General features: G+C 28.4%; 44 protein-coding genes and 1 tRNA gene (1 of these 45 running past the window's edge). 15 read left to right on the top strand and 30 right to left on the bottom strand.

Features of this window, described 5'->3' with window-relative positions:
- The 3 genes in view from QIA27_RS03550 to QIA27_RS03540 are tightly spaced (at most 16 nt apart) and all read right to left on the bottom strand, a layout consistent with a single transcriptional unit that may run on beyond the window.
- Positions 1-1,966: the 5' portion of an ATP-dependent helicase gene (locus QIA27_RS03550; RefSeq protein ID WP_301403713.1), read on the bottom strand. Its footprint begins 14 nt before the window's first position; 1,966 of the gene's 1,980 nt are visible here — the first part of the coding sequence; the start codon lies at positions 1,964-1,966; its stop codon lies off the left edge, out of view.
- Positions 1,966-2,457 carry a chemoreceptor glutamine deamidase CheD gene (cheD, locus tag QIA27_RS03545; protein WP_301403614.1) on the bottom strand — a complete coding sequence of 164 codons (492 nt, stop codon included), beginning with the start codon at positions 2,455-2,457 and terminating at the stop codon, positions 1,966-1,968. The genes QIA27_RS03550 and cheD overlap by 1 nt, the downstream gene beginning before the upstream one ends.
- Positions 2,458-2,473: 16 nt before the next feature.
- A complete protein-coding gene (locus QIA27_RS03540) occupies positions 2,474-3,679 on the bottom strand; it encodes a D-alanyl-D-alanine carboxypeptidase family protein (protein WP_301403613.1) in 1,206 nt (401 codons plus the stop codon).
- 75 nt (positions 3,680-3,754) lie between these two features.
- Here QIA27_RS03540 and QIA27_RS03535 point away from each other — a divergent pair, with 75 nt between their 5' ends.
- Together QIA27_RS03535 and QIA27_RS03530 are read left to right on the top strand one after the other, a co-directional pair.
- The gene (locus QIA27_RS03535; protein ID WP_301386463.1) at positions 3,755-5,257 is read left to right on the top strand and encodes an L-lactate permease; all 1,503 of its coding nucleotides are present in this window, start codon (positions 3,755-3,757) and stop codon (positions 5,255-5,257) included.
- Between the two features lie 246 nt (positions 5,258-5,503).
- Positions 5,504-7,363 (top strand): integrin-binding adhesin P66 family protein, encoded by a 1,860-nt coding sequence (locus QIA27_RS03530; protein ID WP_301403612.1) that lies wholly within the window; start codon positions 5,504-5,506, stop codon positions 7,361-7,363.
- A 57-nt stretch (positions 7,364-7,420) separates the two neighbouring features.
- Here the strand turns inward: QIA27_RS03530 and QIA27_RS03525 are convergent, their stop codons facing one another.
- The 4 genes from QIA27_RS03525 to QIA27_RS03510 are packed head-to-tail and all read right to left on the bottom strand — an operon-like array spanning position 7,421 to position 12,455.
- Positions 7,421-8,173 (bottom strand): J domain-containing protein, encoded by a 753-nt coding sequence (locus tag QIA27_RS03525; RefSeq protein WP_301403611.1) that lies wholly within the window; start codon positions 8,171-8,173, stop codon positions 7,421-7,423.
- A gap of 26 nt (positions 8,174-8,199) precedes the next feature.
- Positions 8,200-9,453, bottom strand: coding sequence for a serine hydroxymethyltransferase (glyA, locus tag QIA27_RS03520; RefSeq protein ID WP_301353906.1), 1,254 nt, complete (start codon positions 9,451-9,453; stop codon positions 8,200-8,202).
- Positions 9,453-11,009 carry an IPT/TIG domain-containing protein gene (locus QIA27_RS03515; RefSeq protein WP_301403610.1) on the bottom strand — a complete coding sequence of 519 codons (1,557 nt, stop codon included), beginning with the start codon at positions 11,007-11,009 and terminating at the stop codon, positions 9,453-9,455. The genes glyA and QIA27_RS03515 overlap by 1 nt, the downstream gene beginning before the upstream one ends.
- Before the next feature lie 3 nt (positions 11,010-11,012).
- Complete coding sequence (locus tag QIA27_RS03510; protein WP_301403609.1) at positions 11,013-12,455, bottom strand: cysteine--tRNA ligase; 1,443 nt, start codon at positions 12,453-12,455, stop codon at positions 11,013-11,015.
- 51 nt (positions 12,456-12,506) lie between these two features.
- On the opposite strand from QIA27_RS03510, the gene murB reads away from it, so the two are divergent.
- Positions 12,507-13,427 carry a UDP-N-acetylmuramate dehydrogenase gene (murB, locus tag QIA27_RS03505; RefSeq protein WP_301403608.1) on the top strand — a complete coding sequence of 307 codons (921 nt, stop codon included), beginning with the start codon at positions 12,507-12,509 and terminating at the stop codon, positions 13,425-13,427.
- Here the strand turns inward: murB and QIA27_RS03500 are convergent.
- Positions 13,424-15,631, bottom strand: coding sequence for a methyl-accepting chemotaxis protein (locus QIA27_RS03500; protein WP_301403607.1), 2,208 nt, complete (start codon positions 15,629-15,631; stop codon positions 13,424-13,426). The genes murB and QIA27_RS03500 overlap by 4 nt on opposite strands.
- Positions 15,632-15,895: 264 nt before the next feature.
- On the opposite strand from QIA27_RS03500, the gene QIA27_RS03495 reads away from it, so the two are divergent.
- The 3 genes from QIA27_RS03495 to argS are packed head-to-tail and all read left to right on the top strand — an operon-like array spanning position 15,896 to position 20,414.
- Complete coding sequence (locus QIA27_RS03495; RefSeq protein WP_301353897.1) at positions 15,896-18,043, top strand: methyl-accepting chemotaxis protein; 2,148 nt, start codon at positions 15,896-15,898, stop codon at positions 18,041-18,043.
- Between the two features lie 21 nt (positions 18,044-18,064).
- Positions 18,065-18,664, top strand: a complete 600-nt coding sequence (locus QIA27_RS03490) for a hypothetical protein (RefSeq protein WP_301353895.1) — start codon at positions 18,065-18,067, stop codon at positions 18,662-18,664.
- Positions 18,657-20,414: an arginine--tRNA ligase gene (argS, locus tag QIA27_RS03485; protein WP_301403606.1), complete on the top strand. Its 1,758-nt coding sequence runs from the start codon at positions 18,657-18,659 to the stop codon at positions 20,412-20,414. Before QIA27_RS03490 ends, argS begins: the two co-directional genes overlap by 8 nt.
- Positions 20,415-20,442: 28 nt before the next feature.
- Here the strand turns inward: argS and QIA27_RS03480 are convergent, their stop codons facing one another.
- The gene (locus QIA27_RS03480; RefSeq protein ID WP_301353893.1) at positions 20,443-22,380 is read right to left on the bottom strand and encodes an AMP-binding protein; all 1,938 of its coding nucleotides are present in this window, start codon (positions 22,378-22,380) and stop codon (positions 20,443-20,445) included.
- Positions 22,381-22,405: 25 nt separating this feature from the next.
- Positions 22,406-23,119 carry a CPBP family intramembrane glutamic endopeptidase gene (locus QIA27_RS03475; protein WP_301353892.1) on the bottom strand — a complete coding sequence of 238 codons (714 nt, stop codon included), beginning with the start codon at positions 23,117-23,119 and terminating at the stop codon, positions 22,406-22,408.
- Positions 23,120-23,235: 116 nt separating this feature from the next.
- Between QIA27_RS03475 and QIA27_RS03470 the strand changes: the two genes are divergently transcribed.
- Positions 23,236-24,495, top strand: a complete 1,260-nt coding sequence (locus QIA27_RS03470; RefSeq protein ID WP_301403605.1) for a ComEC/Rec2 family competence protein — start codon at positions 23,236-23,238, stop codon at positions 24,493-24,495.
- Between the two features lie 24 nt (positions 24,496-24,519).
- Positions 24,520-25,365 carry a 16S rRNA (adenine(1518)-N(6)/adenine(1519)-N(6))-dimethyltransferase RsmA gene (rsmA, locus tag QIA27_RS03465; protein ID WP_301403604.1) on the top strand — a complete coding sequence of 282 codons (846 nt, stop codon included), beginning with the start codon at positions 24,520-24,522 and terminating at the stop codon, positions 25,363-25,365.
- Here the strand turns inward: rsmA and pta are convergent.
- Positions 25,348-26,391 carry a phosphate acetyltransferase gene (pta, locus tag QIA27_RS03460; RefSeq protein ID WP_301403603.1) on the bottom strand — a complete coding sequence of 348 codons (1,044 nt, stop codon included), beginning with the start codon at positions 26,389-26,391 and terminating at the stop codon, positions 25,348-25,350. The genes rsmA and pta overlap by 18 nt on opposite strands.
- 107 nt (positions 26,392-26,498) lie before the next feature.
- Entirely contained in the window at positions 26,499-27,293 is a 795-nt protein-coding gene (locus tag QIA27_RS03455) for a 5'-methylthioadenosine/adenosylhomocysteine nucleosidase (protein ID WP_301353885.1), read from the bottom strand.
- A 157-nt stretch (positions 27,294-27,450) separates the two neighbouring features.
- Here QIA27_RS03455 and metG point away from each other — a divergent pair, with 157 nt between their 5' ends.
- Together metG and QIA27_RS03445 are read left to right on the top strand one after the other, a co-directional pair.
- Positions 27,451-29,625 (top strand): methionine--tRNA ligase, encoded by a 2,175-nt coding sequence (metG, locus tag QIA27_RS03450; protein WP_301403602.1) that lies wholly within the window; start codon positions 27,451-27,453, stop codon positions 29,623-29,625.
- Between the two features lie 9 nt (positions 29,626-29,634).
- Positions 29,635-30,678 (top strand): lipid II:glycine glycyltransferase FemX, encoded by a 1,044-nt coding sequence (locus QIA27_RS03445; RefSeq protein WP_301403601.1) that lies wholly within the window; start codon positions 29,635-29,637, stop codon positions 30,676-30,678.
- Here QIA27_RS03445 and murD read toward each other — a convergent pair.
- The 3 genes from murD to QIA27_RS03430 form a co-directional block, all read right to left on the bottom strand.
- Positions 30,675-32,030: a UDP-N-acetylmuramoyl-L-alanine--D-glutamate ligase gene (gene murD / locus QIA27_RS03440; RefSeq protein WP_301353881.1), complete on the bottom strand. Its 1,356-nt coding sequence runs from the start codon at positions 32,028-32,030 to the stop codon at positions 30,675-30,677. The two genes, QIA27_RS03445 and murD, sit on opposite strands and share 4 nt — an antisense overlap.
- Positions 32,031-32,042: 12 nt before the next feature.
- On the bottom strand, positions 32,043-33,395 hold the full coding sequence (locus tag QIA27_RS03435; protein ID WP_301386450.1) for an MATE family efflux transporter: 1,353 nt from the start codon (positions 33,393-33,395) through the stop codon (positions 32,043-32,045).
- 166 nt (positions 33,396-33,561) lie between these two features.
- Positions 33,562-34,911: an MATE family efflux transporter gene (locus QIA27_RS03430; protein ID WP_301353875.1), complete on the bottom strand. Its 1,350-nt coding sequence runs from the start codon at positions 34,909-34,911 to the stop codon at positions 33,562-33,564.
- 118 nt (positions 34,912-35,029) lie between these two features.
- On the opposite strand from QIA27_RS03430, the gene QIA27_RS03425 reads away from it, so the two are divergent.
- The gene (locus tag QIA27_RS03425) at positions 35,030-35,818 is read left to right on the top strand and encodes a M15 family metallopeptidase (RefSeq protein WP_301353873.1); all 789 of its coding nucleotides are present in this window, start codon (positions 35,030-35,032) and stop codon (positions 35,816-35,818) included.
- On the opposite strand, the gene recG is transcribed toward QIA27_RS03425, so the two are convergent.
- From recG to QIA27_RS03400, 5 genes are all read right to left on the bottom strand, one after another.
- Positions 35,815-37,875, bottom strand: coding sequence for an ATP-dependent DNA helicase RecG (gene recG / locus QIA27_RS03420; RefSeq protein ID WP_301353872.1), 2,061 nt, complete (start codon positions 37,873-37,875; stop codon positions 35,815-35,817). The two genes, QIA27_RS03425 and recG, sit on opposite strands and share 4 nt — an antisense overlap.
- 9 nt (positions 37,876-37,884) lie before the next feature.
- Positions 37,885-38,439 (bottom strand): YggT family protein, encoded by a 555-nt coding sequence (locus tag QIA27_RS03415; protein WP_301386614.1) that lies wholly within the window; start codon positions 38,437-38,439, stop codon positions 37,885-37,887.
- Between the two features lie 36 nt (positions 38,440-38,475).
- A complete protein-coding gene (dnaE, locus tag QIA27_RS03410; RefSeq protein WP_301403600.1) occupies positions 38,476-41,919 on the bottom strand; it encodes a DNA polymerase III subunit alpha in 3,444 nt (1,147 codons plus the stop codon).
- Positions 41,920-42,048: 129 nt separating this feature from the next.
- Entirely contained in the window at positions 42,049-43,218 is a 1,170-nt protein-coding gene (locus tag QIA27_RS03405) for a methyl-accepting chemotaxis protein (RefSeq protein ID WP_301386447.1), read from the bottom strand.
- A gap of 229 nt (positions 43,219-43,447) precedes the next feature.
- On the bottom strand, positions 43,448-44,035 hold the full coding sequence (locus tag QIA27_RS03400) for a hypothetical protein (protein WP_301386446.1): 588 nt from the start codon (positions 44,033-44,035) through the stop codon (positions 43,448-43,450).
- Positions 44,036-44,171: 136 nt separating this feature from the next.
- Here QIA27_RS03400 and QIA27_RS03395 point away from each other — a divergent pair, with 136 nt between their 5' ends.
- Entirely contained in the window at positions 44,172-44,696 is a 525-nt protein-coding gene (locus QIA27_RS03395; RefSeq protein ID WP_301403599.1) for a DUF1761 domain-containing protein, read from the top strand.
- A 12-nt stretch (positions 44,697-44,708) separates the two neighbouring features.
- On the opposite strand, the gene pyrG is transcribed toward QIA27_RS03395, so the two are convergent.
- From pyrG to QIA27_RS03375, 4 genes are all read right to left on the bottom strand, one after another.
- Positions 44,709-46,310, bottom strand: a complete 1,602-nt coding sequence (gene pyrG, locus QIA27_RS03390; RefSeq protein ID WP_301353867.1) for a glutamine hydrolyzing CTP synthase — start codon at positions 46,308-46,310, stop codon at positions 44,709-44,711.
- 189 nt (positions 46,311-46,499) lie between these two features.
- Positions 46,500-47,354: a hypothetical protein gene (locus QIA27_RS03385; RefSeq protein ID WP_301403598.1), complete on the bottom strand. Its 855-nt coding sequence runs from the start codon at positions 47,352-47,354 to the stop codon at positions 46,500-46,502.
- Positions 47,355-47,360: 6 nt separating this feature from the next.
- Positions 47,361-48,167 (bottom strand): ATP-binding cassette domain-containing protein, encoded by an 807-nt coding sequence (locus QIA27_RS03380; RefSeq protein ID WP_301386443.1) that lies wholly within the window; start codon positions 48,165-48,167, stop codon positions 47,361-47,363.
- 59 nt (positions 48,168-48,226) lie between these two features.
- Positions 48,227-49,303 (bottom strand): glycosyltransferase family 2 protein, encoded by a 1,077-nt coding sequence (locus QIA27_RS03375; RefSeq protein WP_301354332.1) that lies wholly within the window; start codon positions 49,301-49,303, stop codon positions 48,227-48,229.
- Between the two features lie 188 nt (positions 49,304-49,491).
- Between QIA27_RS03375 and pyrH the strand changes: the two genes are divergently transcribed.
- Together pyrH and QIA27_RS03365 are read left to right on the top strand one after the other, a co-directional pair.
- Entirely contained in the window at positions 49,492-50,181 is a 690-nt protein-coding gene (gene pyrH, locus QIA27_RS03370) for a UMP kinase (protein WP_301353864.1), read from the top strand.
- A gap of 8 nt (positions 50,182-50,189) precedes the next feature.
- Positions 50,190-50,273: transfer RNA gene (locus QIA27_RS03365), tRNA-Leu, on the top strand.
- A 175-nt stretch (positions 50,274-50,448) separates the two neighbouring features.
- On the opposite strand, the gene QIA27_RS03360 is transcribed toward QIA27_RS03365, so the two are convergent.
- The 6 genes from QIA27_RS03360 to QIA27_RS03335 are packed head-to-tail and all read right to left on the bottom strand — an operon-like array spanning position 50,449 to position 56,877.
- A complete protein-coding gene (locus QIA27_RS03360) occupies positions 50,449-50,823 on the bottom strand; it encodes a response regulator (RefSeq protein WP_002557158.1) in 375 nt (124 codons plus the stop codon).
- Positions 50,824-50,864: 41 nt separating this feature from the next.
- Positions 50,865-52,640 (bottom strand): BB0569 family chemotaxis protein, encoded by a 1,776-nt coding sequence (locus QIA27_RS03355; RefSeq protein WP_301353863.1) that lies wholly within the window; start codon positions 52,638-52,640, stop codon positions 50,865-50,867.
- 2 nt (positions 52,641-52,642) lie between these two features.
- The gene (locus tag QIA27_RS03350; protein WP_301353862.1) at positions 52,643-53,800 is read right to left on the bottom strand and encodes a CheB methylesterase domain-containing protein; all 1,158 of its coding nucleotides are present in this window, start codon (positions 53,798-53,800) and stop codon (positions 52,643-52,645) included.
- A 56-nt stretch (positions 53,801-53,856) separates the two neighbouring features.
- A complete protein-coding gene (locus tag QIA27_RS03345) occupies positions 53,857-55,995 on the bottom strand; it encodes a chemotaxis protein CheA (RefSeq protein WP_301403597.1) in 2,139 nt (712 codons plus the stop codon).
- Positions 55,996-56,010: 15 nt separating this feature from the next.
- Positions 56,011-56,322, bottom strand: a complete 312-nt coding sequence (locus QIA27_RS03340; protein ID WP_002557154.1) for an STAS domain-containing protein — start codon at positions 56,320-56,322, stop codon at positions 56,011-56,013.
- Positions 56,323-56,334: 12 nt separating this feature from the next.
- Complete coding sequence (locus tag QIA27_RS03335; RefSeq protein ID WP_301353859.1) at positions 56,335-56,877, bottom strand: chemotaxis protein CheW; 543 nt, start codon at positions 56,875-56,877, stop codon at positions 56,335-56,337.
- A gap of 200 nt (positions 56,878-57,077) precedes the next feature.
- Between QIA27_RS03335 and QIA27_RS03330 the strand changes: the two genes are divergently transcribed.
- Positions 57,078-57,662 (top strand): BAPKO_0422 family outer member beta-barrel protein, encoded by a 585-nt coding sequence (locus QIA27_RS03330; protein ID WP_301353857.1) that lies wholly within the window; start codon positions 57,078-57,080, stop codon positions 57,660-57,662.
- Positions 57,663-57,671: the final 9 nt, after the last annotated feature.

The raw sequence follows: 57,671 nt of genomic DNA, 5'->3' as shown, positions 1-57,671 counted from the left end.
CAATAAAACTTGCATAATAATTAAAATTTAAAAATTCTTTGGGAATTTCTGAAATGAATCTCGAAGGCAACTGCTCAAAAATTTGCTTATCTTTTTTCCGCTTATTAGCCATAGTGATAATAAGAGAATCTTTTGCACGAGTTAATGCAACATAAAAAACTCGTCTTTCTTCTTCCAAACCAATTTCACTATCTTCAATGATTCTATGGTGCGGAATAATATTGTCTTCAACCGCAATAAAAAATACATAATCAAATTCTAAACCTTTAGCAGAATGCACTGTCATTAAATTAATATTAATATTTTCAGATTCTTCACTTACTTCATTAGATTGAAGAACTATATAATTTAAAAAACTGCTTAAATCTTTCAATTCGCCAAATTGTTTGGATTCCCAATTTTTAATTATGCTTAAAAACCCTTCTATATTTTGATATTTATATTCAGCTACTTTGATTGAATTGGGATTTTCACTAACTAAAAACCCCCAATATTCAACACTTTCTATCATTTCTTTGATTATATTAGAATACGTGTTTTTCGTTATACTAAATTTATATTGATACTCTTCAATAAAAGATACAAAATCTTCTATACTTTCAATGACCTGCTTATTTAAAGCCTTTTCGTAACTAGAAATGCCTGTAAAAGAAAAAGCAATATCACAAAGAGCATCATAAATACAACAACCTTTCTTATCTGCTATATCTCTAATTTTTTTCAAATATTCCTTGCCAATTCCCCTTCTTGGAACATTAATGATTCTAAGCAAATCATAATCACTTTTGGGATTTATTATTACATTTAAATAAGAAATAATATCTTTTATTTCTTTTCTCTGAAAAAAAGATGTTCCCCCCGAAACTTTGTATTTTATGCCCTGTCTTCTAAAAATCATCTCAACGTTTTTAAAAAGAGCATTAGTTCTCATAAGAACCCCTATCTTTTTAGATTGAAAACCTTCCAATCTTGAAAGCTCTATGATTTGACTTGCAACAAACTCAGATTCTTGAATTTCATCCTCAAATATAAAAACATCTATAACTTTGCTACACATCTTTGAAGACCACAAAGTCTTTTCTTTTCTATTTTTATTATTTAAAATCACAGAATTGGCAACATCTAAAATATTTTTTGCAGAACGATAATTTTGCTCAAGCTTTATTTCTTTAACGCTGTAATCTTTTTCAAATTGCAACATATTATTGTAACTGGCCCCACGCCAAGAATATATTGATTGATCATCATCCCCAACACAGCATAAATTACTGTGATTTATTAAAAGGCGAATAAAATTATATTGAATCAAAGAAGTATCTTGAAACTCGTCAATCAAAACATACTTATATCTTTTAGAATATTTATTTCTAATATCAGAATTATTACTTAACAATTCTTTTGGTTTTAAAATCAAATCGTCAAAATCAAAAGAATTATAAAGCCTTAATCGCTCTTCATAAAGTCTAAAAATATTTATATCTTCTTCCTTTAAATCATTAAGGGTGAGAATCCCATTTTTTAAAAGTGAAATAACATTACTAAGTGAATTTAAAGAAGCTTTTTTATTGAAAAGACCTTCATCAAGTAAAATCTCTTTAAGAAGAGAAATTTTATCATTATCATCATAAATGCTGAAATTTTTTCTATATCCTAATAATTTATAATTTTCTTTTAAAAAGAAAAGTCCAAAAGCATGAAAAGTTGAGACCATAAGATTGCTAAGAGGACTTTTTAAAATTTTTCTAATTCTATCTTTCATTTCATTAGCTGCCTTGTTGGTAAAAGTTAAGGCTAAAATTTCCTTCTGAGCAATGCCTTTTAGAAGTAAATGCGCTATTCTATGAGTAACAACCGTTGTTTTTCCACTACCAGCACCAGCAATAATTAAAAGAGCACCTTCAATAGTGGTAACCGCTTCATATTGGAATTGATTGAGAGAATTTTTAAAAAAATCATCAGGCAAGATTAAAAAACCTTTGTTCCATCTGGATATTCCACAATAACTTTAAAGTTTTCAGGAAAAGCAAAAATCTTTCGTGACTTAGACTGATCAAAATCTCTAGCTAAGATTGGAATACGATACTTATTCAACGCATTAACGGCAAATTCTGAATTTTCAAGTCCTACTTTAACAGATCCTTTTGCCATAAAATTAGTTCCTCCAAAAAGCTTGGCCTTAAGGTTACTTTTATTAGCCCCATTTTCTAACATTGCATTTATTAGCATGGGAATAGCATAAGCCCCATATCTTCCCCTTTGAGCAGGAGATATATCAAGATCTGACCTAACTAAAACATAATGATTCATTCCAATTAAATTACTTGATTCATCAAAAAGCACAACAGCAACACAAGAACCAAGGATTGTAGAAATAACTCTTTTATTTGAAACAAAAGCTTCACCCGGAACTATTATTGTAACATCTCGTTTTAATTTAAAATTAAAATGATTTAACATAAAATTTAATACTCTCTTAAAAAAAATTTCTAAAACTCTTATAAAGCCATTGCCAAAGCCCTAATTTATTTACTTTACTACTAAACAAAGCAACATCCCCTATTTTTTCCTCTTCTAAAAAAATCATGGCCCTCCCCACAGGCACATCCCCACTAAGGGGAGCAACCAACTTATCAACAGTATAACTTATATTAATTTTATCAAATTCATCTTTAGTTAAAACATAATAAAAAGGCTCTTTAGAAAAAAGAGCAACTGTATCTACTGTACCATTATAGACTTTTTCTTTTAATTTTACTATTAAAGGAAATTTAGAATATTCATTAAATCCATACTCAAATAAATTTCTTGCAATTAAAGCTCTCATTTTCTCTCCAGACCCATTAATTCCTTTTTTAACCCCCAATACAACTGCTATTAATCTTCTCACACCCTTTAAAGCAGTAGCAACAAGATTTAAGCCTGATTCCTTAATATATCCTGTTTTAAGACCATCTGAATAAGGATATTCATATATTAATAAATTAGCATTTTTTTGTTTTAAGTTTAAAAATTTTGATGATAAAGTAGTTCCTAAATTTTTACTCTTTGGATAAACAAAATACTTTAAAGAATGAATATTAAGCATAAATTTGTACTTTTCTATATAAGATTTTACAAAAAAAGCCATATCTAGTGCTGTAATTTTATTCTCTTTGCTATATCCAGAAGGTTCAACAAAATGCATATTAAAAAGTCCTAAATTCAAAGCATTAATATTCATCAAATTAACAAAGCTATTTACATCGCCTACTACAAATTCAGCAATCGCAATAGAAGCATCATTGCCCGACGAAACTGAAAGTCCCTTTAAAATCTCTTCAAAATTAACAATTTGACCTTTTTCTAAAAACATTAAAGAAGAATTCAAGGGCGCATTATAATATGAAGCAGAATCACTAATAGGAACTATGCTTTTTAATTTTATATTTCGCTTTTCAGCCTCAATTAACGCAGTATAAATTGTAACAATTTTTGTAAGAGATGCCGGGGGGAAAATCAAATTGGGATTTTTAGAATAAAGTATCCGCTTAGTACCAAAATCCATTAAAATTATTGATTTTGCATGCTTTGATAATTCATTAATCTCCGTCAAATTAACTGCAAAAAGATCTCCACAAAGCAGAAAAAAATTAAAAAATAAAGTTAATAACAATTTTTCAATAACACAGATACTATTCATGTTGTAATATTAAATTATATATTATTTATTGATTGTTGATTATAATACAATTAAAATAAAAAGGAGCCATTTTTTATGAATTCTTATGATTTTATGGCAGCTTTGGTACCAATAATCCTAATAATTATTGGCCTTGGCATAATAAAGAAGCCCGCTTACTATGTAATACCTATATCATTAATAACAACTGTTGCTATTGTTATATTTTATAAAAACTTGGGAATAGTAAACACAAGTCTTGCAATGCTTGAAGGCGCCTTAATGGGGATATGGCCAATAGCAACCGTAATTATTGCTGCTATATTTACATACAAAATGTCAGAAGATCAAAAAGACATAGAAACTATTAAAAACATTCTATCAAACGTATCTTCTGATAAAAGAATTATAGTCTTGCTGGTAGCATGGGGATTTGGAAATTTTTTAGAAGGAGTTGCTGGATATGGAACTGCTGTTGCAATCCCTGTGTCAATATTAATAGCAATGGGATTTGAACCATTTTTTGCTTGCTTAATCTGTTTAATAATGAACACCTCATCAACCGCTTATGGATCTGTGGGGATTCCTATAATATCTTTAGCTCAAGCAACTAATTTAGATGTTAACACTATTTCGTCTGAGGTTGCATTGCAACTAATACTTCCAACCTTAACAATACCTTTTGTATTAGTAATTCTTACAGGAGGAGGCATTAAAGGATTAAAAGGAGTATTCCTTCTTACCCTACTCTCAGGAATGTCAATGGCAATATCTCAAGTATTCATATCAAAAACTTTGGGCCCAGAACTTCCCGCAATCCTTGGAAGCATCCTTTCTATGACAATAACAATAGCTTATGCAAAGCTTTTTGAAAATAAAGACACACACAATCGACAAAACAAAAGTGTAATACCCTTATCAAAAGGAATTATTGCTTGCTCACCCTACATTTTAATAGTAGTATTTATAATACTCGCATCTCCTCTTTTTAACAAAATTCATGAATACCTAAAAACTTTTCAAAGCACTATTAGCATTTATCCAGAAGCAAATCCCCTACACTTTAAATGGATTGCCTCTCCGGGCTTCTTAATCATGCTTGCAACAATAATATCCTATTCAATGCGAGGAGTCCCAATATTAAAACAATTAAAAATATTTATACTAACATTGAAAAAAATGGCATTATCTTCATTTATAATCATATGCATTGTTGCAATATCAAGATTAATGACACACAGTGGAATGATAAGAGATCTTGCTAATGGAATCTCAATAATAACAGGTGCATTTTCCCCATTCTTTAGCCCACTAATTGGAGCTATTGGGACATTTTTAACAGGAAGTGACACAGTTTCAAATGTTCTTTTTGGACCTTTGCAAACACAAATGGCAGAAAATATTGGAACAAATCCTTATTGGCTTGCAGCAGCAAATACAACAGGAGCAACTGGAGGAAAAATGATTTCTCCTCAAAACATCACAATAGCAACAACAACTGCTGGATTAATTGGGCAAGAAGGTAAACTTTTATCAAAAACAATAAATTATGCTTTATGCTACATTTTAGTAACGGGATTATTAGTTTATTTAGTATAAATTAACCATTTAAAATAAATAAGATTAATTGATAATAAAATTAATCTTATTTATATATTTGAATAATATTAAAATCATAAAACAATAATGTGCTCTTGAATTTTTACTCAATATTTTAATATTATGTATATTATATACATGCTATTATGTACAATGTAATAACACGTATATAATATATTTATTAATACGTTTAATAAATAACTAGAACTAATAAAAAGTTTATAGTTACAACAGGAAGGTATAATTATGAAAAACCATATTTTATATAAATTAATTATATTTTTAACTACATCTGTAGCAATATTTGCAGCAGACGCACTAAAGGAAAAAGATATATTTAAAATAAACCCATGGATACCTACATTTGGATTTGAAAACACGAGTGAGTTCAGATTAGATATAGATGAGCTTGTTCCTGGGTTTGAAAACAAAAGCAAAATTACTATTAAACTTAAACCATTTGAAGTTAATCCCGAATTAGGCAAAGACGATCCTTTCTCAGCTTACATTAAAGTAGAAGATCTTGCATTAAAAGCAGAAGGCAAAAAAGGCGATCAATTCAAAATTGACGTAGGAGATATAACAGCCCAAATCAATATATACGATTTTTTTATTAAAATAAGCACTATGACAGATTTTGACTTTAATAAAGAATCTTTATTTAGTTTTGCACCTATGACTGGATTTAAAAGCACTTACTATGGATTTCCAAGCAATGATAGAGCAGTAAGAGGGACAATTCTTGCAAGAGGTACTTCTAAGCAAATAGGAACAATTCAGCTGGGATACAAATTCCCGCAAATCGATCTTACATTCGCAATAGGAGGAACTGGCACGGGCAATAGAAATCAAGAGAACGACAAAGACACTCCATACAATAAAACCTATCAAGGAATACTTTATGGAATTCAAGCAACATGGAAGCCAATAAAAAATCTACTTGATCAAAACGAAAATACTAAATCTGTAATTGCAGAAACACCTTTTGAATTAAATTTTGGCTTATCAGGAGCTTATGGAAATGAAACATTTAATAATTCATCAATAACATACTCTTTAAAAGATAAATCCGTAGTTGATAAAGATTTGCTTAGTCCAACTTTATCAAATTCTGCAATTTTAGCATCTTTTGGAGCTCAGTATAAGCTTGGATTAACAAAAATCAACGATAAAAATACCTATCTTATTTTACAAATGGGTACTGATTTTGGAATAGATCCTTTTGCAAGCGATTTTTCTGTATTTGGACACATCTCAAAAGCAGCAAATTTCAAAAAAGGAGTATCCTCAGATCCTAGCAAAAAAGCCGAGGATATATTTGATCCGAATGGTAATGCTCTTAATTTCAGTAAAAGTAAAGAACTTGGCATTGCATTTTCAACAGGAGCAAGCATAGGTCTTGCTTGGAATAAAGACGTTGGTGAAAAAGAATCTTGGAAGATTAAGGGGTCTGATTCCTACAGTACAAGACTGTTTGGAGAGCAAGACAAAAAATCTGGGGTTGCATTAGGAATAAGCTATGGACAAAATCTTTACAGATCCAAAGATACAGAAAAAAGATTAAAAACCATATCCGAAAATGCATTTCAAAGCTTAAATGTTGAAATCTCAAGCTATGAAGACAATAAAAAAGGACTTATGAATGGACTAGGATGGATAACATCTGTCGGTCTTTATGACATTTTAAGACAAAAATCTGTAGAAAACTATCCTACAGCAAGCCCAAGTGCTAATGCAAGCAATCAAGCTGGAACAGATTCAACAAGCACACAAGCTGTAACTCCTAATATAACATTTGAAGACGCAATAAAACTCGGTGTGGCTTTATATTTTGATTACGCAATTCCGATAACATCCATTTCAACAGAAGCACATGTAGTGCCATATATTGGAGCATACCTTTTAGGGCCTTTTAATAAACTCTCAAGCGATGCTACAAAAATTTATTTGAAAACAGGTCTTAGCCTTGAAAAATTAATAAGATTTACAACAATTTCTCTTGGATGGGATTCAAATAACATTATAGAACTTGCTAATAAAAACGCAAATAATGCCGCTATTGGTAGTGCTTTCTTGCAATTCAAAATAGCCTACAGCGGAAGCTAACAGTAAAAGAAGGGCTTTTGCCCTTCTTTTTATCCTTAAAAACAAATTAATAATTTATTACTTTATATTTCTTTCTTTGCAAATTTTTTCATAAGCATCTTGAATCTTAATAAATTTATCATTTGCATCTTTTTGTCTTACGGGATCATTCGCAAACTTATCAGGATGATACTTTATAACAAGACTTTTATAAGCCTTTTTAAGCTCATCATCACTAGCACTATAGGTTAATCCCAAAACACTGTAGGGATTTACGACTTTAATATTAATATCTTTATAAGCTTCATAACCATCAGATTCAAGCTCAAGGAAAACACCAACATAAGAAATAAATTTTTCGGCTTCCAAGTTTTTATGCCTAGAAAGCCTATTAATTTCTTTAAGAGAAGCAAAAAGCCATATAAAAAGATCTTTATGTTGAAAATATCCAAGCTTAAGAGTATACAAAATTTTATCCGCATTATTATTCTTAGTAATAGCAGAATGAAAGATGGTATACAATTCTGATTTACCACGTTCAGACAAATTCAAAGAATTAATGATAAAATTGACATAATTTAGCTGCTCTCCGGTTACAGTTCCCAAAATAGATAGTAATTTAGCCATTAATAAAAAAGAAAGTTTATAAAATTCAAACTCTCTGGATCTAGAATATGAATAATCTCTTGTAAAATATATTCTAAAAACACCTAAAAAACTAAATAATATTAAAAGAAAAGGAAATAATATAAAAAGCATTCCTATTAAAATGGGATTAAAAATAAAGATAAACAACAACACTAAAAAAAACATTCTAATTAAGCTTGGCATTTATTAATCATAACCTCCAAACATAATTAAGGCATGTCAAAATCTCTAATAAATCTCACAACTTCCTTTTTTATTTGTTTTAATTCAATATCAGACTTTGCCTTTAAAGCTCTAACAATAAATTTAGCAACATTTAAAGAGTCGTTTTCATTTAGGCCCCTAGAAGTAATGGCAGCGCCCCCAATTCTAATACCAGAGGCCACAGAAGGGCTTTTTTTGTCAAAAGGAATAGCATTTTTATTTAAAGTAATATTTACACTCTCAAGCAATTTCTCAGCTTCAGCCCCTGTAAGATCCAAGCTACTAAGATCAACCAAAAATAAATGATTATCTGTGCCTCCACTGACAATCCGAAATCCTTCCGATTTAAAATATTCAGCCATAACCTTAGTATTTTTTATTACGTTGGCAATGTATTCTTTAAAATTTTCTTGAAGAGCCTCTCTGAATGCAATAGCCTTACCTGCAATAACATGAACCAAAGGACCCCCTTGAGTTCCGGGAAAAACTGTAGAATTTACAGCATTAGACAAAGTTTTCTCTTTTCCGTTAAAGTTTACTAATTTGTTAAAATCTTTTCCAGAAAGTATTATTCCACCTCTTGGTCCTCTTAAAGTTTTATGGGTAGTACTTGTAGTAAGATGAGCCACATCAATCGAAGAATTATGAAAACCAGCAACAATAAGACCTGAAATATGAGCAATATCACACAAAAGATAAGCAGAAACATCGTCTGCTATTTCTCTAAATTTTTTAAAATCAATTTCTCTTGAATAAGAAGAAGCTCCAGCTATTATTAAATTTGGTCTACAATCTCTAGCTATTTTAAGAACTTCATCATAATCAATCATCTCAGAATCTCTAGAAACACCATAAAAATAGGTATTAAAAAATATACCAGAAAAATTTACCCTACTACCATGGGTCAAATGCCCTCCATGAGACAATTGCATACCAAGAATCCTATCACCCGGGTTAATAAGCGCCATTATAGCAGCCATATTGGCCTGAGATCCGCTATGAGGTTGAACATTGGCATATTCTGCACCAAAAAGCTCTTTTGCTCTTGAAATTGCCAAAGCTTCAATCTCGTCAATAAAAGAACACCCGCCATAATATCGATTCAAAGGATATCCTTCCGCATACTTATTGGTTAAAATACTCCCAACAGCCTGCCTTATCTCTAAAGATGTAAAATTTTCAGACGCAATAAGCTCAATATGTTCTTTCTCTCTTAATTTTTCTTTCTCAATTAAATTAAATATTTGATCATCTCTCATCAAAAATTATCCTCCAAAACAAACTTATACATTAAAGAATACGATCCGTTCGTCAAGCTTTTATACTTTAAAAACCTAGAATCTGAATATCCATCGAAAAATTCATTTTTATCATAGTCCTCTTTGCATCCATATTGAATATAGTTCTCAGACATATTTAAAAAATATTTAGAGCTATCCTTAAATAATACTGCATTTATTATATCAAAATACACAAAACCAACCCCAGGCAAAAAAAATTCAAACCAAAAATGCTCATTCAATTTAAAAGAATTAGAATCATAGTAAAGCCCAACTATATTTCTAAGCGGAATTTCGTACTTTAAAAATAATAAATTGGTAAGAACTGTTAAATTGCTAGATGAAATTTTTCTTTCTTTAATAGAATCCTTTAAACTTAAATTATTCTCAACAATTTTAAAATTTGAAATCAAAACATCAATAATTGCTTTAGCCAGCTTATAAACTGAATTATTCTCGGCAGTAATAGATAAAATTAGAGAATCTAACGATATTAAATCAACAGAGCTGTAAGATAAATAATCTTTCTTCTTGTCTTGAACATACGTTTTGTATTCTTGATTATTAATATCTCTACTAAACTCAATGCTTTCTAAATATTTAGTATCCAAAAATTCCAAATTAAGTTTATGAGTCTTTACCCTAGTCTCAAAAATAAATTTATTTGTCTTCAAGTTTTCAAAAAATAAATTATCAATATTAAAATCAAAACACTCATTAACACAATCTGTAATTTTTTGGCGCTCATTCTCCATTGGCCTTAAATAGAAGATATTAAAATTAATATCTTCAGGGTTTGAATCAAAATTATTACTAATATCTTGAGTAAAATAAATTTCTTCAACTATTGTAAATTCTTTTGAATCACTCAAAGTCCACTTAAAAAAATCATTTGTAACAGAGAACGGAATTTTATTGCTTTGAATATTATCCAATAGAACATAAAGCTTTCCTCCAGAATTTAAAGTTTTAGGAGAAATGAATTCCACCCTATTCTCAGAAACATCTAAAATATTTTGAGGTAAAATTGTATGAAGCTTATCCTTAGTTTCAAGAAAAATTTTAATAGTATTAGAATGTGAAAACAAATTCACACCCCGCAATAAAGTTGAAGAATTTGCATTTAAAATTATTTTATCCTCTGAAAAAATAAAAGGTATATTTTTTCTATTAAGCTTAACAGGAACTTGCCTACTAATAACAAGAAAAAGTTCATTGCTAGTCCCACTTTCATTTTTTACAAAAATAAGCCCAGAATTTACTTCGTCTGTAATTTTGAAAACTATTTCAGTGTTATTCCAACTAATAATACTGCTTTTAACCAAATAATTATTGTTAATATTAATCTCGCCTGCATTATAACCTAAATTGTTTCCTTTAATAACAATAACATCTTTATGTGAAGTGGGAATTGGCGATATTTCATAAATAATTGGCTTTGAATAAAATAAAAATCCAGAAAAAACAAATAAAAATAAAAAAATAATAAAAATCAAGCTTAAATAAAAATATTTGTTTTTAAAAAAAATAGCCAAATACTAGCCTCTTTTAACCTTAGTTCCTTCCTTAGTATCAACCAAAACAAAACCTTTTTTAGCAAAAAAGTCCCTAATCTCATCAGCACGTTTAAAATTTTTCTCACATTTAGCTATTCTTCTTTCTTCAATCAAAATTCTCATATTCTCATCAACAACTACATCATGATTTTCTAAATTCTTCAAAATTTCTTCTCTCAAATTAAGTGACATAATCTCATCAAAAATAAACGCTAATTTAAGCTTTGATGCAAAGCCTAGATTTTCAGATTTAATTATCTCCCATAGCAAAGCCAACCCTTGAGGAACATTCAAATCAAAAGAAATTTTTTCTACAAAAGAATCGTAATATTCTTTTTCTGCACTAGAACTAAAATCTTTTAAATCCTTATTAAGCATATTTAAATCAACTGAATCTAAAGATGCATAAAAATAACTTAGTCTGTTTATCATATTTTCTCTAGCAATCTTGCTTGCTTGAAGATTATTTAATGAAAATTTTAATTGATTCCTGTAGTGTGATGTCAAGCACAAATATCTAAAATCAAGAGGAGAAAAATTTTGCTCTTCCAAGTCTTTAACCGTAATAAAATTCCCACGTGATTTTGACATCTTATTGTAATCCATAATTAAAAATTCTCCATGAACAAAAATATCACACCATTTCTTATTCAGAAAGCACTCTACTATTGCTATTTCATTTATGTGATGAACTCCAATATGATCAACTCCTCCTAAATGAATATCAAGCGTATCTTTGAAATACTCCAAATTCATAGCAGCACACTCTAAATGCCAACTTGGATAACCAAATCCCCAAGGAGAATCCCATTTCATTTCCTGATCTTTAAATTTAGAATTAGTAAACCACAAAACAAAATCGGTTTTATTCCTTTTAAATTTGTCAATATCAACTCTGGAAAAAGTCATATCTTTATCAATCAAATCAATGCCAGCCATCTCTCCATAGCTTTTAAAACAAGAAGTATCAAAATATACATTACCATTAGAAAAATAAGTAACTTTTTTTTCTTCAAGAACTTTAATAACCTCTATCATGATGGGAATGTGTTTACTTGCAATAAGGACTTTATCGGGATATACAATGTTTAATTTTCTACAATCCTTAAAAAAAGCTTCCGTAAAAAATTCACTAATCTCATAAACTGTAAGCCCCTTATCTCTTGCAGCCTTAGCAACCTTATCTTCTCCATCATCAAAATCGCCTGTTAAATGCCCAATATCTGTAATATTCATAGCATAATTAACTTTATACTCTAAAAACCTTAAAGTTTTAATTAATAAATCCCCAAAAATATAAGTTCTAAAATTTCCAATGTGCGCATAATTATAAACAGTGGGCCCGCAAGCATACACTTTAACATCATCAAAATTTGTTAACTCTGAAAAATTCTTTGTTCTAGTATTATATAATTTTAAAATCATCCATTTCTCAAAATTGAAAAAATAAAAAGTCTAATCTATTATTAAGTAAGTATGCTTAAAAGCCTAAATAATTTTTTTAAAAAAATCAATATAAAGCCTCAAACAAAAAATCTGATTGACTATACAACATATAAAATTGGAAACATTTCAAAATTATTTCTTATTCCTAAAAATATTCAAGAAGCCGAAAATATTTTTAAAGCAGCAATAGAAGAAAAAATTAAAATATTTATTCTTGGGGGAGGATCCAATATTTTAGTCAATGACGAGAAAGAAATTGATTTCCCGATAATATATACCGGACATCTAAACAGAATAGAAATTCACGACAATAAAATTGTCGCCGAATGTGGTGCAAATTTCGAAAATTTATGTAAAATTGCGCTTGATAACAGCTTAAGTGGCCTAGAATTTATCTATGGACTACCTGGAACACTAGGAGGCGCTGTATGGATGAATGCTAGATGCTTTGGAAATGAAATCTCTGAAATACTAAAAAAAATTACATTTATAAACGAAAAAGGAAAAATTATTTGCAAAGAATTTAAAAAAGAAGACTTTAAGTATAAAATATCGCCTTTTCAAAATAAAAACTTTTTCATATTAAAAATTGAATTGAATTTAAAAAAAGAAAATAAAAAAATTATCGAAGAAAAAATGAATAAAAACAAACAGGCACGAATAAGCAAAGGTCACTATTTATTCCCAAGCGGTGGAAGCACTTTTAAAAACAATAAAGCATTTCTTAAACCCAGCGGACAAATAATTGAAGAGTGCAAACTTAAAGGACTAAGCATTGGGGGCGCTGCGGTCTCTAAATATCATGGAAACTTTATTATCAATATTAACAATGCCACCTCAAATGACGTAAAAAATTTAATTGAAAAAGTAAAAACTGAAGTCTACTCAAAAACTGGGTTTTTACTCGAAGAAGAAGTTCTTTACATAGGATTTAAAAATCAAAAAAGCTAAAAAAGAATATCTTTGATCTCATCATTAATTTTTTGAATCAATTCCTTTGTCCTTAATATCTTATCCTTGCAAGATTTCACCAAAGATGAATATTCTTGAAGAGAATTTATTGCATCTAAATTCATTTTAGAAACTTTAAATTCTTTTAAATCCTGACTAAAGTTATTAAACTTACCGCTAACAAAAAAATGGTTATTAAATATTTCTTTATACATATTCTTAGCATCTCTGATTTTAGTATCGTGAGACAAATACCTTTCTTTAAACTCGCCAATTTCTTTAAAATGCTTAGCAAGAGTAAGATCTACTTTCTCATGTCTTGAAAAATTGCTGTCCACATTATCTTGAATATCCATAAAATTTTTATAAATTGTATCAATCTCCGAATTAATTACCGCAATAATGCCATCAACCGTTTTAAGCTCATCTTTAATAGTTTTAGAATATTTTCCAGAATTAATAGCAAGCTTTCTAATTTCCTCAGCAACAACTGCAAAACTTTTACCCGCATCACCTGCTTTTGCTGCTTCAATTGCTGCATTCATAGCAAGCATATTGGTCTGAGCTGAAATTGAAACTAAAAGTTTATTTGCACTTTGTAAGCTGTTCGTTTGAGACAAAAGATCTGCAAAATTTTTATTCACGTTTTCAAAAACAATATTTAAATCAAAAACTTTACTTTTAATATTTTCAATATCAGCAGAATTTGTAGTAGCAACTTTATTAAAAATTTCTAAATTTTTATCTATACTATAAAAAAAGCTAACATTCTCTTCAAAATTTGAGGAGATTTCTGACATATGCTTATTGTGGTCATTAATAGGATCGGCAACAGATTCAAAACCTTTTGAAATATCAACGATTGACTTTTCAAATCTAGAAAAAGTATCTCTTAGTTGCTCGTAAGCTAAAACGCTAGCATCTATACTCTCAGTATTTAATATAGCAGTTTCTATTTGCTTCAAATAATTATTTAAATCTTCAGAATAAAATTTTATCTTCTCAAAAGATTCGTTACTCTTAGACGACATACTGTCTAGCTTTGAACTAATATAAGAAACAATAGATGAAGAATACTTAACCTCCAAAGGAGAATCGAGACGAAAAGGATCACTTTTTGATTTTTGATAATCAACAATTTTGTTAAAATCATTAATTAATGAAAAAACAAAAGTATTGCACAAATAAAACATAATAGCAAAAGATAGGAATAAAAATATAAAAAATACAATCCAATTTGACTTAAACATAATAGGAATAGAATTGATATTAAAAATTAATCCTTGAATCAATATATCATCGGTTTTTACAAAGTTTAAAAAATAAAAATCACTTCCATAATTAAAAGTATGCTGAGAAACAGAAGAATCTTTTTGGGTATAAGCTATAACTTTACTCAAAACATTCTCGCTATAAACTGTAGAAGAAGATTTGTCCTTAAGATTATTAAAGTTTAAAAAAATGGGCATATAATTTCTATCAAGCATAAAAAAATTATAATTCTTATTGCTAAATTTAAGAGAAGAATACAGCTGATTTTCAATAATATCAAACAACTCATCAAAGCATATTAAAATCCCTATCACACCCAATGTTGCAACAGAATCCCTAACCGGAAAACTTACTATAGAATAAATTTTTCCATCCATTCTCATGTACCTTGAATAATATTTAGAATTTTTTTCTACAGGAACAGAATAAATTGGATCTAATCTAACATCTTTTAATCCCAAAAATGAAAAATTTGAATTTGATATTAAAACATTCTTCCCTATAGGAATATAAAATATGCCTTCGAGTGAATTTTCTGCCACAGGAATAGTTTTAAAAATTTTATCTATAGCGCTAAATTCTCTTGACTTTAAAAACAAATCACTATTTTCATCTAAACTATCACCAAATTTTAAACTTGAAGACAAAAGAAAGCTCTTTGAAGAATTAACCAGTATACCAAACCTATAGCTATCTTTTACAAGCTCTTCAAGAAACTTAGAGGATTCCAAATACTTGGACTTAATAATAGTAGACACACTGTTTAAAAACAAATTAGAATCAAATTTAAAGCGATCCAAATATTCATTTTTATGATTCACATAAGAATATCCTATAAATAAAAAATTAAAAATAAGAAATCCAAATAAAACTAGATAAAGAAATCGTTTGGTATTTTTCAGATTAACATCGATTAAATTCTCATCGGTCATAAAAGTTCTCCAAAAATAACATTAACGTGATTAAAATCTTAAAACAAAACTTTCACCTTCATAAATCATATATAAATAATTACTAATAACAATTAGCAAATTAGACTTTCTTTCTGAATCTTAAAAATTAAATCCCTAAATATTTGCGAATAATTATTTTATTATTTAGTTACATGCATATATAATTATATAATAAAACATGTAGAATACTAAAAATTCAATATTTTAAAATTTTATGAAAAATCAAAATTTTGAGGGGACTTAGTGAAAAAAAAGAAACTTAACTCCAACCTTTTTTATAAATTTAATTTTATAATTCTGGCATATACAATAATAATTATTGCAACAACCTTTTTACTACTAGATCAGGGTTACAAAAAAATTATAACAAAAGAACTTCAAGACTTTACAAAATTCATTAACCAAGCAATGATTAAAAGCTTTTCTGATGAATCTAGAGAAATAATAAAAGCTTTAAGTACATTAACAGCTAGGTATGATTACAAATCTGCAATTCTAAATAACAAAAGTGAAGAACACTTAGTATCTGACAAGATTTTAGTTACACTTCCGTCCTTTATTAAAATAATAGAGTATGCAAACAAAGATGGATACATAATCTCATCAAGTGAAAAAAAAAGAATCGGTCAATATATGAGCTTAAAAGAATTGCTCTTGGGCAAAGCTATAACTACATTTCAAATTTCAATTCTTCACAACAGTTTAGCAAAAATAAATAACAATTTTTATATTCCAATAGCATATAAAATAACAGATTCAAAAAAATCTAATATTGGATATATTATCTTATATGCTGACATTTCAGAAAAAATTGCTGAACTAAAAGAATATCTTTTACTGCTTTTGGAAAATTCGTTACTAGAACAAAATGCAAGCAGCCAAAATTCATCAAAATACTTTAATGTATACATAATAAACAACAGTGGAGATGCATTTGGAGGAAAAGATGAGGTTTTGAAAAACATAAAGCACATATTTGGCTTTAATTTAAAAACATTAACTCAAATATTAAACGCATTATCTCAAGGAAAAGCAAATTACAATACAAGCAATTCAAATGAAATAATCTCCTTAGCAAGAATCGCAACATCTCATTGGTACTTGGGAATAAAAATAGATTATAATAACATATTTTCAAAAGAATTTAAAAATATGAGATTAGTTTCACTTTCCATTATATTTATCTTAGTAATAATTTTTATATTAATAATGATATCAACCATAAAAACTTTAATAATATCAAAAATAGATAAACTTAATGTTGTCATTCCAAAAGTTAAAAACGGCGACTTAACATTTAAAGTCGAATCAAAAGGCAAAGATTCAATAAGTTCAACAATAAATCTTTTTGGTCATTTTATTGAAAATCTAAAAAATGTAATCAATTCTCTACAAGAACGAGTGAAACTGTTGAAAGAAAACGGAGATCATTTATTTAGCGAAATAAACAAAACTCACAATACAATAAAAAATTCAAATCAATACATAGAAAAAACACAAGAAGAAGTAGAAAAACAGGTAGAATTCATATCTAATACAACAAACGTAATTGAAAGTCTTTCAAAAAATATTTCATCTCTTGATAACTCAATTGAAACTCAAGCCGCAAGCGTTGAGCAATCCTCATCAGCTATCGAAGAAATGATAGGAGGAATACAATCAATAACAGAAATAACTCAAAAAGCTGCAAAAAGCACAGAAGAACTAAAAAGATTCTCTGATGATGGGCGAAAAAAACAAGAAGAGGTTATTACTCAAATTAAAGAGATTTTCAAAAACTCAACAAGATTGCAAGAAGCAAACTCTCTAATTTCATCTATAGCTAGTCAAACCAACCTGCTTTCAATGAACGCTGCAATTGAAGCATCTCATGCTGGTGAGGCTGGAAAAGGATTTGCTATTGTTGCAGAAGAAATAAAAGACCTAGCAGAACAAGTAACATCACAATCAGAATCTGTTGCTTCATCAATTAACGAAATAATGGATTCAATAACCAAAACCGTAAATACTTCTGAATTAACAAATAAAGCTTTCAACCAAATATTCGATTCAATAAATCTAGTTGTTCAAGTAATAGAAGAAATAAATCATACAATGCAAGAGCAATCAATAGGTAGTCAAGAAATTTTAAAGGCTTTAAATACAATGAGAGAAATAACATATGAAGTAAAAATTGGCTCAAATGATATGTTTAGAGGCAACAAAGAAATCATTAATACTGTTAAACTATTAGGAGAAATTAATATTACGGTCTCAAGCTCAATGAAAGGTTTAAAAGAAGAGATTAATAAACTAGTAGAAGCAATTGGGCGCATTAAAGTTTTAGGCACTACAAACTCAAGTCATATTTCCGGAATTAGTGAAAGTACAAATCAATTTAAAACTAAATAAAATAGACAAAAAGGAAATAATATGCAAAAAAACCCATTTTATATCACTGAAAAATATCTTAAAAGCCACTTAATGTTATTTCCTATTTTTGCTTATACAAAAAACTTTTTAGATGCTAGTATCGTATCCATTTGGATTTCACTATGCATTATATTACCTGCCTTAATAATTAATCAAATAGAGCTTAAAAACCATAAAAGCCATATATTAGGAATATATCTATTAATAATAGGAATTTTCACTAGCCTAACTTACTTATTTATGCTCTATTTAACACCAACCTTATATAAAGAATTCAAATTTTCAATACCCATTTTAATAGCCATAATAATATCATTTCATAAAAACGAGCCCTTTAAAATCCTAAGAAATCCATCAATGGTAATTAAATACTCTAAAAATCCAATTTTAATTTTCATTACTCTAAGCTCAACAATTTCACTTATTAGAGAAATATTAAACACAGGGAATTTAAAACTTTTTAACAAAGAGATATCAATAATAAAAGAGCTTATAAATGTAAAAATGCCAACTCACAGCTCAAACATTTTTATTGCAGCGTCTTTAATTTTATTATTAATCAAAATATTAACAAGTGTTAAAGAGGAAAAAAATGATTAAAAGTGTTAAAAACCAGATTAAAAATGAAATTAGTACTATAGTTGCTAATCTAGCATTATCAAAAAATATAAAGATAGACAAAATCAATATAAATATTCAAAAACCCCCTAAAAGTGATTTAGGAGATATCTCCATATTAATATTTGAACTTAGCAAAACTTTGCAACTTCCTATTGCAACTATCTCTAAAGAAATAATAAAAACTCTTAAGGCTAAATACGAAATTAAAGCTATGGGGCCTTACTTAAACATTAGAATCTCTAGAAAAGAATATATAAACAATACAATACAAATGGTAAATGCCCAAAAAGATACCTATGGAACAAGCAAATATTTAGACAATAAAAAAATAATATTAGAATTTTCATCACCAAATACAAACAAGCCACTGCATGTGGGACATCTCAGAAATGACGTAATAGGAGAAAGTCTGTCAAGAATATTAAAAGCCTTGGGTGCAAAAATTACGAAAATAAACTTAATAAACGATCGTGGGGTTCACATTTGCAAATCAATGCTTGCATACAAAAAATTTGGAAATGACATTACCCCCGAACAAGCTTTAAAAAAAGGAGACCATTTAATTGGCGATTTTTATGTTAAATACAACGAATACTCTCAAGACAATGAAAATGCTGAAAAAGAAATTCAAGATCTACTCCTAAAATGGGAACAAAAAGATGCAAGTACAATTGAACTTTGGGAAAAGCTAAATAAATGGGCAATTGAAGGAATAAAAGAAACATACAAAACTACAAACATCTCATTTGATAAAATTTACCTTGAAAGTGAAATTTTTGAAATTGGAAAAAATGTCGTGTTAGAAGGACTTGAAAAAGGACTTTGTTATAAACGAGAAGACGGCGCAATATGCATTGATTTGCCCTTAGATTCGGATGAAAAAGTAGAAACTAAAGTAAAACAAAAAGTACTAATAAGATCAAACGGAACATCTATCTATCTTACCCAAGATTTAGGAAACATAGCAGTTAGAACAAAAGAGTTTAATTTTGAAGAAATGATTTATGTAGTTGGAAGCGAACAAATTCAGCATTTCAAAAGTTTATTTTTTGTATCAGAAAAATTGGGAATTTCTAAAAATAAAAAACTTATTCATTTGTCACACGGAATGGTCAATCTTATTGATGGCAAAATGAAATCAAGAGAAGGCAATGTAATTGATGGGGATAATTTAATCTTAGACCTAACCGAATCAATAATGCCTGAAATTACACAAAAAATTGAAAATAAAGAAAATGCTAAAAAAAACGCTTTAAATATTGCACTAGGAGCAATTCACTATTATCTACTAAAATCAGCTGTACATAAGGACATTGTATTTAACAAAAAAGAAAGCCTATCTTTTACAGGAAATTCTGGACCATATATCCAATACGTTGGAGCAAGAATTAATAGCATTCTTGAAAAATATAATGCACTTTCAATTCCCATAACGGAAAAAATCAATCTTGAACTTTTAAAACATGAAAAAGAGTGGGAAATTATTAAAATAATATCAGAATTAGAAGAAAATATAATCAAATCAGCAAAAGATTTAAACCCTTCAATACTTGCCAGCTATTCATACTCGCTTGCAAAGCATTTTAGCGCATACTATCAAGAAGTTAAAGTAATAGACATAAACAATACTGATTTGACAGCCGCAAGAATCGAATTTTTAAAAGCTATATTACAAACAATAAAAAATTGCATGTACCTGCTCAATATTCCTTATATGTTAAAAATGTAGACAAGAAAATGATACAAAATCTTCTTGTCTAATATCCGTTTAAATCTAGGTCACTTTTACTAAAAATTAATCTTATTTTATCTTCATACTTTTGAGATATATAATATCTTTTCAACTTAAGAGTATTGGTAAGCTCTTCACCAATTGAAAAAGAATCCTGAAGTAAAACAAAGCCTACTATTTTTTCAAAATTCTTAAAACCTAATTTGGTATTAATAGTATCTGAGATATGCTTAGAATAAAGTTTGTTAACATCCTCATTAACTAATAAATCACTCCTAGAAGAATAAGACACCCCACTAGAGTTTGCCCACTTTTCAAGATTATCAAAATTAGGCACAATAATGGCTCCTAAAAATTTTTGATCCTGACCAACAATCATAATATTTTCAATAAATAAAGATTTACCTAAAACTCTCTCAAGGGGCTCAGGCTCAATATTTTCTCCTCCTCTGAGAACAATTGTATCTTTGCTTCTACCAACAATTGAAATTTCATTATTAATTGTCAATCTAACTAAATCCCCAGTGTTAAACCAACCATCTTCTGTTAAAACTTCACTGGTTTTAGCCTTATCCTTAAAGTAACCGCTCATTATTTGCGGTGACTTTACCCAAAGCTCACCCTTCTCTCCATAAGACAAAACTTTTCCATCAATTCCAACTACTTTGTATTCAACATCTGGCAAAATAGGCCCTACAGTTCTTGCTACGGGCCCCTTGAGACGCCTAACACTTAAAATAGGACCCGTTTCGGTAAGACCATAACCTTCAAGAACTTTAATTCCTACAGCCTTAAAAAAATAATCAACATAATCAACCAACGCCCCCCCACCAGAAACGCCAAATTCAAAATTTTGTCCAAGGGCATTTTTTATTTTTCTAAATACCAAAATATCACCTAATAATTTAACAGGGAAAATTAAAACAATCCCACCAAATAAAAATAATTTTGAAAAAAGCACAATAAACAAATTTGATTTTTTATAAACAGGTGAAAAACCTAAAAATTTTTCCTTAAACTTTGCATAAACAATTCCAGTTTTTAAAAATCCTCCAAACAGAAGTTTCTTAATCAAAGATTCTGAAACTTTTTTAATAATACCTATTCTTATGCCTTCCCAAATTCTAGGCACAGAAATAATCATCTGGGGATTTAAAAGTAAAAAATCTTTTAACAAAACCGGACCTATGGGCTTTGAATATGCAATTGCTATACCCTTTAAAGCAACTATATACTCACAAGCCCTCTCAAAAGAATGCCAAAGGGGAAGAATAGAAATCATTATCTTGCCGGGCTTAAGTGTTGGAAGATAATCATAAAGTCTGTCCAATTGAAAAATAAAAGATTCATGTCTCAACATTACTCCCTTTGGCATGCCCGTTGTACCAGAAGTATATATTATAGTTGCAATATCTTTTGAAGAACCTTTTTCAATCTCCATATCAAATGATTTTGGATTAGCCCTTAAATACTCAGCTCCAAGCTCTAGTAATTTTTTGTAAGAAAATACGGTAATATTACCCATTTTTTCTTCATAAGATTTATCATTATCAATAACAACAATACATCTCACCAATCTAAGATCATGTTTTTTGGATAAAACTTTTTGGAGCTGTTTATTATTTTCAACAAAAATAAAAGTAGATTCGGAATGGTTAATAATATAAGCTAATTCATCCTCAGAAGAATCATTTCCCCTGGGAACATCAACACAGCCCAACCCCAAAGTAGCAACGTCAATTATTATCCATTCCCTTCTAGAATCAGAAATAATTACAACCTTCTCTCCCCTTTTAATGCCATAATGCAAAAGCCCAGAAGCAACTCTTTTTACCTCATTCCAAAAATCAGCGTATATTTGCTTCTTAAAACTTTTAGACTCCCCTTCCTTATATAGAAAAATATCAAGCTCACTATAAAGAGCCACCACCTCTTTAAAACGTTTAGGCACAGTATCTCTCATAAATCCCCCTCAAATCAATTTACAATTAATTTAAAAAAAGCAACAGACTACTAACAATAATATTATAAAAACTATGTATAAAAATCATATAATATACATTTTTATACCTTAAATAAGCAAAAGCAAAAAATATTCCTAATATAAATGTAACCAAAAATCCCGAAATTCCATAATATAAATGCCCATAAGCAAAAAACATACTACTGAGAAAAACGGTAACTACAACAGGAAATCCCATTTGTGTAAACTTGGTAATAACAAAAGCCCTGTAAAACAACTCTTCAAAAGCTCCTGTAAAAAAAGAGGTAAAAATCATTAAAAACAATGCTGTTTTACTGCTAATTTTCCAATTAAATCCAACATTGTCTTGAAAATAATAGGTAAATACCCATTCTGGCAACAGATATTCAAGTAAAAAAGCTATTGAAAAAATGAATATCATTGCAATCAATATTGTTTTAATAAAAATTAAAACAGATTCCCAAATAAAAATAAATTTAAATTTAGGAATAAAATACTCTACTCTAAAATCATCATAAGAACTGGTAAGTTTAAAAAAATAAATTATAAAAATAATTAAAAAAGATCTTGAAATCCAAAAATAAAAATGGTTTTTATTAACATTCCAAAATTCTGAATTAACATTTTCAAAAGGAGAAGCAAGATAAATAACGACATAGACCAAAAAAAGATCGAGCAAAGCTCGTTTGAATGAATATTTATTTTTTAACAATTGCATAAAGTATTGTAATTAAATAATTATTAATTGTCAATGAATGATTATTGATTGATTAATCAAAACAAATTAAAATTCAAGAGATAATTATTCATAAATAAAAAATGGAAATATTATAAATGATTTTAATATTTATCCTTATTTCAATTAATTTATCAATTCAATATTATTTAAAACTTAATTTGATTTATTTTAACACAATATTAGCATTATTTTTTATAATAAAAAATAACAAACACTTGGCATTTAGTTTTGTTTTTTGCACAATATCGCTATTAAGTTTTCAAGCTAGATTAAATTTTAAAACATTTAAAAAAAATATTTATCAAATAACAAACATTAAGAATTTAAAAAAAGATTCAAAAACCATTATCGAAGCAATTGACAATAAAGCAAATACATACAAATTCAACTTCAAAAATATTGAAAATATTTACAAAATCGGAGATACAATTAAAATTGAAAACCAAAAAATAAAACTTATCAAAAGACCCTTTTTTGCCAAGCTTAGAGAAAAATATACAAACACTTTAAATAATTTTTTTGCCGCATTAAATCCTAGTTATTCCCATTTTTCAAAAACAATAATTTTGAATATCAAATCAGAAATAATAAAATATGAAAAAACATTATTTCAAAATGCAGGCATTGCTCACATTTTGGTAGTGTCTGGACTACATTTTTATCTAATAAGTTTAATAACTTACTATTTACTTTTAATAATCACAAATGAAAAATTAAAATACTTGATACTAAGCATAATTTTATTAAATTATCTAATATTAACTGGATTTACACCCTCAACACTAAGAGCATTTCTAATGACAGAATCTCTTATAATATACAAACTAATTTATGGCAAGATTAATTTAATAAGCTGCATATCTATTAGTTTTATAATAAATGCCATTGCATTGCCCGAAACACTAAATTCAATAGGATTTCAGCTCTCCTATCTTGCAACAATAGGAATATCAGCATCGGTTTATCTAAAAAATAGATACAATCTTAACAAGTTAACATCATCAATGCTTACAACATTTTTTATTCAAATATTCACCTCACCGGTAATTTATGTTAACAATTTTGATCTAGCACCAATCTCAGTATTGTCAAACTTAATAATTATTCCATTAACATTAATTTTCTTAGCAATAACAATATTAAGTTTAATAACTTACTTTTCAAGCTTGAATTTATTTTTTCTATTTGACCTTATAAATGCCTACATATTCCAAACGATAAAAATTACAGCAACATTTTTTAGCAAATTCTTTATAGTCAAGCAGCACCAAATACCTATATTTTTAACATTAAGTATTCTCCTTATAACTTGCATTATTTACAATAACGAAACTAAAAAAATCAAAATAATTTAAAATAGCTGTCAAATAAAGAATAATATGCTATTATCTCTTTTATCTATGAATATCAACTATAACAGTATAATTAGCATAAAACAAACATTAAAAGAAAAAAAAATAGCTCCAAGAAAATTGTGGGGACAAAACTATCTAATCAATGAAAACATAAGGCAAAAAATAATAGAAAGCTTGGATATAAAAGAAAATGAAAAAATCTGGGAAATTGGTCCAGGCCTTGGCGCAATGACTGATATTTTATTAAAAAAAACCAATCTTTTAACCGCATTTGAAATTGACTTAAAATATTCAGAAATATTAAATGAAAAATTTGGAAAATTTAAAAACTTTAAATTGATAAAAGGAGATTTTTTAAAAAAATACACAAGCGAAAATAAAGATATTGATAAAATATTTTCAAATTTACCATACAACATTGCATCAAAAGTAATATCTAAATTAATTGAAGAAAATTTTTTAAAAGAAATGGTACTCACAGTGCAAAAAGAATTGGCCGACAGAATAACTGCAAAAATAAATAGCAAAAACTATTCTTCATTTACAGTCTTAGTACAATCACACTTCACAGTAATTAAAATAATAGACATAGGAGAAAACAATTTTTATCCTGCACCTAAAGTTAAATCTACAACACTAAAACTAATTCCTAAAAAAAACAATATAAAAGACTTCAAAGCATTCAACAAATTAATTAGAACTGTATTCTCAAGCAGAAGAAAGAAATTAAAAAACACTATTATTAATTTCATTGTAAATAAAGATACTCTAAGAGAAAATTTTTTAAAAGAATATTTAGACAAAAGACCTGAAAACATTTCTGTTGAAGAATTCATACAAATTTCCAACATTTTAACTGCCTATCATTAAAGCACTTGCAAATACAATTTCTTCAACAGAACAACCCCTTGAAAGATCACTAATAGGCTTGGAAAAACCTTGCAAAAAAGGACCGTAGGCCTTAGCAAAAGCAAATCTCTCTACTAATTTATAACCAATGTTCCCAGAATCTAAATTAGGAAATATTAAAACATTCGCAGAACCCGCTACCAAAGACTCTCTGCATTTTTTCTCTGCAACACTTTTAATTATAGCTGAATCAAGTTGAAGCTCCCCATCAATAAGCAAATCACTCTCTTTATTCTTAACAATATTTAAAGCATTCTTTACTTTTTCAGTTTCCCTAGCATTGGAAGATCCCTTTGTTGAAAAACTTAAAAGAGCTACCTTAGGCTCTGCATTTAAAATATCTTTAAAAGATTTAGCACTTTGCAATGCAATTTCTGCAAGCTCTAAAGAATTGGGATTTACCACTACAGAACAATCTGCAAAAAATAAAATTCCATTATGTCCAAAACAAAAATCAACATTACGAGCAATACTTGAAGTATCCATAATCATAAAAGATGATACAATCTTAACATCATCCAACTTAGGAATTATTCTCAAAGCATTAGACAAAACCTTAGCAGAAGTTGAAATGGCGCCACAAACACAAGACTTGGCATAACCAAGTCTTACCATAAGCATAGCAAAAGTAATTTCATCTAAAACTTGAGTTTTTAAACTTTGCTTTGTAGCTCCAACTCCCTTTAGCTTCAGCAAACTCAAATATTCATCCAAATACATTTCAATGTCTGGAAAAGAATTAGGATCAACAACCTCTATTCTTTCTAAAATATTATTACAATTAGAAAATTCTTTTAAAGAATTAATAACTGGATCTTTTTTACCTATTAAAATAATTGAATTCGCAAGGTTTCTTTGCAAAATAACAACAGCTGCCTTCAAAACTCTAGAATCACCACTTTCGGGGAAAACTACACTGGCTTTATACTTATTCTCTTTTACAAATATTTTTGCCTTCTTGAAAACATAATCTTTTAAACAAAACACTTTATAAAAAATAAAAACACAAATTTATAAACACATAAAAAAGGATATTTTTAAATAAAAAAATCTTTTTTCATGCATAATTTCCAATTATAAAAGTTAAATATTTCTTAAAGAATTTTTAAAATTTCTTGTACAATTTTAGCTGAATTAAAAGCAGCTAATTTTAAAAATTTACTATATTCAACTTCATTTCCTTTTTTATTTACAATGTCAGATATGGACCTAATAATTATAAAAGGTACATTAAACATATGAGAAACATGCCCTATCGCTGCACCTTCCATCTCAACAGCTATTACATCTTTAAAGTTTCCTAAAATTTTGTTCATATAAGCTGGGTCAATAAACTGATCTCCTGAGACTATTAATCCTGAATATGCATTAGAATCTTTAATCTTGGATTTAACGGCCTCTCTAGCTTTATTAACCAAATTTTTATTGGCAATAAATTTTTGAGGCAATCCCTCAAGCTGACCCACCTTGTATCCAAATTTAGTCAAATCAACATCATGATATGCAACCTCTGAAGACACTACCACATCCCCTACTTTAATATTTTTGTATTTATCACTAACAAAACCCCCAGCAATTCCAGAATTAATCACATGACTTATATTGTATTTTGACAAAAGATAACTAGTAAACACACCCGCATTAACCTTGCCAACCCCACAAACAATAACCATAACATTGCGATTAGACAGCTTCCCCTTTAAAACCTTTTTATTAAGACCATACTCCTTAAGAACTATTTCTTCCTTATTAGACATAAGCTTACTTATCTGCTCAAATTCAGAGTCCATAGCAGTTACTATTAAAACATTGATGTTTTTAGAAAAAGCAAAATAGCCGTTTGTAAAAACTAATAAAAAAAGAAAAAATCTTATAATAAAATGATTCATAAACTCACACCCCTATAATAAAAAACATTTATATCATTTTTTACAGAAAAAATCAAAAATGGGTGAATTTTGAAAGAATTTTTATAAAAGGTATTGAAAAAAACTATCCTATACGTATTACAATATTAATAGCTTACTCAAAAGAGGGGGAAACTGAATGAAAAAAATGAATCTGGTAACAGCTGCTCTACCCTATGTTAACAACATTCCTCATCTTGGAAATTTAGTACAAGTATTATCAGCCGATGCTTTTGCTAGATATTCAAAAATGTCAGGAATTGAAACTCTTTATATCTGCGGAACAGATGAATATGGAACAGCCACAGAAACCAAAGCATTAATTGAAAAAACTACCCCTTTAGAACTTTGCAATAAATATTATGAAATACATAAATCAATTTACAAATGGTTTAATATTGAATTTGATGTCTTTGGTCGCACAACCAACAAGCATCATCAAGAGATTGTACAAAATTTTTTCCTAAAATTAGAAAAAAATGGTTATATAAAAGAGCGAGAAACTGAACAGTTTTTTTGCAACAAAGATTCAATATTCTTGGCTGATAGATATGTAATAGGAGAATGCCCAGAATGCCAAAGCATAGCTAAAGGGGATCAGTGTGACAACTGCTCTAAGCTTTTAAATCCAATAGACCTAATAAATCCAAAATGTATAATTTGTAAAAACAAACCTATCTTGAAAAAAACCAATCATCTTTATATAGATCTTCCCAAAATAAAAACAAAACTTGAAAAATGGATAAAAAATCCAACTACTAGTAAGAATTGGAATACCAATGCCCTTAAAATGACAAAGGCTTTTTTAAGAGATGGTCTTAAAGAAAGAGCAATTACAAGAGATTTAAAATGGGGAATTCCTGTACCTAAAAAAGGTTATGAAAATAAAGTATTTTATGTCTGGTTTGATGCCCCAATAGGATATATTTCAATTACCAAAAACATTGTTAAAAATTGGGAATCTTGGTGGAAAAATAATGAGCATGTAAATCTTGTACAATTTATTGGGAAAGACAATATATTGTTTCATACAATTATATTCCCCTGCATAGAAATTGGAAGTAAAGAAAACTGGACAATATTAAACCAGCTCTCATCAAGCGAATACTTAAATTACGAAAATCTTAAATTTTCAAAATCGGAAGGAACAGGAATTTTTGGAAACGATGCTATTACCACAGGAATCCCTTCTGATGTTTGGCGATTTTATATCTACTACAACAGACCTGAAAAATCTGATTTTCAATTTATGTGGCAAGATTTTATGGAAAGAGTGAATACAGAGCTTATTGATAATTTTTCAAACCTTGTAAACAGAGTATTAACATTCCAAAAAAAATTCTTTGGAGATGTTGTAGAAACAATAGAAATGCAAAATAAATTTTGGAAACAAATAACACCAGAATATAATAAAATACTAAATCTTTTTAAAAAGACAGAACTAAAATCTGCGCTAAAAGAAATACTTAAAATTTCGTCCCTCGGAAACAAAATATTTCAAGATAACGAACCGTGGAAAAGAAAAGACAGCTTTCCGCAAGAAACAAAAGAGCTAATCTCAAACTTAATATACTTAATCAGAGACTTGTCTATTTTAATGATGCCATTCATTCCCGAAACAAGCAAAAAGATACAACAATTCTTTGGCAACAGCTATCAATTTTCTACCAAAATTCTTGGAACTAAATCGGGAATTAAAAAAATCGAATTTACAGAAATATTGTTCAATAAACTAGAGCAAAAAAAAATCAACAATTTAAAACTAAAATATTCAGGAGAGAAAAATATGCAAGAAAAAGAACAACCGGAAAACTTATTTAGAGAAAAAGTGCTCTTAAAAGTTGTGAAAATAAACAAAATAGAAAGAAATCCCGAGGCTAAAAACTTATTCATATTAAAAGTAGATGACGGAACTAATGGGGACAAACAAATAGTTAGCAGCCTTGAAGGGCATTACAAAGAAGAAGAGCTTCTAGGAAAACATATAATAATAGTAGATAATTTAAAGCCTGCAAAGTTCCGAGGAATAAAATCTGAAGGAATGCTAATAGCTGCTGAGGATAAAAATAAAAATTTTAAAGTTATAATTGTAGAAGATTCAATAAAAAATCCTATTGTTGGGGAGAGAATAATACTTGAAAGCGATCAAAATAAAGATCTTATCTGCCCACCTAAAATTGACATAAATAAATTTTCAAAAGCTAATATAGTAACAGAAAATGGAGAGCTTAAAATAAACGGAATAAACTTAATATTAGAACATTCTAAGAACAAAATCTTATCTAAAGATATTCCAAACGGAATAGTTTGCTAAGAGCTATTAATGACTATTGAAAAAATAAAAACAAAAGAAATGGAAGAAAATTATCTTCAAAGCGAACTGTGGGCATTAATAAAAACAACAAAAAACAATAATTGGAAAACCATAGCATTTAAAAGTGATGTTCTTGGCAAAATTGTTGTAATGCAAAGAAGACTATTTAAAAATTTTTACTTAGCATACATTCCGCATCCAGAATTTTCAAACAAAACTATTGAGAACACTAATATTGACAAGATAAGCGAAAATATTAAGGAATTTAGCACAAAAATAAAACCCTACTTACATAAAAATACAATTTTTTTAAGATTTGATTTAATGTATTACTATCAAAGAACACTAAATGATAAATATTCTCCACTAAAAATTAAAATCAAATATCTAAAAAAATCATTTGATGACATACAGCCTTCAAACACAACAATATTAAACTTAAATAATTCTCTTGAAAATATTTTGCTTAATATGAAAAAAAAAACAAGATACAACATAAAGCTCAGTGCAAAAAAAAATCTAAATATAATAATAGATGATAAATTCAAACATTTAAATGAATTTTACAAACTCTACAAAGAAACTAGCAAAAGAGATAAATTTACTATCCACTCAGAAGAATATATCCAAAACCTCATTAAAATATTCAAACAAGATAAAAATGCTCAAATAAAATTAATAATTGCATTTTACAACAACATAATTGTTTCTGGCATAATAGTGGGAATTTACAAAGAAAAAGCGGTTTATCTTTACGGAGCTTCCAGCAACGAATATAGAAATTTAATGCCTAATTACGCAGTGCAATTTAAAGCAATACAAATTTTAAAAAAACTAGGAATAAAAGAATATGATTTATTAGGAATCCCCCCAACTGCAAATAAAAAACATCCCTTATCTGGTCTTTTTGCTTTTAAAACAGGATTTGGGGGAAATATTATTCACAGAATTGGCTGTTATGATTTTACTTACAAAAATTTTATTTACAAGATTTATGCAAATCTTGAAAAACTCAGATACTTTTATTACAAAGTAATAAGGAAAAAAATTTAACCAAGCATATTAACTAAATTTTTAAATTGCAGACCTCTATCAAACTCATTATTAAAAAACTCAAAAGAAGCACTGGCGGGGGAAAATAACACAATGTCACCTGGACTTGAAATCTTGAGAGCATAATTTACTGCACCTTTTAAAGAATCAAACACAAAATATTGTATGCTACTTTTTTCTAGAATCTTAATAATTTTTACAGTTGCACTACCTTGTATCAAGATCCAAGTTTTCACACAATTTATAATCTTGCTAAAGCTTGAAAAATCAAGCTCTTTATCAGTTCCTCCAACAATTAAGTTAATATGATTATCATTTGTTTTCAAACTTTTAACAGATAAAACCGTAGAATCAGGAATAGTTGAAGCTGTATCATTATAAAACATTACATTTTGAACTAATTTAACAAACTCTAATCTATGCTCAATGCCTTTAAAATTATTTAAAATCTGAAACGTATGATCAAGGTCTATATTTAAATAATACGAAACAAAAAAAGCAATAAGCTTGGGAATCATAAAAACAACTTGTGACTCAGAAAAACTTCCAATCAATTTGTTATTGAAATATACTTTACCTTTATCGCAATAAAAAACATCTAAATCAAAATCACAAGGATTAAATTCGGAAAATAAAATAACTTTGGCTTTTGATTCAAATTTTGAAAAATATTTGTAATAAGCCTTATCCTGAATAATTACAATTCCTGAAGTTTGGTTTACAAAAATTTTTGACTTATCGGCAATATAGTCATCAAAATTCAAATAATAATTTTGGTGATCGTTATAAACATTTGTTACAATGCTAAGAATAGGATTAAAATTCTCTAAAGATTGCAACTGCCAAGAAGAAAGCTCTAAAATTAAAGGAGATCTTCCATCAAGTTGATCAAAAAAACTCAAAGGAGATACACCAATATTACCCCCAAGCTTTGCTCTTGGGTATTTCTTTTTCAAAACCTGATACAAAAGAGACACAAGAGTCGATTTGCCCTTAGTGCCTGTTACTGCAATTATAGGATTCTTGTTGAATATCAAAAATAAACTAATATCCGTTTCAACTCGTTTTGCAAACTTTAAATATTTATTATTGGGCTTCACACTTGGATTTTTCACCACAATATCAGCTTTTTTAAAATCGTTTGCATCGTGTTTGCCTAAAACATACCTAATTTGATCATCAAAATCTCTCAAAGAATCAATACTTAAAGCTAATTCTGCTTCACTTTTAAGGTCAGTAATTACTACCCTTGCACCATGCTTTAATAAAAATCTAGAAAGAGCTACTCCTCCTCCATTAAGACCTAAGCCCATGACTAAAAAATTTAAACCTTTAATTTCGTCTAAACGCACAATAAGATTATATCAAACCTCCCAACCTGTTTTAATAGATTTAATCCACCTTTCACTATAAAAATAAGGAAGTGAAATAGCAAGTTTGATTGCATCCTCAAGAGCTGGAATAAAAACAATAATTTCAAAAGGAAAATTTGTATAATTTGCTAAAACAAAAGCAATAGGAATAGTGTAAACAAACGTTACAGAACCTTCCATAATAGCACCAAAACTTGGAGATGCTCCTGCACGAAAAAATCCAAAAAGATATTGAAAAGCAAGAGCCATAAAAAAGGCAGAAACAGAAGAATACCTTAAAATAATTCCTGTAAGGTGCGAATATTTTAATGTATAAAAAATATAAGGAGCAAAAAATGAAAACACAAACAATGCAAAAGATGTTAAAAACGCAAGTTTTAAGCCAATTCTACCTAAATAAATTGCAACTTTCATAATTTCTTTTTTACTATTATGCATTTCATAGCCCATCATAATATTTAAAGAAATACAAAAAGAATTAATTATATTAAAGATAATAAAATAAACAGAAAAAGATATGCTGTAAGCAGCATATCTATGAGTATCAATTCCTATAAAAATTGACGTCAATACAAGATAGCCAAAAAACCAAATAAAATCATTTAAAAGAATTGGAATAAAAAATTTAATTAACTGAACAAACAACTTAACATTAATATTTAAATCATCAAGCTTAAAGTGCAAAATTGAATTCTTGTTAAATACCGTATAGAAAAGATAAATAATAAGCTCTAAGGTGCGAATAACTGTTGTTGCAATAGCAGCTCCAACTACACCCATATGAAAAACAAAAATAAAAATATAATTTAATATTAGATTTAAAAGCACTGAAAAAATAGAAATGTAAACTTGAAATTTAACAATCTCAACAACTTTAAGAGCATTAGCAACAAGCCCTTTTATGATTGCAAATACAAAAGAAAAAATAGCTATGTTTAAATAAATTGCGCCATAATAAACCGCCTGCACATCACTAGAGATCAATCTAAGTAAAAAAAAAGGGTTCACTCTAGAAATCAATATAAACGGGAAAGAAAATAAAATAATAGTTAATATACTAATAAAAAATGTATTTTTAAAACTCTTGAAATCGCCCTGATTGTATTGTCTTGTAGCGATTATATTGTAAGCTCCTACCATAGCAAACCCAATAGTAACAAACAGTTCAAAAAATTTATTTGCAAGAGAAACTCCTGCAACAGGATAGTCGCCAAGATATGCAACCATAGCGTTATCTGTAAGAGAAATAAAGTTAAATAAAAAAAACTCAATAGCGGTTGGAATTGCAATTTTTAAAAGATCTTTATAAATTTTATCTTTTTTTGATGCACTTAATGAATACATAAACTTCTCCGAATAAAAAATCAAGATTTTTGCAAAGACGAATACTAAAATACTACAATAAAACAAAAGGAATTGCTTTTAAATCAGTATAATCAGAATGAATTTCAGATTTATCAAGATCATTTAAAATTTTTATTAATACTTAATATATCACGCTACCTTATGCTCAATCAAGCTCTTCATAATCAATCTCTCGTATCCAATCATCATGAAAAAATTCAATTATGATAAATATATTTTTAATAATCTCTTCCGCATTTACAATAAAAACCACTATTGGCAAACTTAAATTTGTATAAAACACTAATAAATACGCAACTGGAAGCGTATAAAAAACAATTACACCTGATTCAATAAAAAAACAAACATTTGGTATACCACTGGCCCTAAAAACTCCAACAAGAACTTGCGCCGTAAAAGCTTTAAAAACTACAATACTTGCAAAAACATAAATAAATACACTAACAAGTTTGGGGGAATTTAAATTACTAAAAATATAAGGTGCAAAGCTTGATATTCCAATAAGCAAAATAACTACAAAAATGCCTAAAAGAAATCCTAAAAAAGATAAAAAAAATCCAACCGATCTAACATGTTTCTTATCATAAACCATTAAATGCCCAATAACAACACCTGTTGCAAGCCCCATACCATGAAGCAATACAAAACAAATGTCAAAAAGATTTGATGCAATAGCAAATGCAGCGTATTCAATACTCCCAACACGAGCATAAAATGCATGTAAAATAGTTATACCTAAGACCCAAAAAATCTCATGAGACAAAACGGGTATAATCAGCTTTAAATTGGCTTTAGTAACTATCTTTGAAGCAAAAAAATCGCTAAACTTAATCCGATAATATGAATTATTGCTTATCAGACTATATGAAAAATAAAAAACAAATTCAACAATTCTAGCAAGCACAGTAGCATATGCAGCACCTTTTATTCCCATGCCAAAACCAAAAATGAAAATATAATTAAAAACAATATTTATTAAAACAACAATAGAAGTAACATATAAAGGTATTTTTACTTCCTTGGCACTCTTGAACCCCATAGCCGATAAAAAAGAATATGCCATTAATACATAAGACCATGAAATAATTTTTAAATACTCTGATCCAAAATTTAAAGAATTTTGATTAGTTGTAAATAGCTTGATAATGTTTTTTGGGAAAAAAAATGAAAATATAAAAAAAATTATTCCTATTGTAGTTCCAATTGACAATATATAAGCAAAAGATTGTCTTATTTGAAGAAACTTCTTTTTTGCAATTGCTTGGGACACGTAAGCGCTTAAAGCTGTACCAAGTCCAAATACAATAATAAAAAAAAGAAAAGTTACTCTATTTGCTAAAGAAACTCCAGTAACGTGAAAAGAACCTAAATAGGAGATCATAAAATTATCAAAAAAAGTTACCATTTGAAATAAAAGCGATTCAAAAGCCGTAGGAATAGCTATAATAAATAGCTCTTTTATTATTTGATCATAATTTTTAAACTTTTTGATCATACTCCCTGTGCACACTCTCCTTTATTTATTACTTTTAATTAAATTAAACCCAATCTAGAATATACATATATTTAGAATTAACTATTTATTATACTAAAATATATTATAATTAAATAATATGAAATCAATCTATGTTTTATTACTTCTATTTATTAACCTATCTTTATTAGCAAACAACATTTCAAAAAAAGATTTAACAATACTGCTTAAGATTACCAAAACAATGAATGAACAGCACAAAAATTTTATTGAAAAAAATCCTATTCAGTTCTTAAAAGAAATAAAACCTTTAGTAGATGCAGAAAAAAACAATCTTTTAACTTTAATAAATAAAAAAATACCAATTCCTGCAGACTATAAAGTACCTGATCTAGTAAATGTTAATGATTTTAAAGATCTTAAGAATCTTGGAGCAAAAAATCTCAAGGCAAGACGAATCTTAATCGAAGACTTAATTCAACTAGTAAAAGATGCAAAAAAATTTGGAATTGAGATTAAAATCAAATCCGCTTACAGAACACAAGAATACCAAAAATTTTTATTTGATTACAATGTAAAAACTTACGGCAGAAAAGTTGCAGAAAATCAATCAGCAATTCCAGGCCATTCTCAACATCATATGGGAACAGCAATAGATTTTATAAATCTAGATGATAATTTACTAAACACAAAAGAAGGAAAATGGCTTTACGAAAATTCTCTAAAATATGGATTTTCTCTTTCATACCCAAAAGGATACGAAATAAAAACTGGATATAAAGCAGAGCCTTGGCACTACTTATACATAGGACCTAAGCCGTGCTTTATTCAGAAAAAATATTTTAATAATTTACAATATAAGCTTCTTGAATTTTGGAATCAAAATAAAACAAATCTTATTAGCCTAATTGAAAAATACGCAAACTAAATACTTCTTCCGGCATTCAAATAAGAACAAAAAAGATTTTCTAGTAAATCAATATCAAGCTTATCGTAAGCAGAATTATCATGAAAAAATAAGTCGAGTTCTTCTCTAATCAAGACTATGACATCTCTATCATCAACAAAATTAGATATTTTTAATTTTAAATATCCTGCTTGCTCAAGCCCAAATAAATTACCAGGTCCTCTTAACCTTAAATCCTCCTCTGCTATTTTAAATCCATCTAAATTTTCTTTTATGGTTTTTAGTCGAAATTTTCCAGTACTTGTCAAAGGTTCTTTATAAAGTAAAAAGAAAAAAGATCGCAAATTACTTCTACCAACTCGACCTCTAATTTGGTGTAAAGTAGAAAGTCCAAAACGCTCAGCATGCTCTACAACCATACAAGTTGCATTTGGACAATCAATTCCAACTTCAATAACACTAGTAGCAACCAAAATATCTACTTTTTTCGAATAAAAATTTTTCATAATTTCCTCTTTCAAATCAGATGGCAACTTAGAATGAAGCATGTCGACAACATATTCGCTAAACACTTCCTTCAATTTTAAACACATATTATTAACATCTTTTAATTCAAATTTTTCTGAAGATGAAATTAATGGATAAACAAAATAAACCTGATGACCCTTTATGAGCTCTTTTTTTAAAAACTCATAAACTTTATCTTCATTGCCATGTTTTGCTAAATAAGTAGTAATAGGCAAACGACCCTTGGGCAAGGTTTTAATAAGCGAAACTTCAAGATCACCAAAAAGTGTTAACGCAAAGCTTCTAGGAATAGGTGTTGCAGACATTAAAAGCATGTCCACTCCTTCTCCTTTATTTTTAAGTTCTTCTCTTTGGACAACTCCAAATTTATGCTGTTCGTCAATGATAACATATGCCAATCTTTTAAATTCTGTACTTTCGTAAAAAATAGCATGTGTTCCTATTATTAAACCAGAAGTTCCACTTTTAATGCTTTCTAACGCTTGCTCCTTATCCTTCTTTTTTAAACTACCAGTCAAAAGAGTCACTGAAACATTAAAAGACGACAATATGTTGGATAAATTATCATAATGTTGACGAGCCAAAAGATCAGTAGGAGCCATAAATGCCACCTGATACCCAGCTTCAATTAAAGGAATCCCTGAAAGCAAAGCAACAAGGGTTTTGCCACTTCCAACATCACCTTGAAGCAATCTATTCATTGGCTTAGAAGAGCTAAGATCAGAGAATATCTCATCAATAGAAACTTTTTGATCTTCTGTAAGTTCAAAAGGCAAGCTTGAGACAACCCTTTCAAGCAAATCTTTTGATAAATGTTTTTTTTCTCGGAAAAGAACCTTAGAAGATCTATACCTTGAAAAAAACTGAAGTAAGAAAATTTCTCTGTAAATTAAAGTTTTTTTCGCCTTTTCAAGCATTTCTAATGAACTTGGAAAGTGAATCTCTTTTAAAGCCTCGCTCAACGATAACAAAGAATACTTTTCTATTAAAAATTTAGGAACATCTGTTTGCCCAAACTTAAAAAAATATTCAAGGGCTTCTTTTACATATAATGAAATCTTCTTTGATGTCAATCCTTCTGTTAAAGAATAAACCGGGAGAATTTTTTTAAACCTTTCGGGATTATCACTAAAAACTTCACTGTCAAAATTAGAACAACTCCATAAACCACTATAATCGTTGTAAGTAAATTTAGAATAAATATAGAATTTTTTATCTATTTTAAAAACATTTTCTAAAAAAGCCCTATTGAAAAGTAAAATTTCAAAAGGTTCATCATTTACACTTCTAGCCGTTAACTTCAAATTTTTTTTAGAACTATCCCCAAATTTTTTATGCCCCACAACAGTGAACACCGTCATCATATCACAACTTTTCACCTTAGAAAAATCCGGAAAAGTTTGTATATTTTGACGATCCTCATATTTTACAGGAAAAAACTCAATAAGATCTTTAACATTTAAAATTTGCAGATTATTTAACCTTTCAACCCCTTTCTCACCAAGACCAACTATACCTTTAAGCTCATATTCAAACTCATGTAAAAACATTTTAATCTCCTAAAAAGGCAAATATGTTCCTAAAACTCTAATAGCAAATACAACTTGTTCAATAATAATTATAAATGCTATCATTAAAGCACTCCCAACAATCAAACGTAAAGTATAAGACATATGTTTGTCAGTAATTACACCACTTATCTTAGTAGATAAAGGAAGTAAAAATGAATCGACTGTTTTAAAAAAGTCTGAACCTTGGAACAAATTCAAAAGCAGTAATAATAATCTCAACAATAAAAAGAAAACTATAGCAATAAAAATGCTTCTAAATATCCCCCAAATTTCAACAATAAATAAAATAATAAATGTAGAAAGCTTATAATTCCCATAAACCAACATTCTTTCAAAAATAGTTAAGGTTATTAAAGCTGCAATTGGAGAAAAATCAAACATGCCAATTGTGAAAAAAGGAATTCTTCTGAAAAAAGATAAAAATGGTTCTGTGACAATATGTATAAATCTGAAAAACACATTGGTATTAATTCCTGAAGACACAAGCCAGCTAAGAATGATCCTAATTAAAATTAAAATCCTATAAATCTGCAAAAATACCATTAAAGTTTCTATTAAAACAACTAACACGGCACCTCCTTAATCAACCCAAACATCTTCAACTATCACACATTTTCTCAACTTATCAAGCTTGTCTTCATCTGGCCTAAAATTTAAAATTGAATTCATTTTTAATTTTAAATCCTTACCATTTTCCCTTAAATAAAAATAAACATTTGAAAATCCAGAATTGTCCTCAAAATTACTTATACTTTCCTTCAAAGAATTAAGTAATTGCAAGTCATTTAATTTGTTATTTAAAAATTTAATATGAATATTATTTACTCTATCTTCAGATAATCTCTCAATATTTACAACTTTTTCAACTACAATCGAAAATTTGTCTCTGTTAAACGTAAGTCTGCCCATAACTCCAATAACATTGCCTTCAAGTAAAAAATTCTTATACCTTTCGTAGCTTTCTGTAAAAACTACAATATCTATTGCACCTTTAAAATCTTCAATAACACCAAAAGACATTTTTGCATTATTTCTTTTAGTTTGAATAACTTTTACTGAATTTAAAATGCCAGCAAATTGGACAATGCTATCTTTTTTGACAGCAAGATCACTTAAAACATTTAAATTGGAAAAACTATTAATTGCCTTTTTATAAGGATCAAGAGGATGCCCTGATACATAAAATCCTAAAAGCTCTTTTTCAAATCCTAAAAGCTCAGAATAAGAATATTCTTTAAAAACCTGATAATTAAAACTTTGCTGAATTGGATTTTGACTTTCAAGAGCATCAAACAAACTATTTTGACCAAGTTTTTTATTATTTTTATCTTCCGAAACAACTTCAATCAATCGATCAAGATTTTCAAATAAAGTTTTTCTATTTTGATCCAAACTATCAAAAAGTCCAGATTTTATTGCAGATTCTAAAAATTTCTTATTGATTACTTTATCATCTACACGTCTGATAAAATCCTCAAAAGAAATATATTTACCGTTTTTCTCTCTCTCATCAATTATTAAATCAACAACAATTCCTCCAAGATTTTTAATCCCATTAAGCCCATAAGAAATTCCAGAGTCGGTTACACGAAATTCTCTAAATGATCGATTTATATCGGGTTTGAGCACGTTTATGCCTATAGCTTTTGACTCCTCAATGTAATAAGAAAGCTTATCATTATTATTAATTTCATTTGTCAAGTTAGCAGCCATAAAACACTCAGGATAATTAGCCTTAAGATAAGCGGTTTGATATGCTATTAAAGAATACGCTGCTGCATGTGATTTATTAAATCCATACCCCGAAAAAGGCTTTAAAAGTTCAAAAATTTCACTAGCAACTTCTTTGTCATATCCCTTCTCAATAGCTCCTCTTAAAAAGTCGACCTTCATTTCATTCATCTCGTCTTCTTTCTTTTTGCCCATAGCACGTCTTAAAATATCAGCCTTGCCAAGAGAAAAACCTCCAATTATTTTTGCAACTTCCATTACTTGTTCTTGATAAACAATAACTCCATAAGTCGGTCTTAAAACTTCTTTTAAATCTGGATGAGGATACTTAATTCTCTTGACACCTTTTTTAGCAGCAATAAATTGAGGAATAAATTGCATAGGGCCTGGTCTATAAAGAGCATTTAAGGCTATTAAATCTTCAATATTATCGGGCTTTGCGTCTTTTAGAATTTGCTGCATTCCCTCAGATTCAAACTGAAAAACAGACGCGCTTCTTCCTTCTCCCAACATCTTAAAAGTCTTGGCGTCATTATCCGGAATATTTTTTATCTTAAAATCTGGATTTACACTTCTAATAAGATTTTCTGCATTTTTTATTAAAGTTAATGTTTTCAAGCCAAGAAAATCCATCTTAACAAGTCCACATTCTTCAAGCAAATCCATTGTATATTGAGTGGAAACAGAGCCTTGCTTATAATCCTTATAAAGAGGCACATAATCGGTTAAAGGGGTTTTAGAAATTACAATTCCAGCAGCATGAGTTGAAGCATGCCTATTCATTCCTTCAAGAACCAATGCAGCATCCATTAATTCTTTATAAACGGGTTTGCTGGTAAAATACTCTTTCAAAGAATTGTCATCTAAAACCTCTTTTAAAGAAACTTTAGGACCATCAGGAATAAACTTAGTAAGCTCATTAGATTCGGCAAATGGAATATCTAAAACTCTAGCTACGTCTTTAACTACAGCCTTAGGCTTTAAGGTCCCAAAAGTAATTATTTGAGCCACCTTATCTTCTCCATATTTATTAGTAACATATTTTATAATCTCATCTCTGCCTTCAAAGCAAAAATCAATATCAAAATCGGGCATAGAAATACGCTCAGGATTTAAAAATCTCTCAAAAAGCAAATTATACTTTAAAGGGTCAATATCAGTAATTCTAAGAGCATAAGCTACAATTGAACCAGCACCAGAACCACGCCCAGCTCCAACAGGAATATCGTGATCATGAGCAAATTTAATAAAATCCCAAACAATCAAAAAATAGCCTTCAAAACCCATTCCAATTATCACGCTCAATTCATAAAAAGCCCTATCTTTTATTTTGTTTGTCAAAGTTTTATATCTAAATTTTAACCCCTCAAGAGTGAGATATTCTAAATATTCACCAAGAGTATTAAACTCAACAGGAATTTGATAATCAGGCAAAATAGGACCTGGAAAAGTTATTTTAAAATCATCACACTTCTCTGCAATCCTTACAGTATTTTCTAAAGCTTCAGGCAAATCATTAAAAAGTTCACACATTTCCTCTTGAGATTTAATATAAAATTCATTGGTTTCCATTTTCAATCTATTCTCATCGCTTTTCTTAGCACCAGTGCCAATACAAACAATAATGTCTTGAGCAGCCGCATCTTCTTTATTAACGTAATGAGAATCATTAGCTGCCGTTAAAGGAACTCCAAGCTCCCTAGAATATTCAACCAGCTTTTCATTCACAATATCTTGATCTTTAATGCCATGCCTTTGAAGCTCAAGATAAAAATCATTGCCAAAAACTTTTTTAAACCAAAGAATTTCATTCTTAGCGTCTTCAAATCTATTGGCCAAAATAAGTCTTGGAATCAGCCCTCCAATGCAAGCTGAAGTACAAATTAAACCTTCTGAATACTTTTCAAGATCCTCTTTATCTATCCTTGGACGATAATAAAACCCTTCAAGATAAGAAATGCTTGTTAACTTTAATAAGTTTTTATAACCCAGCTCATTCTTGGCAAGCAAAATTAAATGGTAAGACATTTTTCCAAGATCATCCTGTTTTTTTAAAAACTTAGAAGTTTTTGCCATATAAGCTTCAATGCCAATTATTGGCTTAATTCCTGCCTTTTTAGCTTCTTTATAAAATTTTATAGCTCCAAAAAGATTGCCATGATCTGTTAATGCAATATGTGACATATTACATTTTTTTGCTTTTGATATAATATCTGAAATTTTTGCAGCTCCATCCAAAAGAGAATAATCTGAATGCACATGAAGATGAATAAACTTAGCCCTAAAACTCATACCTAAAATTATTTTATCAAAATAAAACTTGATTTTTAATAAACCCTAGTCAAATAAATAAAAATTTAAAAACCCATAATAATTTTAAATTTCTAATTTAAATTATTGCAACAACTCTTATTAAAAGAATCAAGAAAAAATATTAATTCCTTGATTATCCAATTCAATTACCATTTTTTTAATATGCTCAAGTTTTCTGACAATTTCTTCGGATAAACTCTCGACTTGAGACAAAAAATCTTTAGCTTGCCTTAAACCACTATCATTACAATTCTCTACCCTAAATATAATCAAAATTTCAGCTGCAAACTTATTAATATTTAAATAAGGAATATATACTTCTTCCCACAACTGCTTAACAGCATCATTCTTAGGAGACAATCCTTTATAAAACAATCCAAACCCATGTTTGGAAGCATCCGTTTGAATGAATAATCTTTGCCCTTCAACAATTAATCTCAAATTATTAATCCAAGAAAATTGCTCTGAGAGAATAAATTCTAGCTCTTTTAAAAATTCATCATTAGAAAGCATAAAAGTATCAGAACTAATCAAAGAATCACAGTTCCTTGAATAATAAGCCATATTAGCATCTATGCTATCAAGATTTTCAAGCAAAGAAGAAAATTCCTCTTGACTTTTTGAAAAGCGTTTAAATATACTCTCAAGATAATTAAGCTGTTCAAGAATTTCGGCAAAGAACTTATCAATATCAATCTGCAAATCCTTAAGGTTATGAGAAATTAAATCTTTAGAAACCTCCTCAATTTCCTTTACAGAAATCATATTCATAACACCTTTCGCCTGATCAGAAAGTCGTTTAATCTCATCTGCAACAACAGAAAACCCTTTACCATATTCTTTAGCCCTTGCGGCTTCAAGCTTTGCATTAAGAGAAATCATATTGGTAGCACCCAAAAAATTACTTATTGTTTCTAAGCTTCCCTGAATTCCAACAATAACAGAAGATATTTGATTTAGTTTTTCCTTGTTATTTTTACCAAGATCACTAAAAATATCACTTATCTGATCACGAGCATTATTTGTCATCTTAACAAGAACGGAAAATATATGGTCAAAATCTTCTATTCCAGAAAACAAAATTCTTTGCAATGACTCAAATCCTACTTTTAAAGTAGCAATAGAAGCTTTGGTATGATAAAACCCCTTTAGCATTTCCTTAACAGGAGCTTTATATTCATACGTACTCAAATCTTTTTTGTCATTGTTGACAATATTTAAAAGGTCTGAATCCAAAGCTTTTTCTTTCTTTTTTTTAAAAAACGGAAATTTTTTCATAAAGGGATTCTACCATAATTTTTTTTTTTTGAATAGAGACGAAAGTATTTAATTTGACACATTATTCCAACTTTAATATCAAACCAAATACATCAATAAACAAAAAATATTTTTACATTTAAATACTAATAAACAGTAAAAATTAACAATCTGACATAAATTTAAGCTTTCATCTTAAACCATAAAACCATCTAAAGATACAAATCATTCTCCTTGTTTAATTAATTATTCACTTCCTTTTTACCCAAGAATAACGCCCACTAACCTTATTATACTCGAAAAGAGCATCTCTGTAAGAAAAAAAACATAAGAAAATATTGATAAACTCTTCTAATTTAGCTTTAACTTTTGGCAAGTTAAAATCGTTGTCAAAATTAAAAATATCATCTGATTCTGCTGTAAATAATTTATCATCTTGCTTAAGAATAACTTTTTTGGGCTGCCAAAAAAGAACATTGGTTTTTTTGTCCTGAAGAAAAAATCTATTAACTTCATAATCAAGATCAACTTGATCCGTTTTTGCTTCAACAATTCCAACAATAACGCATCTTTCATGATCAATTCTTTTAATCAAAACAGCATCCGTAAGCACAACTCTCTCACCGACTTCAAGAGCAAACTGCTCTTCTATCTCATATTGTTTATTAAAAGGAAGATTTGCAATTTTCCTGAAAAGATTGAGAAGTATGTATTTGGTACTCATCTCTTTATTGCTTATTCTAAGACAAGGAATCTTCATCCTATACTTAAGCTCATCAAAAAAATATTTAACTAATCTTTTCATTAAAATTGTTTTTCTAATGTCTTCTTCCTTCATTCAATCCTCCTAATAATAACTGCCAAAAATTAAAACCATTATACAAATATAATAAAATCAGAATCGTACCAAACAAATCAAAATTTTTTATATACTAATTATAGTTAAATCAATACCCAAAATGAAGGGGGAAACTATGTTAATCAAATTTATGTTCTCAAATATTAATTTAATGTTAATAGTAAACATGACTTTATTTAAAATATTATTAGAAATAATATACCAAAAAATATTACTAAAAAAAATAATTAGTAATGTCGAAACATTAAGCACTCAAAACAAACAATATAAAATAATTATTATCGTCGTTTTAACTTTAAGTCATTTATTGCAAAGTTTTTTAATCAGCGCTCTTATCAATTTATTTAACAATTTAATAACCCTAACTAACAACTCTCTTGGAAGCTTAACAAGCTTAAATTACAATATATTATCTGCAATACTAATATCTAGCATAACTTGGCTCGCATTTAGCTTACCCAAAGCAATAAACGACATAATCTATGAAAAAAGACCATTTAATTTAACAGTAGCTAATGCTTTTTTTGACTTTTTAATAATAATATTGCTAACTATATTCTCTAAATTATTTTTAAGTTACAAAATATTGCAATTTGAGAACACTACAAACATTAATTTTGAAAACTTGCCCACTCATTAAATAAATAGACACTCAAATACAAGCTTTAATTAGCCCTAAAAAAAGCTTGGCTGGATTTTCTATCCTTGTAATAAGTTCTGGATGAAATTGACAAGCTAGAAAAAATTTATTTTTAGGAATTTCTATTAATTTTGCCATTTTAAAATCACTTGAAAATCCAGATACTACAAGTCCATTTTTTTCAAATAAATCTATATAATCATTATTAACTTCATACCTATGTCTAAATCTCTCAATTATCCTGTCTTGACCATAAAGTTTAAAAGCTATTGTATTCTTTTTAAGAATCACAGGATATCCTCCAAGCCTCATTGTAGCACCCTTATCTTTAACTCCCTTTTGCTCGGGAAGTAAATGAATAACAGGATTTTTTAAAGGTTTATCTTTTTCTAAATTTTCCTCCGTATCAGCATCAAGTATCCCACAAACATTACGAGCAAATTCTATTACAGCAAGCTGCAAACCAAGACAAATTCCAAGAAAGGGAATATTGTTCTCACGAGCATATTTAATAGCAATAATTTTACCCTCGTACCCTTTGCCTCCAAAGCCACCGGGAACAATAATGCCATCAAACCCTTTTAAACAGCTTTCATTTAAATCATTAGAATCAATTAGGGTGCTTTTAATAAGTAAATCCAAATTAGCTGCAACATGGACCAAAGACTCTCTAATTGACGCATAAGAATCATCAAGTTCAGCATACTTGCCACAAATAGCAATATTAATAATTTTTTTAGGCGCAAAAAAATTAGATTTTATAACTCCTACAAGCTTTGAAAGCTCTTCTATTTTCGGATCAACTTTAATATTTAACTTAGAACTTAAAATCTTATGCACACCTTGTTTATAAAAAGATATAGGAATTTCATAAATAGTAGAAACATCAACATTATCAATAATAGAGGTGCTCTCAACATTACAAAACATTGCCACTTTTTTTCTGATTTGATCTGTTAATACTTGAGAGCTTCTAGCAATAATCAAATCGGGGAAAATGCCTGCTTTATTTAAAGTTTTAACACTCTGTTGAGTAGGTTTAGATTTTTGTTCATTAATTCCAGTTGGACTAGGCACATAGGTTAAATGAATAAAAGAAATATTGCCACTTCCAATCTCATGTCTTATTTGCCTTACTGTCTCAATAAATAAAATATTTTCCATATCTCCTACAGTTCCACCAATTTCAATTATCAACATCTCACTATTCTCAGAATTTGCAATCTGAAAAATTGTAGACTTGATTTCATCAGTAACATGAGGAATAAGCTGAACTGTTCTTCCCAAATATTTACCCTCTCGCTCATTTTCAAGTATCTTTTTGTATATTTTGCCCATTGTAATGTTCCAACTAGACTTTGCATTAAGATTTAAAAATCTCTCATAATGACCAAAGTCCATATCAACCTCTCCTCCATCATCAAGCACAAAAACTTCTCCATGCTCAACAGGATTAATAGTTCCAGGATCAGTATTCAAATATCCATCACATTTAATTGGAGTAACTTTAAAATCATATCTAAATAACCTTGCAATACTTGCCGATGTAACTCCTTTACCAATCCCAGAGATCACGCCTCCTGTTATTACCAAAATCTTTAAGTTTTTTTTCATGTATACCCCAAAATTAAACCTTTAAATTTCAAACCAATTAAGCTTACACTTAATAAAAACACATAAATCGCATATAAAACATGCTTACTTACATTAACAAACAAAAATATTAAACTAAAATAAAAACTTATTAATGCTTAAAGCTAAAAGGCTATTTTTAAGCCTTTGCTCTAAATCTTTTAAACTGTTTTAATTATAATTAACAAGGCAATATAATGAGCCTTTGGTTAAATAGTAATAATTAAACATTGCTAAAAAAAATAAAAATCCTACAATAGCAAACAAATTGCTTTTTTTCCTAATACTTCCAAACTCCAATATCTTAAAATATGAAGCTAAATATAAAAAAAATACCGAACTATAAACTATTTTAAAAAAAAGGTCGCCTAAAAATCTATCAAAAGAAAAAATTAAATCTGAAGAACATGGTGAATATTTAAAGCCCGAATAAAGAAAAGACGTGAAAAAAAATAACAAAATAATAGTCCCTAAAAAGAATATGAAAACTTTAACAAAAGGATGTGTTTTAAAAGCTATTCTAAAAAACATGAAAATTGGGAAAATTGACAAAAAATTAAAATAACGAAAAAAGAAAAAATCAGAAAGATATCTAAATTCTAAAAATGCAGCACCCTCACCACTTCTTAAAAAGAATGCATTATCTAGGAATAAAAAAATATTTAACCCTAAATAATAAAAAAATATTAAAATCAAAGGCAACGCAAATAAATATTTAATTAAATTGAAAAAATAATGTTCAAAAGTTGAAACAGGCAAAGATAAATAAAGAATATTTCTAAACGGATCGTGAATTACTTTGTAATAATCACACATGGCAAACATCGATATAATCAGGGTTAAAATCAAAATTTTAGGAACAAAAAATTTTAAAAAATCAGCTGCTGTAAAATTAAAATAAAATCTAACAAGCAAATAAGATATAAATATCATTCCTAAAATTTTAACTATTAATAAAATGTAGAATTTCTTATTATAAACAAAATCAAAATAAAATAAATTTAAAAATCTTTTTAAGCTAAACATCTCTTATTACCTCTCCTTTTTATTTTCAGTAACATATAAAAAGAAAAATTCAATATCAATAACTTCATCTCCACTGCTACTCTCAAAATAAAGCGCCTTAAACCCATCTTTATTTTTTTCATAATACAATTCATTCCCATTCAATTCGCTGACAATTTTAATCTTATAATTTTCATTAATATAAGATACTGAATTGGAAAAAAGAATTGACTTTTCTCCAACAATAATCAAATAATCTACAACTCCTGTTAAATCCCTTACATTGTGCCCTGTAATAAAAATTACTCTATCATTTAAATTAGAAAGCACGTTTCTAAAAACATTTTTTGAAACAATATCAAGACTATTTGTTGGCTCGTCAAACAACAAGCAAGAAACATTTGTAGCTAGAGAAAATGCAATAATGCTTTTTTTCTTTTGTCCAAAAGAAGCTGAAGATAGATCAAGAGAAATATCAAGATTAAAATCCAATAAATATTTTTCAAAATCTGCCTTACTAAAATTTGGATAAAATCTAGATAAAGCTTTGCTGTATTCGGCTAAAGACAATCCAGGAAGTGAAAATTCTTCAGGAACAAAGAATAAATTTACTAAATTCAAGGGATTTCTTGGAAAAGCTGCTAAAGAGTTAAACAAAACTTTCCCTTTTAGTGGCTCTAAAAGCCCACTTACAAGTTTAAGCAAAGTTGTTTTTCCAACTCCATTTTTTCCAAGAAGCAAATAGGTTTGGGGGGTCTCAATGTTTAAATTTAAATCAGAGTAAACTTCTTTTTCTTTATAGGAAAATTTTACATTAACAACTTCAATAGACATAAATACTCCTTATTAAAGGTCAAAATATGAAAAAAATTAATTACCCCAAAAATATAAATTCAATTTTTTATGAACAGTTTATAAATAAATATAGAAAAATTTACATAAAGTCTTGAGCTAAAATTCCAAACTTTTAGCATAATCCTGGGCAAAATTTGAATTTCGTTAAATCCAAAATTTTTTACATATTCATAACAATCTTGAAACTCGGATAATCCTTTAATCTCATCAAGAACAGAAATAAGCTTTTCCTTGTAAGCCCTATAAACAAGCTTATCGGAAATATTCCAACTAACAATATAAATTTGCTTAAAAGAAATAAAATAATAAAATTGCAAGAAAAATCTTTTATACAAATGTTGACATTCATTAAAAATACCCTCTCTTTTTAATAAAGTTTCTATTGTATTAAGAGATAATTTAGCTTTATGCAAAACACTAATAGAAGAGCTCATACTTCCCATTCTTTGAGAATTAGTATAAAAATAATTATTTACAAAAGAAACCTTAGAAGCTTTTAAAAAAATTTGCATAACAAAAACTATATCTTCAAATACTACATTTTGCTGGTGAATATTATTCTTTAAGATTAATTCTCGTCTAATCAATTTATCCCACAATGTTCCAACAACAAAATTTTTCCTTCCAAAAGTCGCATAAACAGTAAAAAGCAAATTTTTAAATGCCTCTTTACCTGTTAATGGATAATTGGGAAAAGGAAGCAGAGATTTTCTTTTTACATTTATTGCAAGAAAATAAACATAAAATTGAGAACAAACAATATCAGAATTGTCTGCCTTTGCTCTATTATATAAAACTTCAAGCATAGTGCTCTCTACAGAATCATCACCATCCCAATAAATGACATACTCTCCTTGAGCCTCAGAAAGCCCCTTATTTCTAGAAGCAGCAAGTCCCATATTTTTTTGACTAAAAATTTTAATAAAGCTATATTTACTAGCATATTTTTCTGCTATCTCTAAACTATTATCATAAGAACCATCGTTAATTAATATAATTTCTTTATCTTTTAATGTTTGATTAACAGCGTCTTTTATCATTGAATCAAGAGTTTCAGCCGAATTAAAAAAACAAATAATAACAGAAACTTTATACTTATGCACAATATCCTCCAAAATTAAAACTACTAAGCTAAGACACTTAACAACCAATTCTTCTAATTTTTTGCATAACAATTAAATTGTAATATATAATTAACAAGTTTGTATTGTTTTAAATTCATTTTTAATGAAAAGTTTAGCAGAAATTGCTATATTATTAAAAGCAAAAAATTTAAAAACATTAGCCTAAATAAGGAGCTTGAATGCTTGAGATAATAAGTCTTGGAGGAGGAGTAATAAATTCAAACCAAATCAACATAGAATTCATTAAAAACTTTAAAAACTTTGTTTTTAAATGGTTACTAGAAAATGAAAAAAGAAAAATCATTTTAATAGTAGGTGGAGGAAAAGTTGCAAGAGAATACCAAGACGCCTATAAAAAAATCAACCCTGATTTTAAAGTTCGTGAGCTTGATGAGATTGGAATAATGTCAACAAAGCTAAACGCAGAATTTCTGTGTAAAGTAATGAATCCCTTTTGTATAGACAAAATTGTCACCAATCCCTTAAAAAATTTTTCCTTTAAAGGAAAAATATTAATTGCTTCCGGCTGGAAATCGGGATTTTCAACAGATTACATTGCCGTAAAATTTGCAGAAAAATTTAATAAAAAAGATATCATAAATATAACAAATGTAAATCAAGTTTATGATAAAGATCCAAAAAAATTTAAAAACGCAACAGCTTTTAAAAAATTAAATTGGAAACAATTGCAAAGCATTGTAGGTCAAAAGTGGAATCCAGGCTTAAATTTGCCTTTTGACCCAATAGCAACAAAGCTTTCTTCAAAACTTGGACTTACCCTTTACATAGTAAATGGAAATAATATTGAAAACCTAGAAAAAGTTTTTAATAAAAATAATGATTTTTTTGGTACTGTTATAGTAAAATAAAAATTAATGCCGGTATGGCGGAATTGGTAGACGCGTCAGACTCAAAATCTGATGGGGGCAACTTCGTGTCGGTTCGACTCCGACTACCGGTATTCTAATTGCTTCTTTTAAGCAAAATCTAACTTCATAAAGTTTATACTAATAAGAATTACAATAGAAATAAAATACTTCCTTTAATATGCTATCTTTATTCTAAAATAGCATATTAAAAATCATTTTAATTTATAACAAAACTTTAAAATCTATAAATTAATTGTAAATAAAAACTTAAAATATCTTTGAGATTGTTTTCATTAAAGCTTCAGGATTAAAAGGCTTAACAAGCCAGCCAGTAGCACCCGCTTTACGACCTTCATCAACCTTAGATTGCTCAGACTCAGTGGTAAGAACAAGTATAGGAACAAAGCTGCCAAATTCTCTTATCTGTTTAATAACACCAATACCGTCTAAATTAGGCATATTGATATCTGTAATAACAAGATCAAAATCTTTATCTCCTTGCCCAACTGCTTCTTTAAATTTTAAAACCCCTTCTAAACCATCCTTTGCTTCTGAGACTCCAAAACCGTTTTGTTCTAAAATATAAGCAACGCTTTGCCTTATTGCCCTATTATCATCAATAACCAAAATTCTTTTTTTCATCTAATTTTCTCCTAAAACCCTCCCAAAAAAGTATATAAAAATTAAAACAAAATTACACTACCTTCATCAAAGGATCGAACATCCTTAGCTTCCTCTATTAAAGATAATAAGTGTTTTTTATGAACAAATAAAGTAAATCGATTAGCAATCCTATTAACAAATTCTTTATCTTCAATTTCAACAGATTGAATTCCAACCTTAGATAACTCTAAATTAAGATTAAAATTTATTTTGCTTTCCATATTGCTTAAAAAGTTGTCTATATCCAAAAGAGAATTTTTCAAATTTCTAACATTGTAAACTTCTAATTTCATTTCTTCAAATATTTCCATAAATTCAATTGAAAAAACCTCATAAGACAAAATATTATCAATAGCTACGTTCTTAATATCTAGAATATCATTTTTAATTTCCATAAATAATTTTTTAAATTTGTTAAAATAATTCTTTTCAAGATAAAATCTATTGTCATAATCCTTAACAACTTTTTCAAGAAAAAAGATTATTTGATCTAAAAATTCTATTCCCTTAGTAATATTAGAATCAATTTCTTTGATAATTTTCGACATTTCCGAAATATTACCCTCCATAGCTTTAAGTTCCGACCTTTTGACAACTTCTATCTTTGACGCTATGTTAATATTTTGAAACCTAGCAGAAATAGCTGAAATATTTGAAAACATTAACTCTAATGATTTTATAAGCTTAACCTGTTCATAATATAAATTCAAAAAATTAGAATTATTTTTCTCAACATCATCAATTCTTCTAAGCAGATCAGACAAAATACTAGAAAATTGTTCTATTATTTTGGGGATATCTATGTATAAAGAATTATCAGACCTTAAATCGTTAATAGTTTGAATAGAACTAAGAGAAGCATCAATAAATTTTTCAAAAACAGTATAATTTTTTTCAAGCTTTTCAAGAACATCTTTTACTATAACTTTTGATGTATCAGTAAAAACTGATAAAATTTTTAATTTTTGAATCTCGCTTATATCTCTAAATTTAAAAACATCAATATTAGAATACATAATATTTAAATGTTGCAAAGATTGAGTTAGTCTGTCTTGGAACTGAAGATAAGAAATAGAATTTACAAGTTTAAACTTAAATTCTAATAAAACTTTTAAAATATCATCGTAAAGAGCAATGACACTTCCTATTCCATCTGAAAAGGCATCTATGTTTTTCATTAAATTATTTCTAAATTCTTCAAGAATTTTATTTTCAGCCGTATTGCTTTCATATACTTGATTTTTAGCCCTATCTAGACCAATTTTAACTTCACGCCCCTTGCTGGTAAGTTGATCTGCTTGTTTAATCATAGATTGAGTTAAAACCTTAATTTCACTAGTAATATAAGAAAAGGCCCCACCAGCTTTACCAGCTCTCATAGCAACTGTTAAAGTATTAATAGACATTATTTCCATATCAAGAGAGCTTTTTTTCATTTTTTCAATTACATCTTCAAGTATTTCTATATCTTTAACCTTACTTCGTATTACAGTAAACTGAGATTCAAGAGAAGTTGTCGAAGAATTAAAGTAAGCAACAAAATCATCTAATGCTCCTATAATCTTAGCTATGAAATTATTCAAAGAAGAATCATTATCAAGATCAAGATTAGAAATTAAGTCAATACTAAAAGACAAATCCTTAGAATCTTTAGAAATTTTTTCTATTAATTTAGGAATTGATTTACTTAAATTTGAATAAATATGCCTTGCACTCTCATCAAAAGTCTCAAGTTTATAAAATAAAGTTGCCAAACAATCATTGGCATCAAAAAAACCATTATTGTCATTATCCATTACTAAGATCTCCTTAGAACATGATCAGCTATTTTGCTTAAAGGAAGGATTTTGTCTACAGCTCCTATTTTTATAGCTTCCATTGGCATACCAAAAACAACAGAGGTTTCCTGATCTTGGGCAATAGTATAAGCACCATTTTTTTTCATCTCAAGCATACAAACAGCACCATCATCCCCCATGCCTGTAAGGATAACTCCAATAGCATTAGAACCTGCATACATTGCAGCAGACCTAAAAAGTACATTTACAGAAGGCTTATGCCTACTAACAAGAGGTCCATCTAATAAATTTACAAAATAATTTCCACTACCATATTTTACAATCAAATGATAACTTCCATTAGCAATTATTACAAGACCTGGACGAAGAATGTCTCCATCCTCAGCTTCTTTAATATCAATATTAAACTCATTGTTTAAGTTTTTTGCAAAAGATTTTGTAAATCCTCCCGGCATATGTTGAACAATAATAATTGGAGGAGAATCTTTTTTAAAAGAACTTAAAAAAGTTCTTAACGCCTCTGTACCACCTGTTGAAGAGCCTACAACAATAATTTTGCCAGTTTTGTGCTTATTGAGAAGACCTTGATATTTAATAATAACATCAGGATCATTTTTGGGAGCAAAATTAATAACATCAGAAACTCTATAACTTTTTCTTATACTTGAATCATCTAAATTATTTTCTCTCAACTCTACTTTAGAATTACTAGAAAAATCGGGTGCATAAATCCTTTTAACTTCATAAGAAGATATTAATTTATTTTTGCCTAGATTTTTCAATTCAAGCTTTATTAAAGCTAAATACTTACTACGGAATAAATCAACTGTAAGCTTAAAATTAAGTTTATTTATTATTAATTTAACCTTTTCTTTACTTTGCTCAAGATATCCAAAATTTGGAAACATTTCATTTTGTGCAATAAATACAACTGGAAGAGATATATTATTAAGAACATTGTTTAAAGAATTTCCAAAATTAGATCTTGCCGTATTTTCATCAATAATAACCAAGTCCGGAAATTTTTGTAAAAATACATTAATAAGATTTGAAGAATTAAAGCCAGCATTTAATATCTCAACATCATTATCTTTAGAAAAAGCTCTAACAAAAACCTGCTTTATAAGACCTTGAATATCAATTACTAATATCTTCATTATTATATTTTAATATTTTTAACCTTTAAAACCAAAAATCTGTATTTTAGATTTTTTTATCTCATAAGCTTAGTTATTGCATCTATATCAACAACTAAAGCTAAACTTCCATCACCAAGTATAGTAGCTCCAGAAACCCCTTCCACTCGAGAATAAATTTTACCCAAAGCTTTTATAACAGTTTGATGTTGACCTAAAACTTCGTCAACCACAATTCCCATTTTTCCACTATTTGTGTTAACAACAACAACTTGTTCATTAAAACTCTTCTCGCTAGAAACTTGAAAAAACTCCCTAAGTCGAATAAAACTAATCATGCTACCCCTATAATTCATTACATTGCTTTTAGTCTCAACCCCATCTATTTGAGAAATTAACTTATTAGATTCCAAACAAGACTCAACATTAGAAAGAGGAACAATAAAATGCTCATCTTTTACTCTAACAAGCCAGCCCTCAATAATAGCCAAGGTTAATGGAAAAATTAACTTAGTTCTAGTATATTTACCAAGCTCACTTTCAAGTACAACATGCCCTCTTAGGGATTCAACCTGCTTCTTAACAACATCCATACCAACTCCACGACCTGATATATCAGTAACAGAACTTGCAGTTGAAAATCCAGGCTCAAAAATCAAATTATAGGCATCAATATCTGATAAAACTTTGGCAACTGAGTCAGAAATTATATTACGCTCTATGGCCTTTTTAAGTATCTTATTCTTATCAAGACCTCTTCCATCATCTTCAATAATAACAATAACAGAATCCCCGGATTGACACGCTGAAAGCTTAATATTGCCTTTAGGATCCTTTCCCAACCTTTCTCTCTCTTCAGACGATTCAATTCCATGATCTATTGAGTTACGAATTAAATGAACCAAAGGTTCATTAAGCTTTTCAATAATACTTTTATCAAGAACAGTGTCGCCCCCATAAGCACGATAAATAATTGACTTACCAAGACTAGTAGACAAATCTTTTACTATCCTTTGAAATTTTACAAACAAAATCTCAATAGGAACTGTTCTAAGTCCTGTTGTATAATCCCTAAGTTCATTAATTAGTAAAGAAAATTCTGCTGATATTGAATTTAAAACATTGCTATTCCTATTTTCAGCCTCTTTTGAAAGTTTTGATTGTATTGTAACAAGTTCTCCAACAAGATTTACCAAATGGTCAAGCTTTTTAGAATCTACCTTAATACTAGCAATATTAACCTTACTTCTAACAGTATCATCTTGAACATTAGTTCTACTTTTATCTCCATTAAAAAAGGATTTCCCAATAAATTCCGATTTTTTAAATGAAGAATTAGCAGGATCTTTAGTATTTTTATCCAATCGCAATAAATCAAAACTTTCAAGCCCTACATTATCACCTTTATCTGCCGCAAAACATTTATCCAATTCTTGAATATCAATTTTTGATTGAGAATCTAAAAATAAAAAAATATCTTCAATACTCTCTTTGCTCTCTTCTGTATCTAGTCTTATCTCCCAATCAACATAAACATTATCAGGAGAAATAAGCTCTAAATCGGGAATGTTATCTACTTTAGCTCTAACATGGCCACTGCCCAAATTAATCAACTTGCTCAATAAATTTATAGGCTTATGTCCATGAAACAAAATGCCTTTAGCAGGAGAAAAAAGAATTTTATAACTCTTAAATTCAGATTGCAAAGCCTCATCATCAAATTTATTGTCTGAATTTACTTTAACATCTTTTAAAACAGAACTACTGTTAGGCTTTGGAAAATCATTTCCTAAAGCTTCTTGAAAAGCCCCTTTAACATTAGAAGTCTCAAGAACCTTTTTAAGTTCACTTACCAAAAACTGCTTACGCTTATCAAAGTCAATCTCAGGAATTGCTTCATCGCCTTCAATAAGCTCCCTAATAAAATCAACAGACATTAAGGTAGCATCAATAGCAGCTTGATTAAAAGTAGCCCCACCATCTTTTACAACATCAAGAACTGTTTCTATTTCATGGACAAGCGATGCTGTAAAATTAAAGCCAAACATACCAGAACTTCCCTTTATGGTATGCAAATTCCTAAAAATAGAATTAACAATGTCTTGATCTGAGCTTACCTCAAGATTAAGAAGTGCTTGTTCAATATCTGAAATATTTTCTATTGATTCCTCTTTAAAGGAATTCTTAAATTTATCAATCACATCACTACTATCCATAAGCTTTCCTTAAATCTAAAATCCAACTAAATTAAGTCCCAAATCAAAGCTATCAACATCTTCAATATCTACCAAAAAACCGCCATATATTAATGAACTTAAAACCTCATCGGATGGATACTCAATTTTTACAAATAAATTTCTATTTTTAGCATATTTATTAGATGCATACAAAATTTGTATAAAAGTAATATCTATTTTTTCAACATTTGAAAGATCAATGATAAGAGTATCCCCTTCTTTCATTTTTTTAAAAATATGCAACAAATCTTCTTTTACCTTAAAAATACTATTTATTACAAGCTCTCCTTCCGGCCTATAAATCATGACTAAAAACTCCTATTGTTGCTGATGTTCGGGATCATATATTGTTGTATTTCTAAATTTAGAAAGCTCTCTAACGTCAAATAAATTTTCTACATCTAAAATAATAATAAACTTATCATTACTCTTACCAATTCCTGAAATAAATTTTGAATTAAACCCCGATCCAATCTTAGGAGCATCATCAATACTAAATGGATCTAATTCAAGAACTTCATTGACATAATCTACCAAAATTCCAAGATTAAATTCATCTCCCTCATAAACTAAAGTCAATATAATAATATTTGAAATATTAACTCCCTTATTTCTCTTTTTATCATCCTCATCAACAACGCGATCACTCATTCCAAATTGTTTTCGAATATCAATTATTGGAACAATTTTGCCCCTATTATTTATTATCCCCGCCATGTAGCTGGGAGTCCTTGGGATTTTTGATATCTTAGTATATTCCAAAACCTCAACAACATATTTAATCTCAATGGCATAAAGTTCGTCCAAACTAAATAAAAGATACTGACTTAAAGAATCTTGCATGTCTGAATCCATGCCCATAAGCGCCCCTTTTAAATGCAATTTAAATCGCAAATAGAATACAATATCAAGATTAATATTACCTCATATATTCATAAATACAAATTGGAAATTACTAAAATTTAATTTCCAATAAACAATAAAAGGCATAATTTTAAAGAATTCTATCTTATAATTTATAGATATAAAGTTATATTTTAATATCGCATAAAAAGTTAACAATGAAGAGTAAAAACAAGCTAATCAGAGCATTAATAATAATTACATTATTTTTAAATGCTGAGAATATTTTCACAAACGAAAAATCTAAAAACAGTACAACTAGTCCAAAAATAGACAGCTTAAAACCAAAACCCAAAATAAAATTTGGCTTTATTATGCCTTATCCTACTGCAATAGAATTTAGCATTAATAATTTTGATATTGGGATAGGAGCAACAATATTGAGCATCTCGGAATTTTTTCCAAAATCACCAGTAGTATTGCTATTTAAAGCATATTTTGACTATATGTTCTTAAATTTAAGAATTAAAAATTCAAATTTTATCTTTTTCTTAGGATTTGGCCTATTTTTTGAAATAGGCAAAATTACAAACTCAAATTTAACAAATGGTTTTTCTGGGATTACCTATAAAATCGGAGTAGGTTTACCCTTAGGAATAATATATGAGGCTTATTATGACGTTATTGAAATTATAATAAAAACAACACCATCAATTTTTATTGGCCAATTGCCTAACGGAAATTTAATATTCCCAATAAAAGGTAACTTTTCTATTGGAATTAAAGGTTCTCTTAAGATATAGTTTTCGCTT

Origin of the sequence: [Borrelia] tanukii, from assembly GCF_030439725.2 — a bacterium.
GTDB lineage: Bacteria > Spirochaetota > Spirochaetia > Borreliales > Borreliaceae > Borreliella > Borreliella tanukii.
The sequence above is the reverse complement of the archived record's forward strand: the minus strand, read 5'-3'. Positions and strand labels throughout refer to the sequence as shown.

Bases quoted from the DNA above. Each gene is read 5' to 3' on its own strand.
- cheD (WP_301403614.1), bottom strand. From the start codon at position 2,457: ATGTTAAATCATTTTAATTTTAAATTAAAACGAGATGTTACAATAATA.
- QIA27_RS03540 (WP_301403613.1), bottom strand. From the start codon at position 3,679: ATGAATAGTATCTGTGTTATTGAAAAATTGTTATTAACTTTATTTTTT.
- QIA27_RS03535 (WP_301386463.1), top strand. From the start codon at position 3,755: ATGAATTCTTATGATTTTATGGCAGCTTTGGTACCAATAATCCTAATA.
- QIA27_RS03530 (WP_301403612.1), top strand. From the start codon at position 5,504: ATGAAAAACCATATTTTATATAAATTAATTATATTTTTAACTACATCT.
- QIA27_RS03525 (WP_301403611.1), bottom strand. From the start codon at position 8,173: ATGCCAAGCTTAATTAGAATGTTTTTTTTAGTGTTGTTGTTTATCTTT.
- glyA (WP_301353906.1), bottom strand. From the start codon at position 9,453: ATGAGAGATGATCAAATATTTAATTTAATTGAGAAAGAAAAATTAAGA.
- QIA27_RS03510 (WP_301403609.1), bottom strand. From the start codon at position 12,455: ATGATTTTAAAATTATATAATACTAGAACAAAGAATTTTTCAGAGTTA.
- murB (WP_301403608.1), top strand. From the start codon at position 12,507: ATGCTTAAAAGCCTAAATAATTTTTTTAAAAAAATCAATATAAAGCCT.
- QIA27_RS03500 (WP_301403607.1), bottom strand. From the start codon at position 15,631: ATGACCGATGAGAATTTAATCGATGTTAATCTGAAAAATACCAAACGA.
- QIA27_RS03490 (WP_301353895.1), top strand. From the start codon at position 18,065: ATGCAAAAAAACCCATTTTATATCACTGAAAAATATCTTAAAAGCCAC.
- argS (WP_301403606.1), top strand. From the start codon at position 18,657: ATGATTAAAAGTGTTAAAAACCAGATTAAAAATGAAATTAGTACTATA.
- QIA27_RS03480 (WP_301353893.1), bottom strand. From the start codon at position 22,380: ATGAGAGATACTGTGCCTAAACGTTTTAAAGAGGTGGTGGCTCTTTAT.
- QIA27_RS03475 (WP_301353892.1), bottom strand. From the start codon at position 23,119: ATGCAATTGTTAAAAAATAAATATTCATTCAAACGAGCTTTGCTCGAT.
- QIA27_RS03470 (WP_301403605.1), top strand. From the start codon at position 23,236: ATGATTTTAATATTTATCCTTATTTCAATTAATTTATCAATTCAATAT.
- rsmA (WP_301403604.1), top strand. From the start codon at position 24,520: ATGCTATTATCTCTTTTATCTATGAATATCAACTATAACAGTATAATT.
- QIA27_RS03455 (WP_301353885.1), bottom strand. From the start codon at position 27,293: ATGAATCATTTTATTATAAGATTTTTTCTTTTTTTATTAGTTTTTACA.
- metG (WP_301403602.1), top strand. From the start codon at position 27,451: ATGAAAAAAATGAATCTGGTAACAGCTGCTCTACCCTATGTTAACAAC.
- QIA27_RS03445 (WP_301403601.1), top strand. From the start codon at position 29,635: ATGACTATTGAAAAAATAAAAACAAAAGAAATGGAAGAAAATTATCTT.
- QIA27_RS03435 (WP_301386450.1), bottom strand. From the start codon at position 33,395: ATGTATTCATTAAGTGCATCAAAAAAAGATAAAATTTATAAAGATCTT.
- QIA27_RS03430 (WP_301353875.1), bottom strand. From the start codon at position 34,911: ATGATCAAAAAGTTTAAAAATTATGATCAAATAATAAAAGAGCTATTT.
- QIA27_RS03425 (WP_301353873.1), top strand. From the start codon at position 35,030: ATGAAATCAATCTATGTTTTATTACTTCTATTTATTAACCTATCTTTA.
- recG (WP_301353872.1), bottom strand. From the start codon at position 37,875: ATGTTTTTACATGAGTTTGAATATGAGCTTAAAGGTATAGTTGGTCTT.
- QIA27_RS03415 (WP_301386614.1), bottom strand. From the start codon at position 38,439: ATGGTATTTTTGCAGATTTATAGGATTTTAATTTTAATTAGGATCATT.
- dnaE (WP_301403600.1), bottom strand. From the start codon at position 41,919: ATGAGTTTTAGGGCTAAGTTTATTCATCTTCATGTGCATTCAGATTAT.
- QIA27_RS03405 (WP_301386447.1), bottom strand. From the start codon at position 43,218: ATGAAAAAATTTCCGTTTTTTAAAAAAAAGAAAGAAAAAGCTTTGGAT.
- QIA27_RS03400 (WP_301386446.1), bottom strand. From the start codon at position 44,035: ATGAAGGAAGAAGACATTAGAAAAACAATTTTAATGAAAAGATTAGTT.
- QIA27_RS03395 (WP_301403599.1), top strand. From the start codon at position 44,172: ATGTTAATCAAATTTATGTTCTCAAATATTAATTTAATGTTAATAGTA.
- pyrG (WP_301353867.1), bottom strand. From the start codon at position 46,310: ATGAAAAAAAACTTAAAGATTTTGGTAATAACAGGAGGCGTGATCTCT.
- QIA27_RS03385 (WP_301403598.1), bottom strand. From the start codon at position 47,354: ATGTTTAGCTTAAAAAGATTTTTAAATTTATTTTATTTTGATTTTGTT.
- QIA27_RS03380 (WP_301386443.1), bottom strand. From the start codon at position 48,167: ATGTCTATTGAAGTTGTTAATGTAAAATTTTCCTATAAAGAAAAAGAA.
- pyrH (WP_301353864.1), top strand. From the start codon at position 49,492: ATGCTTGAGATAATAAGTCTTGGAGGAGGAGTAATAAATTCAAACCAA.
- QIA27_RS03360 (WP_002557158.1), bottom strand. From the start codon at position 50,823: ATGAAAAAAAGAATTTTGGTTATTGATGATAATAGGGCAATAAGGCAA.
- QIA27_RS03355 (WP_301353863.1), bottom strand. From the start codon at position 52,640: ATGGATAATGACAATAATGGTTTTTTTGATGCCAATGATTGTTTGGCA.
- QIA27_RS03350 (WP_301353862.1), bottom strand. From the start codon at position 53,800: ATGAAGATATTAGTAATTGATATTCAAGGTCTTATAAAGCAGGTTTTT.
- QIA27_RS03345 (WP_301403597.1), bottom strand. From the start codon at position 55,995: ATGGATAGTAGTGATGTGATTGATAAATTTAAGAATTCCTTTAAAGAG.
- QIA27_RS03340 (WP_002557154.1), bottom strand. From the start codon at position 56,322: ATGATTTATAGGCCGGAAGGAGAGCTTGTAATAAATAGTATTTTTAAG.
- QIA27_RS03335 (WP_301353859.1), bottom strand. From the start codon at position 56,877: ATGGGCATGGATTCAGACATGCAAGATTCTTTAAGTCAGTATCTTTTA.
- QIA27_RS03330 (WP_301353857.1), top strand. From the start codon at position 57,078: ATGAAGAGTAAAAACAAGCTAATCAGAGCATTAATAATAATTACATTA.